This window comes from Pseudomonas sp. R15(2017), from assembly GCF_002112685.1.
GTDB lineage: Bacteria > Pseudomonadota > Gammaproteobacteria > Pseudomonadales > Pseudomonadaceae > Aquipseudomonas > Aquipseudomonas glycinae.
Genome location: NZ_NEII01000009.1, coordinates 112767 through 168938 on the forward strand (window position 1 = coordinate 112767; position 56172 = coordinate 168938).

54 protein-coding genes are annotated in these 56172 nt (G+C 59.3%); 23 read left to right on the forward strand and 31 right to left on the reverse strand.

Features of this window, described 5'->3' with window-relative positions; genetic code table 11:
• Positions 1-34 precede the first annotated feature (34 nt).
• Complete coding sequence (locus CAF77_RS19165) at positions 35-1111, forward strand: 3-deoxy-7-phosphoheptulonate synthase (RefSeq protein ID WP_007908583.1); 1077 nt, start codon at positions 35-37, stop codon at positions 1109-1111.
• A 68-nt stretch (positions 1112-1179) separates the two neighbouring features.
• Here the strand turns inward: CAF77_RS19165 and CAF77_RS19170 are convergent, their stop codons facing one another.
• A complete protein-coding gene (locus tag CAF77_RS19170) occupies positions 1180-1461 on the reverse strand; it encodes a GNAT family N-acetyltransferase (RefSeq protein ID WP_007955658.1) in 282 nt (93 codons plus the stop codon).
• A gap of 636 nt (positions 1462-2097) precedes the next feature.
• Between CAF77_RS19170 and oprI the strand changes: the two genes are divergently transcribed.
• A complete protein-coding gene (gene oprI, locus CAF77_RS19175; RefSeq protein ID WP_011335311.1) occupies positions 2098-2349 on the forward strand; it encodes an outer membrane lipoprotei OprI in 252 nt (83 codons plus the stop codon).
• A 124-nt stretch (positions 2350-2473) separates the two neighbouring features.
• On the opposite strand, the gene CAF77_RS19180 is transcribed toward oprI, so the two are convergent.
• From CAF77_RS19180 to CAF77_RS19190, 3 genes are all read right to left on the reverse strand, one after another.
• Positions 2474-3445: a L,D-transpeptidase family protein gene (locus tag CAF77_RS19180; RefSeq protein WP_064383316.1), complete on the reverse strand. Its 972-nt coding sequence runs from the start codon at positions 3443-3445 to the stop codon at positions 2474-2476.
• Positions 3446-3594: 149 nt separating this feature from the next.
• Entirely contained in the window at positions 3595-3888 is a 294-nt protein-coding gene (locus CAF77_RS19185; protein WP_003226812.1) for a hypothetical protein, read from the reverse strand.
• A 57-nt stretch (positions 3889-3945) separates the two neighbouring features.
• The gene (locus CAF77_RS19190) at positions 3946-4551 is read right to left on the reverse strand and encodes an arylesterase (RefSeq protein WP_011335313.1); all 606 of its coding nucleotides are present in this window, start codon (positions 4549-4551) and stop codon (positions 3946-3948) included.
• Between the two features lie 10 nt (positions 4552-4561).
• Between CAF77_RS19190 and CAF77_RS19195 the strand changes: the two genes are divergently transcribed.
• From CAF77_RS19195 to greB, 3 genes are read left to right on the forward strand one after another with little or no spacing between them, the layout of a single operon-like run.
• Positions 4562-5245 (forward strand): ABC transporter ATP-binding protein, encoded by a 684-nt coding sequence (locus tag CAF77_RS19195; RefSeq protein WP_064383319.1) that lies wholly within the window; start codon positions 4562-4564, stop codon positions 5243-5245.
• On the forward strand, positions 5245-7749 hold the full coding sequence (locus tag CAF77_RS19200; RefSeq protein ID WP_064383322.1) for an ABC transporter permease: 2505 nt from the start codon (positions 5245-5247) through the stop codon (positions 7747-7749). Before CAF77_RS19195 ends, CAF77_RS19200 begins: the two co-directional genes overlap by 1 nt.
• 34 nt (positions 7750-7783) lie before the next feature.
• Complete coding sequence (greB, locus tag CAF77_RS19205; protein ID WP_064383324.1) at positions 7784-8281, forward strand: transcription elongation factor GreB; 498 nt, start codon at positions 7784-7786, stop codon at positions 8279-8281.
• A gap of 3 nt (positions 8282-8284) precedes the next feature.
• Here greB and CAF77_RS19210 read toward each other — a convergent pair whose 3' ends face one another.
• From CAF77_RS19210 to CAF77_RS19220, 3 genes are all read right to left on the reverse strand, one after another.
• Entirely contained in the window at positions 8285-8593 is a 309-nt protein-coding gene (locus tag CAF77_RS19210; protein ID WP_064383326.1) for a hypothetical protein, read from the reverse strand.
• Positions 8594-8843: 250 nt separating this feature from the next.
• A complete protein-coding gene (locus tag CAF77_RS19215; RefSeq protein ID WP_007950955.1) occupies positions 8844-9278 on the reverse strand; it encodes a DoxX family protein in 435 nt (144 codons plus the stop codon).
• Between the two features lie 107 nt (positions 9279-9385).
• Positions 9386-10807 carry a transglycosylase SLT domain-containing protein gene (locus tag CAF77_RS19220; RefSeq protein WP_064383327.1) on the reverse strand — a complete coding sequence of 474 codons (1422 nt, stop codon included), beginning with the start codon at positions 10805-10807 and terminating at the stop codon, positions 9386-9388.
• Between the two features lie 236 nt (positions 10808-11043).
• On the opposite strand from CAF77_RS19220, the gene CAF77_RS19225 reads away from it, so the two are divergent.
• The 3 genes from CAF77_RS19225 (at position 11044) to CAF77_RS19235 (ending at position 14023) form a co-directional block, all read left to right on the forward strand.
• Complete coding sequence (locus tag CAF77_RS19225; RefSeq protein WP_064383329.1) at positions 11044-11850, forward strand: TatD family hydrolase; 807 nt, start codon at positions 11044-11046, stop codon at positions 11848-11850.
• 108 nt (positions 11851-11958) lie between these two features.
• Positions 11959-13440, forward strand: coding sequence for a methyl-accepting chemotaxis protein (locus tag CAF77_RS19230; RefSeq protein ID WP_064383331.1), 1482 nt, complete (start codon positions 11959-11961; stop codon positions 13438-13440).
• A gap of 217 nt (positions 13441-13657) precedes the next feature.
• On the forward strand, positions 13658-14023 hold the full coding sequence (locus CAF77_RS19235) for an Mpo1-like protein (protein WP_007950951.1): 366 nt from the start codon (positions 13658-13660) through the stop codon (positions 14021-14023).
• Position 14024: 1 nt separating this feature from the next.
• Here the strand turns inward: CAF77_RS19235 and CAF77_RS19240 are convergent, their stop codons facing one another.
• From CAF77_RS19240 to CAF77_RS19250, 3 genes are all read right to left on the reverse strand, one after another.
• Positions 14025-14819 (reverse strand): acyl-CoA thioesterase II, encoded by a 795-nt coding sequence (locus CAF77_RS19240; RefSeq protein WP_064383333.1) that lies wholly within the window; start codon positions 14817-14819, stop codon positions 14025-14027.
• Between the two features lie 121 nt (positions 14820-14940).
• Positions 14941-15708, reverse strand: coding sequence for a CHAD domain-containing protein (locus tag CAF77_RS19245; protein ID WP_064383335.1), 768 nt, complete (start codon positions 15706-15708; stop codon positions 14941-14943).
• A gap of 77 nt (positions 15709-15785) precedes the next feature.
• The gene (locus CAF77_RS19250; RefSeq protein WP_011335323.1) at positions 15786-16064 is read right to left on the reverse strand and encodes a hypothetical protein; all 279 of its coding nucleotides are present in this window, start codon (positions 16062-16064) and stop codon (positions 15786-15788) included.
• Between the two features lie 217 nt (positions 16065-16281).
• On the opposite strand from CAF77_RS19250, the gene CAF77_RS19255 reads away from it, so the two are divergent.
• Positions 16282-17319, forward strand: a complete 1038-nt coding sequence (locus tag CAF77_RS19255) for a patatin-like phospholipase family protein (RefSeq protein WP_085655146.1) — start codon at positions 16282-16284, stop codon at positions 17317-17319.
• Here the strand turns inward: CAF77_RS19255 and CAF77_RS19260 are convergent.
• From CAF77_RS19260 to kdpF, 6 genes are all read right to left on the reverse strand, one after another.
• A complete protein-coding gene (locus CAF77_RS19260; RefSeq protein ID WP_039770498.1) occupies positions 17316-18014 on the reverse strand; it encodes a response regulator in 699 nt (232 codons plus the stop codon). The genes CAF77_RS19255 and CAF77_RS19260 overlap by 4 nt on opposite strands.
• A 48-nt stretch (positions 18015-18062) precedes the next feature.
• Positions 18063-20714: a sensor histidine kinase KdpD gene (locus CAF77_RS19265; protein ID WP_064383339.1), complete on the reverse strand. Its 2652-nt coding sequence runs from the start codon at positions 20712-20714 to the stop codon at positions 18063-18065.
• Between the two features lie 128 nt (positions 20715-20842).
• Positions 20843-21388, reverse strand: coding sequence for a potassium-transporting ATPase subunit KdpC (gene kdpC / locus CAF77_RS19270; RefSeq protein WP_064383340.1), 546 nt, complete (start codon positions 21386-21388; stop codon positions 20843-20845).
• A 57-nt stretch (positions 21389-21445) separates the two neighbouring features.
• Complete coding sequence (gene kdpB, locus CAF77_RS19275) at positions 21446-23512, reverse strand: potassium-transporting ATPase subunit KdpB (protein WP_064383342.1); 2067 nt, start codon at positions 23510-23512, stop codon at positions 21446-21448.
• A gap of 10 nt (positions 23513-23522) precedes the next feature.
• Complete coding sequence (kdpA, locus tag CAF77_RS19280; protein ID WP_039770510.1) at positions 23523-25217, reverse strand: potassium-transporting ATPase subunit KdpA; 1695 nt, start codon at positions 25215-25217, stop codon at positions 23523-23525.
• An 8-nt stretch (positions 25218-25225) separates the two neighbouring features.
• A complete protein-coding gene (gene kdpF / locus CAF77_RS19285) occupies positions 25226-25315 on the reverse strand; it encodes a K(+)-transporting ATPase subunit F (RefSeq protein WP_007950940.1) in 90 nt (29 codons plus the stop codon).
• 416 nt (positions 25316-25731) lie between these two features.
• Here kdpF and eat point away from each other — a divergent pair, with 416 nt between their 5' ends.
• Both eat and CAF77_RS19295 read left to right on the forward strand, forming a co-directional pair.
• Positions 25732-27096 carry an ethanolamine permease gene (gene eat, locus CAF77_RS19290; protein WP_085607188.1) on the forward strand — a complete coding sequence of 455 codons (1365 nt, stop codon included), beginning with the start codon at positions 25732-25734 and terminating at the stop codon, positions 27094-27096.
• Between the two features lie 119 nt (positions 27097-27215).
• The gene (locus tag CAF77_RS19295; protein WP_007950938.1) at positions 27216-27383 is read left to right on the forward strand and encodes a DUF2897 family protein; all 168 of its coding nucleotides are present in this window, start codon (positions 27216-27218) and stop codon (positions 27381-27383) included.
• Positions 27384-27428: 45 nt separating this feature from the next.
• Here the strand turns inward: CAF77_RS19295 and CAF77_RS19300 are convergent, their stop codons facing one another.
• Entirely contained in the window at positions 27429-28280 is an 852-nt protein-coding gene (locus CAF77_RS19300; protein ID WP_064383345.1) for a DUF1989 domain-containing protein, read from the reverse strand.
• Positions 28281-28455: 175 nt separating this feature from the next.
• Between CAF77_RS19300 and CAF77_RS19305 the strand changes: the two genes are divergently transcribed.
• A complete protein-coding gene (locus tag CAF77_RS19305) occupies positions 28456-29013 on the forward strand; it encodes a TetR/AcrR family transcriptional regulator (protein WP_064383347.1) in 558 nt (185 codons plus the stop codon).
• Here the strand turns inward: CAF77_RS19305 and fabF are convergent.
• The 4 genes from fabF to CAF77_RS19325 form a co-directional block, all read right to left on the reverse strand.
• Positions 29010-30284, reverse strand: coding sequence for a beta-ketoacyl-ACP synthase II (fabF, locus tag CAF77_RS19310; protein ID WP_064383349.1), 1275 nt, complete (start codon positions 30282-30284; stop codon positions 29010-29012). The two genes, CAF77_RS19305 and fabF, sit on opposite strands and share 4 nt — an antisense overlap.
• Positions 30285-30316: 32 nt before the next feature.
• Entirely contained in the window at positions 30317-31111 is a 795-nt protein-coding gene (locus tag CAF77_RS19315) for an SDR family oxidoreductase (RefSeq protein WP_064383351.1), read from the reverse strand.
• Between the two features lie 217 nt (positions 31112-31328).
• Positions 31329-31664 carry a helix-hairpin-helix domain-containing protein gene (locus CAF77_RS19320; protein ID WP_064383352.1) on the reverse strand — a complete coding sequence of 112 codons (336 nt, stop codon included), beginning with the start codon at positions 31662-31664 and terminating at the stop codon, positions 31329-31331.
• Between the two features lie 110 nt (positions 31665-31774).
• Complete coding sequence (locus CAF77_RS19325; RefSeq protein WP_064383355.1) at positions 31775-33769, reverse strand: nucleoside-diphosphate sugar epimerase/dehydratase; 1995 nt, start codon at positions 33767-33769, stop codon at positions 31775-31777.
• Positions 33770-34459: 690 nt separating this feature from the next.
• Between CAF77_RS19325 and CAF77_RS19330 the strand changes: the two genes are divergently transcribed.
• Genes CAF77_RS19330 through CAF77_RS19380 form a run of 11 tightly spaced genes read left to right on the forward strand, consistent with a single transcriptional unit; the run spans position 34460 to position 47787 of the window.
• Positions 34460-35281 (forward strand): ABC transporter permease, encoded by an 822-nt coding sequence (locus CAF77_RS19330; RefSeq protein WP_064383357.1) that lies wholly within the window; start codon positions 34460-34462, stop codon positions 35279-35281.
• Positions 35229-36551, forward strand: coding sequence for an ABC transporter ATP-binding protein (locus tag CAF77_RS19335; RefSeq protein WP_199912982.1), 1323 nt, complete (start codon positions 35229-35231; stop codon positions 36549-36551). Before CAF77_RS19330 ends, CAF77_RS19335 begins: the two co-directional genes overlap by 53 nt.
• Entirely contained in the window at positions 36548-39637 is a 3090-nt protein-coding gene (locus CAF77_RS19340; RefSeq protein WP_084777058.1) for a glycosyltransferase, read from the forward strand. Before CAF77_RS19335 ends, CAF77_RS19340 begins: the two co-directional genes overlap by 4 nt.
• Before the next feature lie 8 nt (positions 39638-39645).
• Positions 39646-41094, forward strand: a complete 1449-nt coding sequence (locus tag CAF77_RS19345) for a hypothetical protein (RefSeq protein WP_064383360.1) — start codon at positions 39646-39648, stop codon at positions 41092-41094.
• Positions 41094-42173 carry an acyltransferase gene (locus CAF77_RS19350; RefSeq protein ID WP_064383364.1) on the forward strand — a complete coding sequence of 360 codons (1080 nt, stop codon included), beginning with the start codon at positions 41094-41096 and terminating at the stop codon, positions 42171-42173. Before CAF77_RS19345 ends, CAF77_RS19350 begins: the two co-directional genes overlap by 1 nt.
• Entirely contained in the window at positions 42170-43258 is a 1089-nt protein-coding gene (locus CAF77_RS19355) for a DegT/DnrJ/EryC1/StrS aminotransferase family protein (RefSeq protein WP_108562926.1), read from the forward strand. Before CAF77_RS19350 ends, CAF77_RS19355 begins: the two co-directional genes overlap by 4 nt.
• 13 nt (positions 43259-43271) lie before the next feature.
• Positions 43272-44207: a glycosyltransferase family 2 protein gene (locus CAF77_RS19360; protein WP_064383368.1), complete on the forward strand. Its 936-nt coding sequence runs from the start codon at positions 43272-43274 to the stop codon at positions 44205-44207.
• Positions 44197-45153 (forward strand): WxcM-like domain-containing protein, encoded by a 957-nt coding sequence (locus CAF77_RS19365; RefSeq protein ID WP_064383370.1) that lies wholly within the window; start codon positions 44197-44199, stop codon positions 45151-45153. The genes CAF77_RS19360 and CAF77_RS19365 overlap by 11 nt, the downstream gene beginning before the upstream one ends.
• Positions 45154-45157: 4 nt before the next feature.
• Positions 45158-45535, forward strand: a complete 378-nt coding sequence (locus CAF77_RS19370) for a GtrA family protein (protein ID WP_084777060.1) — start codon at positions 45158-45160, stop codon at positions 45533-45535.
• Between the two features lie 42 nt (positions 45536-45577).
• Entirely contained in the window at positions 45578-46672 is a 1095-nt protein-coding gene (gene wecB, locus CAF77_RS19375; protein WP_064383372.1) for a non-hydrolyzing UDP-N-acetylglucosamine 2-epimerase, read from the forward strand.
• Positions 46672-47787, forward strand: coding sequence for a hypothetical protein (locus CAF77_RS19380; RefSeq protein ID WP_064383374.1), 1116 nt, complete (start codon positions 46672-46674; stop codon positions 47785-47787). Before wecB ends, CAF77_RS19380 begins: the two co-directional genes overlap by 1 nt.
• A 95-nt stretch (positions 47788-47882) precedes the next feature.
• Here the strand turns inward: CAF77_RS19380 and CAF77_RS19385 are convergent, their stop codons facing one another.
• From CAF77_RS19385 to CAF77_RS19430, 10 genes are all read right to left on the reverse strand, one after another.
• The gene (locus tag CAF77_RS19385; RefSeq protein WP_064383376.1) at positions 47883-48983 is read right to left on the reverse strand and encodes an acyltransferase; all 1101 of its coding nucleotides are present in this window, start codon (positions 48981-48983) and stop codon (positions 47883-47885) included.
• Positions 48984-49086: 103 nt separating this feature from the next.
• Positions 49087-50115 (reverse strand): glycosyltransferase family 4 protein, encoded by a 1029-nt coding sequence (locus CAF77_RS19390; RefSeq protein WP_064383378.1) that lies wholly within the window; start codon positions 50113-50115, stop codon positions 49087-49089.
• Positions 50112-51074, reverse strand: a complete 963-nt coding sequence (locus CAF77_RS19395) for an SDR family oxidoreductase (protein ID WP_064383380.1) — start codon at positions 51072-51074, stop codon at positions 50112-50114. The genes CAF77_RS19390 and CAF77_RS19395 overlap by 4 nt, the downstream gene beginning before the upstream one ends.
• Complete coding sequence (locus tag CAF77_RS19400) at positions 51071-51994, reverse strand: glycosyltransferase (RefSeq protein ID WP_064383381.1); 924 nt, start codon at positions 51992-51994, stop codon at positions 51071-51073. Before CAF77_RS19400 ends, CAF77_RS19395 begins: the two co-directional genes overlap by 4 nt.
• A 53-nt stretch (positions 51995-52047) precedes the next feature.
• Positions 52048-52938 carry a glucose-1-phosphate thymidylyltransferase RfbA gene (gene rfbA, locus CAF77_RS19405; protein ID WP_064383382.1) on the reverse strand — a complete coding sequence of 297 codons (891 nt, stop codon included), beginning with the start codon at positions 52936-52938 and terminating at the stop codon, positions 52048-52050.
• The gene (rfbD, locus tag CAF77_RS19410) at positions 52935-53828 is read right to left on the reverse strand and encodes a dTDP-4-dehydrorhamnose reductase (RefSeq protein WP_064383384.1); all 894 of its coding nucleotides are present in this window, start codon (positions 53826-53828) and stop codon (positions 52935-52937) included. Before rfbD ends, rfbA begins: the two co-directional genes overlap by 4 nt.
• Positions 53825-54901, reverse strand: coding sequence for a dTDP-glucose 4,6-dehydratase (gene rfbB / locus CAF77_RS19415; RefSeq protein WP_085655147.1), 1077 nt, complete (start codon positions 54899-54901; stop codon positions 53825-53827). The genes rfbD and rfbB overlap by 4 nt, the downstream gene beginning before the upstream one ends.
• A 231-nt stretch (positions 54902-55132) precedes the next feature.
• Positions 55133-55372 (reverse strand): LapA family protein, encoded by a 240-nt coding sequence (locus CAF77_RS19420; RefSeq protein ID WP_064383390.1) that lies wholly within the window; start codon positions 55370-55372, stop codon positions 55133-55135.
• 27 nt (positions 55373-55399) lie between these two features.
• Positions 55400-55696 carry an integration host factor subunit beta gene (ihfB, locus tag CAF77_RS19425; protein ID WP_003189779.1) on the reverse strand — a complete coding sequence of 99 codons (297 nt, stop codon included), beginning with the start codon at positions 55694-55696 and terminating at the stop codon, positions 55400-55402.
• Between the two features lie 147 nt (positions 55697-55843).
• Positions 55844-56122: a hypothetical protein gene (locus tag CAF77_RS19430; protein ID WP_064383392.1), complete on the reverse strand. Its 279-nt coding sequence runs from the start codon at positions 56120-56122 to the stop codon at positions 55844-55846.
• Positions 56123-56172: the final 50 nt, after the last annotated feature.

A 56172-nucleotide genomic window follows, 5' to 3' on the forward strand; every position in this document is an offset into this window, starting at 1 on the left:
TGGCGGCCGGCACCCGTGACCTGACGAGTAAACGATGGCTGATTTACCGATCAACGACCTGAACGTCGCTTCCAACGAGACCCTGATCACTCCCGATCAGCTCAAGCGTGATATCCCTCTGAGCGACGCGGCCCTGCGCACCGTCACCAAGGGTCGCGAGGTCATCCGCAACATTCTCGATGGCACCGACCATCGTCTGTTCGTGGTGATCGGCCCCTGCTCGATCCACGACATCAAGGCTGCCCATGAATATGCCGATCGCCTGAAGGTGCTGGCGGCAGAAGTCTCGGACACCCTGTATCTGGTCATGCGCGTGTATTTCGAAAAGCCACGGACCACCGTCGGCTGGAAAGGCCTGATCAACGACCCGTACCTGGATGACTCGTTCAAGATCCAGGACGGTCTGCACATCGGTCGCCAGTTGCTGCTGGACCTGGCCGAGAAAGGCTTGCCGACCGCCACCGAAGCCCTCGACCCGATCTCCCCGCAGTATCTGCAGGACCTGATCAGCTGGTCGGCCATCGGCGCACGGACCACCGAATCCCAGACCCACCGCGAGATGGCTTCCGGCCTGTCCTCGGCGGTCGGCTTCAAGAACGGCACCGACGGCGGCCTGACCGTGGCGATCAACGCCTTGCAGTCGGTTTCCAGCCCGCACCGTTTCCTGGGCATCAACCAGGAAGGGGGCGTTTCGATCGTCACCACCAAGGGCAACGCCTACGGCCACGTGGTGCTGCGCGGCGGCAACGGCAAGCCGAACTACGATTCGGTGAGCGTCGCCTTGTGTGAGCAGGCGCTGAACAAGGCGAAGATCAAGCCGAACATCATGGTCGATTGCAGCCACGCCAACTCCAACAAGGATCCGGCCCTGCAACCGCTGGTGATGGAGAACGTTGCCAACCAGATCCTCGAAGGCAACCAGTCGATTATCGGCCTGATGGTCGAAAGTCACCTGAACTGGGGCTGCCAGGCCATCCCGAAAGACCTCGCCGACCTGCAATACGGCGTGTCGATCACCGATGCCTGCATCGACTGGTCCGCTACCGAAAACACCTTGCGCAGCATGCACGCCAAGCTCAAGGATGTTCTGCCGAAACGTCAGCGCAGTTGACAGCCGTTTCGCAGGCACAAAAAAACGCCGGGCATTGCCCGGCGTTTTTGTGTGTGCGGTGAGGTCAGTCAGATCTTGGCGGTGCGCCGCTGATGACGCTCCATGTAGCGCTCCACGTAGGAGCACGATGGAATGACCGTGTAGCCCATTTCGTCAGCGTACTGCAACGCCCGTTCGGTCAGGGCTGCCGCGATGCCTCGGCCACGCAAGGCGTTGGGCACGAAGGTGCGATAGATATCCAGGGTCTGTTTCCCCAGATCCATATAGGTCAGGTAGGCACGATGACCGTCCACATTGGTCTCGAACTGATGACCAGCCTGGTCATGGTGGATGGACAACGCCTCGCTCATCACTACTCCTCGCGGGTCTCGAATTCTGACCCCTACCTTACCGATGTTTTCCCGGCGAAGGAACATCTACGCCACCCCGTGCCTGATGGACACCGAGAAGAACTGCACCGATCTCGCGCAACCCGAGCACGTATCAAATAGTAGGCACCATTGGCGAAAATGCTCAAGGTACGCTCGTCTTCATGCGGATTGAGAGGCAATTCCAGTGGACTCAGGGCCGGTTCGGGAGACGATCTTCCCGAGCCGGAAGGCTGAACATCGCCGGATGTTGAGACTTAAGACGAGCCCCCTGTTTTAAAGTCACCTCAACATGGACAAAGATATGCGAGGCACTGCGCAGATTCGCAACAAAAGTGTGGACGAATCCATATAGACAGACTTCGGCCACTACCTGCGAAACAGCGCACAGCAACGGGAACTTTTTCTCATTAACTCGCTCATCTCGGGGCTTACAGCTGGATATTTTTTATACAGCCCAGTTAAAAGTTGCTCGAAAAAGAATCAACGCCTACAATTTTTTTTGCTTCTTGCCTTACGTCAGTTTACTTACTACAAGTAATGGGTAGTATGTACGCCGGCTATTTCCTCAATCGGAGGAGACAGCCACTTAATTGAAAGTCCTTGAAGGGGAACACGATGAACAACGTTCTGAAATTCTCTGCTCTGGCTCTGGCCGCAGTTCTGGCTACCGGTTGCAGCAGCGCATCGAAAGAAACCGAAGCACGTCTGACCGCTACTGAAGACGCAGCTGCTCGCGCCCAGGCTCGTGCAGACGAAGCTTACCGTAAAGCTGATGAAGCTCTGGCTGCTGCTCAAAAAGCACAACAGACTGCTGACGAAGCTAACGAGCGTGCTCTGCGCATGCTGGAAAAAGCTAGCCGCAAGTAATAGTCCTTCGGGATTGTTATCAAGCCGACCCGTTTTTTCGGGTCGGCTTTTTTGTGCCTGCAGTTTTCTGCGGGCAATAAAAAACCCGCCACGGCGCAAGCCTCGGCGGGTTTTGTCTTTCAGCTTATTGCTGCAGGTCGATCGGTGCGCTGGAGACCATCGGTGCCGAAGTATTCGGCGTGCCGATTTCGGTTGGCAGGCCATCTTCGGCCGCCACCACATCACGCACCACATCCCAGTTCATACGCAGGTTGTTGGTGATGTCTTCACGCTTGAGCATCGCGTTGATCACGGCGGTGTGCTTGTCGACCACCGACGGGTTGCCCTTGTCATCGATCGGCGTGTGCGCCTCCAGGTAGATCTTGCCGCCACTGCGACCGAACTTGTAGGCGTCGTTGAGAATCCGTACCGAAGTCCCCACCGGAACCATGCTGGCCATTTCCAGCACGTTGTTGTTGAACATGCGGAAGCAACCGTGACTGGTGCGCATGCCGATACCGAACTTCTTGTTCGAGCCGTGGATCAGGTAGCCCGGCGTGCCCAGGGTGAACTTGAACGGCCCCAGCGGGTTGTCCGGACCGGCCGGCACCACGTTCGGCAGCGGATCGCCATCGGCAGCGTGTTCAGCCTTGATCGAAGCTGGCGGCGTCCAGGTAGGATTCGGCGTCTTCGCGGTGATCGTGGTGTGGGCGATCGGCGAGCCCCAGCCTTCGCGACCGATACCCAGCGGGAAGGTGTACACCACGTTCCGGCCTTTCGGGTAGTAGTAGAGGCGATATTCAGCCAGGTTGATCACGATGCCTTCACGCGGGCCCGGCGGCAGAATGAAGCGGGTCGGCAGAACGATTTCGGTGCCGGCGCCCGGCAACCAGGCATCGACGCCCGGGTTGGCCGCGACCATTTCCGAATAACCCAGATCGTAGGTGGTGCCCAGATCGGCAAAGGTATCTTCGTACTTGGCCTTGATCACTTGCACCTGGCCGATGATGTCCTCACCCGGCGGAGGCAGGGGAAACTCCAGTGCGGCAACGGGACCGGCCACACAGAGGGCGGCAAGAGACAGGCAGCGGGTGACGGCAGGAAAACGCGGCAACATCCGGAGAATCCTTCGCAAGATCGACAAGGTCATAAGAACGCGATTGTACACCGCGCCCATGGAATTCGGGGAGATGCGCCGATGGGCTGGCAGAACTCTTCATGATTGAAGCGCCGCAGGCTACGACTGCGATCGGAAGATACTGGCGCTCAAAGCTCGAAACGCAACTCGGGCCAGATCGGCGAGGTGCCACGTTTCTGCGATTCGAGGATCGCCCGGCACAGCGAACACAGGCGCTGGTCCTGAAACACCCGGCGATCGACGCTTGACCAGCGCGGTTGCGCCGGCAGCAGACTGCCGCACAAGGTTCGATCCGCCGAACCACCGAGTTCCAGCTGACGGGTCACCAGATGCACCCGCACTTCCTGGCAGGCGAACAGATCCAGCTGTTCGTCAGGCTCGATCAGTTGGTAGGCGAACAAGGACCAGGCAGGACGCGGCATCGGGGGCTCCAAATAAGGGGGCGCCACATTAGCCGAAAGCCTGCCGCTAGAAAAGCCTCATAACAGCGGTTTTAGCGTCGGCCAGACATTTTCCAGCAACTTGCCCTGAGCCCCGGCCGCCGGGTGCAGACCGTCGGCCTGCATCAAGTCCGGATGCCCGCCCACGCCGTCGAGGAAAAACGGCACCAGCGGGATTTTTTTCTCCTCGGCGAGCTTGCCGTAGACCTCGGCGAAGGCATCGGTGTAGCGCTTGCCGTAATTGGGTGGTAACTGCATGCCGAGCAGCAGCACCTTGGCACCGCTTTGACGGGAGCTGTCGATCATCGAAGCAAGATTTTGTTGCAATTGCGTCGGCGGCATTCCGCGCAGGCCATCGTTGCCGCCCAATTCGAGGATCACCAGTTCCGGCTTGTGCTCTGCAAGCAGCGCCGGCAGCCGCGCCTGGCCCCCGGCACTGGTGTCACCGCTGATGGACGCATTGACCACTTTGTCGTCAAAACCTTCGCTCTTGAGCCGCTGTTCGAGCAACGACACCCACCCCAGCCGGGTATCCAGTCCGAAACCGGCGCTGATACTATCGCCAACGATCAGGACTGTACCCGCCGCTGCGTTCTGGGCCATGCACATCAAGGCCAGGCCAGCACTCAAAAACCACACACGCATCGGATTCTCCATGGGCGCAAGCATTCTCACCGCGAAGAACCTTAGCAAAGTGGTTCCCAGCGCGGAAGGTGAACTGACCATCCTGCACGAACTCAGCCTGGAACTGAACAAGGGCGACAGCCTGGCCATCGTCGGCGCGTCCGGTTCCGGCAAATCCACCCTGCTCGGCCTGCTCGCCGGCCTCGATCTGCCAAGCAGCGGCGAAGTGACGCTCGCCGGGCAAGGACTGAGCCATCTCGACGAAGACCAGCGCGCGCGCATTCGCGCCGAACACGTGGGTTTCGTCTTTCAATCTTTCCAGCTGCTCGACAGTCTCAACGCGCTGGAAAACGTCATGCTGCCGCTGGAGCTCGACGGCCGCAAAGACGCCCGAAGCCGCGCCACTGAGTTACTGCAACGGGTCGGCCTCGGCCAGCGCCTGACTCACTCGCCGCGCCAGCTCTCCGGCGGCGAACAACAGCGTGTCGCCATTGCCCGGGCCTTTGCTGCCGAGCCGGACGTGCTGTTCGCCGACGAACCCACCGGCAACCTCGACAGCCACACCGGCGAGCGCATCAGTGACTTGCTGTTCGAATTGAACAAGGAACGCGGCACCACCCTGGTGCTGGTGACCCACGACGAACGCCTGGCCCATCGTTGCCGGCGTCTGATCCGTCTTGAAGCCGGCCTGTTGGTCGCCCCTCTGGAGCCTTGATGGCACGTCTGCCGCTGTTGCGTCTGTTCAGTCTCGCCCTGCGCCAACTGATGCGCGATGCCCGCGCCGGTGAACTGCGGGTGCTGTTTTTCGCCTTGGTCGTGGCGGTCGCGGCGAGTACCGCGATCGGCTATTTCGGTGCCCGCCTCAACGGCGCGATGATGCTGCGTGCCACCGAGTTTTTAGGCGCCGACCTGTCGCTCGAAGGCAGCTCGCCGGCCCGCCCGGAACAGATCCGGAGCGGCACCGAGCTGCGTCTGGATCATGCGCAGGTGGTGGAGTTTTCCAGCGTCATCGCCACGGACAACGGCATTCAGCTCTCCAGCATCAAAGCGGTCGACCGCGCCTACCCGCTGCGCGGCGAACTGAAAAGCGCCCCCGCCCCCTACGCGACAGAGCAAACCGGTGGTGAGCCGCAGCCCGGTGAAGCCTGGGTCGAAGCACGCCTGCTGACGGCGCTGGACCTGAAGATCGGCGACAGCATCGACGTCGGCATGAAGACGTTGAAACTGACGCGAGTACTCACCTACGAGCCCGATCGCGCCGGTAATTTCTACAGCCTGACGCCACGGGTGCTGATCAACCTCGACGACCTCGCCGCCACCGGCGTGGTGCAACCCGGCAGCCGGGTGAGCTACCGCGAACTGTGGCGCGGCGAGCCGCAAGCGCTGGAAACCTATCGCCAACTGATCAAACCGGGCCTTGCCGCCAACCAGCGGATTCAGGATGCCCGCGACGGCAACCGGCAGATCGGCGGTGCACTGGGCAAGGCCGAACGCTATCTGAACATGGCCAGTCTGGTCGCCGTGCTTCTGGCCGGGGTGGCGGTGGCGTTGTCGGCCAACCGCTTCGCCAGCCGGCGTTTCGATGCCAGCGCACTGCTGCGCTGCCTGGGTTTGTCGCGCCGGGAGACCCTGGTGCTGTTCAGTCTGCAACTGACGGTGCTCGGCCTGCTCGCCAGCCTCAGCGGTGCCCTGCTCGGCTGGCTCGCGCAATTGGGATTGTTCGCGCTGCTGCATGATCTGCTGCCGACCGACGTACCGCCGGGTGGCTTGCTGCCGGCGCTGGCCGGAATCGGTACCGGGCTGGTGGCGCTGGCCGGTTTCGCCCTGCCACCGCTCGCCGCACTGGGCCGCGTGCCGCCGTTGCGGGTCTTGCGCCGGGACATGCTGCCGATTCCATCGAGTACCTGGATGGTCTATGGCGCAGCACTCGGTGCGCTTGGGCTGATCATGTGGCGCCTGAGTCTGGACCTGCTGCTGACGTTCGCCCTGCTCGGCGGCGGTGTGGTCGCCGCGCTGGTGCTCGGCGGCTTGCTGCTGTTGCTGCTGCAAAGCCTGCGTCGTCTGCTGGCGCGCGCGTCATTGCCCTGGCGTCTCGGGTTGGGTCAGTTGTTGCGTCATCCTTTGGCGGCCGCCGGCCAGTCATTGGCCTTCGGGCTGATTCTGCTGTCGATGGCGTTGATCGCCTTGCTGCGTGGCGAACTGCTCGACACCTGGCAAAACCAGCTGCCGAAAAACGCGCCGAACTACTTCGCCCTGAACATCCTGCCGGCCGACAAACAGGCCTTCACCGATCACCTGATCAATGTCTCGGCCCAGGCCGCGCCGTTGTATCCGGTGGTGCCGGGACGGCTGATCAGCATCAATGGCGAAGCGGTGCAGCAGATCGTCAGCAAGGACTCGGCCGGCGACCGCGCCATCCAGCGTGACCTGAGCCTGACATGGGCGGCCGACCTGCCGGCGGGCAACAAGATCACTGCCGGTTCGTGGTGGACCGGCCAACCTTCGGATGACATCCCGGGCGTTTCGGTGGAAGGCAAGGTGGCCGAGAGTCTCAAGCTCAAGCTGGGCGATCACATGATATTCAGCGTGGGCGGGGTCAATCGCGAAGCCAAGGTCACCAGCCTGCGGGAGATCAACTGGGACAACTTCCAGCCGAACTTCTTCATGATCTTCCAGCCCGGCACCCTGAAGGATCTGCCAGCCACCTACCTGACCAGTTTCTATCTGGCGCCCGGTCACGATCAGCAGATTGTCGAGCTGTCGCGAGCGTTCCCGGCGGTGACCATCCTGCAGGTCGAAGCCTTGCTCGAACAGCTGCGCAGCATCCTCGCCCAGGTCACCCTGGCGGTGGAGTATGTGTTGTTGTTTGTGTTGGCGGCGGGGATGGCGGTGCTGTTTTCCGGGTTGCAGGCCACGCTGGATGAACGCATTCGCCAGGGCGCGCTGTTGCGTGCGCTGGGGGCCGAGCGGCAGTTGCTGATCAAGGCACGACGGATCGAGTTCGGCTTGCTCGGCGCGGTCAGCGGATTGCTCGCGGCGATCGGTTCGGAAGTGGTGAGTCTGGTGCTGTATCGCTTCGCCTTCGACCTGCCATGGCACCCCCATCCGTGGTTGCTGCTGTTGCCGTTGATCGGCGCGGCGCTGATTGGTGGTGCCGGTGTGTTCGGCACGCGGCGTGCGCTCAACGCCAGCCCGCTGACAGTGTTGCGCGAGGGTTGATAGACTCCAGCCGTCTTGATCAAAAGAAGTTGCCATGAGCCGTTATCGTCCTCCCCGCACCGCCGGTACCGCGCTGATCACCCCCGAAGGTGAAGCGCGGATGCGTGCCGAACTTCATGAACTGTGGCATGTGCGCCGACCGCAGGTGACGCAATCGGTCAGCGAAGCGGCGGCTCAGGGTGATCGTTCGGAAAATGCCGAGTACACCTACGGCAAAAAGATGCTGCGCGAGATCGACAGCCGCGTGCGCTTTCTCACCAAACGCCTTGAGGCGTTGAAAGTGGTCAGCGAAAAACCCAGTGATCCGAACAAGGTCTATTTCGGCGCGTGGGTGACCATCGAAGACGAGGACGGCAAACAGTCGCGCTATCGCATCGTCGGCCCGGACGAACTGGACCTGAAACTCGGTCTGATCAGCATCGACTCGCCACTGGCCCGCGCCCTGATCGGCAAGGCGCTGGATGCTGAAGTGCGGGTACAGACGCCGACCGGCGAACAGTTCGTCTACATCGTGGCGATCGAGTATCCCTGACGCTCAGCGCCGGGTGATCAGGCCCTGACGTGCGACGCGGGTCAGTTGGCGAATCATTTCCGGCGCTTCCTCAGGGCTCGGAGCCTGAATCACCGCCAGATCGAAACTGTCATCGGCAAAACGCGCCAGCGACTCACCGTCTTCAACGAACTGGATCAGGAATGCGGCAGGACCGCCGCTGCGGCGTGGCCAGCCATCGAGATAACGCAACAGCGTCGGCTGATGTTTGCCGCCAAGCAGGATTTTTGGATTGCGCTGGGTGACGTGTGCCGTGATCGGCGCGGGACGTGCTGGAGGGCGTAGTGCATTCATCGTGTCGTGTCTCTGCCTCAAAAGTCTGCATGGCAGGTGAGAGGCAACACCGAACCAGCGCTTTAGCGGTATTTCGAAGCCCTGTTCCGGCTTCTGACGGCAACTGAAGAAGAGTCACCTGGCGCCCCGCAAGTAGCTGTTTAAATCGGCGCATGAGCGGCATCCTAGAGAACGTGACCGGCCAGTGTCAAGAATCGACCGCAACAAAAAAGGCCCGCACAATGCGGGCCTTTTGCTTGAGCCAGAGCCTTCAACCGGCGATGGCGCGATCCACCGAGAGCTTGCCGGCACCTTCGATCAGCACCGCGAGGCTGCCACCGAGCAGGGCCAGGGCGAACTCGTAACCGTTGTTGGCCATGAACAGACCGTTGCTGATGTGTACGGTGAAGATCGCCACCAGCGACAGGAAGGTCAGACCCAGTGCCGCCGGGCGAACCAGCAGGCCGATGATCAGTGCCAGACCGGCGAAGAACTCGGTACCGCCGGCCAGGGTGGCCATCAGGTAACCCGGGGTCAGGCCGATGCTTTCCATGTATTGCGCGGTGCCGGCCAGGCCATAGCCACCGAACAGGCCGAAGAGTTTCTGCGAGCCGTGGGCGGCGAAGATCACGCCGACGGCAATGCGCAGAATGGTCAGACCGTAGCCGGCGCGGGTGAACAGAACCTTGTTGATCAGAGAGCTCATGTTGCGTTTCCTTGTAATCAGAAGTGTTTGTTGGTTGGCCGCTATATTAATCAGTTATTTTCATGTTAAAAGCGCAGAAATTCCGCCATAACAATCAATTTACTTGATCATTTACGTGAGACAACTTTCTGCCCCCCGGGCTCCAACGACTCCCGCTCCCGGTCGAACGCCAAGTAATACTTGTTCACGCTATTAACATAGCTGACGGCGCCCATTCCCACCTGCTCCATGGCGATGCGCTCGACCTGAAAGAACCACTGGTTGGGATTCAGGCCGCGACGCCGCGCCTCGGCACGCATGCCCTGCACCCGCTCCGGGCCGATGTTGTAAGCGGCCAGGGTGAACGCCATGCGTTCACGCTCGTTGAGCTTGGGGCTGTTGAAGAACTTGCGGCGGATCATCGCCAGGTACTTGGCCCCGGCCTGCACATTCGCATCGAGATTCTGGATATTGTTGACGCCGACTCGCTGTGCCGCCGACGGGGTGATCTGCATCAGCCCGGTCGGGCCGCTGCCACTGCGCGCGCCGGGTTGCAGTGCTGACTCCTTGAACGCCAGCGCCGCCAGGTTGAGCCAGTCCATGTTTTGCGCTTCGGCGTGTTTCTGCAGGGTCGGGCGCAGTTTTTCCAGACGCTGACGGTCAGCCTTGGCCAACGGATAGTGCACTTGATAGAGACGGCGGTAGATCCGCAGAAACGCTGCATCTTCGTTCGACGGCTTTTTGTAGCCGATCAGGAAGCGGTCGATGCTGGCCCGCAACATCGACGCATCACGGCGCACGAACCAGTATTCCTCGCCCGGTTCGCTGATCATCACCTGACGGTCGAAACGCAGCTTGGGCAGGATCTTGCCCCACCGCTCGGCAATCGGTTGCTCGACGATGGTCAGGTGGAAGATCCCGCCCTGAACCATTTCCAGCACATCCTCGACCGCCAGCGTCGGATCGACCCATTCGATCTTGATCGGCGCCAGTTTGTGCAGCGCCAGTTTCTGGTTGAGCTGGCTGACCGCCTCCCCCGCCGCACTGCCGGTGGGCAATGCCAGGGTTTTGCCGGCCAGTTGCTCGACCTTGGTGTAGCGCTTTTCACCCTTGATGCCGACCAGCACCAGCGGCACGTTGCTGGCGATCGGCTCGCTGCTGGCAACCGCGTGGCCCGGTTGCAGCTCGAGCAGTTCGCCCGGCGCCACAAGATCGCCTTCGCCACGCTGCAGCGCGCCGAGCAATTGATCCTTGGCTTTGGGGATGATCTTGAGGGTGATTTCCTGGCCGTCGCGGGCGTGGCCATTGAGGTATTGCTCGAAGGCGCGCAGCCGGTGGTATTCGATGCCGATGGCCTGGCCCTGGACTTCGCCGGAGCTGTTGCGGCTCTGGTTGACCAGCACTCGCAGCACGCGGCTGCTGCGGATTTCGGTCAGGTCGCGAACCTTGGCCGCCGGCACGGCTTGCAGCGGTCCGGGCAGCCGCGCGACCGCCGTCATCGGCAGCAGCAGCGAACCACACAGCAGGAGCAAAACCGAGGGACGAACCATCCACTCTCCGGAAAGAATACGGGGCGTTTTCACCGCCGAGCGGTCGTAAAACACCGACAAAAACAGAGCGCCTGGAGCGCTGATAAAGTGCGAGAGACTGGCACAGTGATGGCAATTCTACCAACCCGGCCTGCCACGCGGCCTCAACAGACAGCCATAAGCCGTTGTAGTTCTTGGCTTTTCTTATAAATCTACAGCTCTGATATGCTTTCCGGCCTTCGGCCCGAGGTAGCACCATGCAACTCATCGATATCGGCGTCAACCTGACCAACCCCAGTTTCGCCGACAAACACCAGGCCGTGCTCGATCGCGCCTACGCTGCCGGGGTCTGCCAACTGGTGCTGACCGGCACCAGCGTCGAGGGCAGCGAACAGGCGCTGGAACTGTGCCAGCAACTGGATCCGGACGGCCAGCGACTGTTTGCCACCGCCGGCATTCACCCGCATTCGGCCAGTGACTGGAACGCCGACAGCGCGCGGCGTCTGCGCAGCCTGCTGCAGGAGTCGAACGTGGTGGCGGTGGGTGAATGCGGACTGGATTTCAACCGTGATTTTTCGCCGCGCCCGCAGCAGGAAAAAGTCCTCGAAGAGCATCTGGCGCTGGCTGCCGAACTGCAACTGCCGGTGTTCCTGCATGAACGTGATGCAAGCCAGCGCCTGCTGGAAATCCTCCGTGACTTCCGCGATCAGTTGCCGGCCGCCGTGGTGCATTGCTTTACCGGCGAACAGAAAGCGCTGTTCAGTTACCTCGACCTGGACCTGCACATCGGCATCACCGGCTGGATCTGCGACGAGCGTCGCGGCACCCATTTGCATCCGCTGGTGAAGGAGATCAAGCGCGGTCGCCTGATGCTCGAAAGCGATGCGCCGTATCTGCTGCCGCGCACACTGCGGCCAAAGCCGAAAAACGGGCGCAACGAACCGGCATATCTGACCGAAGTGCTGCGTGAAGTGGCGTTGCATCGAGGCGAGACCGAAGCAGACCTGGCCACCCACACAACCGCGTGCGCACGGGCGTTCTACGGTTTACCTGACCTGCCCTGAAAGAGGCAGATGCATCGGTTGTTGATGCACATCAAGAACCGGGCACCTGGGTAGCGGCACAATAATGGCACCTTGCCAAAACTGTTTCCGCTATCAGAGAAGACCTCCATGGGTGCCTGGCTTAGCAATATCTCGCTGAAATACAAATTCTGGGCGGTCAACGCGGTCGCCTTTGTCACCACCCTGTTGCTGGTGCTGTACGCCGTACAGCTCGAACAACAGGCCCGCAGCCACGCCGCGCAAACCGCGGCCCAGGCCCAGGCGCAATTGCTGAAAGCCTGGCCGGCCGGACAGGCGCTGCCCAAATCCGATCAGGTGCTGACTTTCAAACGCGGGGAAGCGCCGCGCCTCAACGATCAGCCGCTACTGGAGATTACCGACAGCAGCGGCTGGATCGAGATCAGTCACTTGCCGTTGTTCGGCGAAAATCCGCTGCTCGGCGCCGAAGTCTTCAGCCGTGCCGATGGCCAGCAGGTCGCCGTGATCGCCTACGCCCCCAGCCTCAGCCAGGTCTTCAGCGAGCGCTTCGCCAACTACGCGGTGGCGGTGTTCATCCTGATGCTGGCGATGCTTGGCGCTTCACAGTTGTTGATCCGTTTCCTGCTCAGCCAGCTCAACACGCTCAAGGACGTGATGCTGCATGTAGAGAAAACCGGCGACCTCGCCGCCCGGGTGCCGCTGGCCTGCAAGGATGAAGTCGGTCAGATGGCCAACGCGTTCAATGCGATGCAGGCCGGTTATCAGCGAGTGGTGACCACCGTGGCCAACACTGCCCGACAACTGGACGTCGGCGCGGCGCGACTGGCGTCGAGCATGAACGAAGTCCGTCACGGCATGCTCGGCCAGCAAAGTGAAACCGATCAGGCCGCCACGGCGATCAACGAAATGACCGCGACCGTCTACCACATCGCCCAGCACGCCGGCGCCACTCGCGATCTGTCGCAGACCGCCGATGGCCTGGCTGGCAGCGGCCAGCAAGTGGTGACCCGCGTCCAGCATTCGATTGCCGGCCTGTCCAGCGGCGTGCAGCAGACCGCCGAGATGATCCAGCGTCTGGCCGAGGACAGCCAGAAGATCAACGGCGTGGTCAGCGTGATCCACAGCATCGCCGAACAGACCAATTTGCTGGCACTCAATGCCGCGATCGAAGCGGCCCGTGCCGGGGAGATGGGTCGCGGGTTCGCGGTAGTCGCCGACGAGGTACGCAACCTCGCCAAACGTGTGCAGACCTCCACCGATGAAATCACCACCATGGTCTCGGCGTTGCAGGCTGGCACCCGTGATGCGGTGGACTTCATGCAGGAGAGTTCGTACAAGGCCGACGACTGCGTGCAGCAGGCGCAGGAGGCCGGTGAAGCGCTGGCGGAAATCACCGGAGCGGTAGCGCAAATGCGCGAGAGCAACACGCAAATTGCGGTGGCGGCAGAACAGCAAAGTCAGGTGGCCGAGGAGATGAACCGCGCGGTGGTGAGCATTCGCGACGTGACCGAAAACACCGTGCAACAGACCGTGGATTCGGCGACCACCAGTAACGAGTTAGCGACGCTGGCCGGGGAACTCAACAAGGCGATTGGGCAGTTGAAACTTTAAGGGGCCTCATCGCGGGTAAGCCCGCTCCCACAGTAGACTCAGCGGCGTTCACAATCCCGTGTGGGAGCGGGCTTGCCCGCGATGGCGTCAGCAGAAACAGCATCAAATAAGACCATTGTCCCTATCACTTCAATAGCCAACCTTGATTCGCCGCCCTCACGGCCCCGGCCTATTCTTCAACCATGTACCGAACGAACATGGATCGAGGAGCAGCAACATGGGCAAACGTCACCCCAACCTTCCCGCGTGGCAATGGCGCGCGTACCCGAACAACCATCAGCACCCGACCAATCTGGTGCTGCACCTGATTGCCGTGCCGCTGTTCATCGTCGCGTTTCTGTTGATCGTCTCGGGCGTGTTCAGCCTGAGTCTGGCCAGCGTGGCGATCGGCGTGATCGGCATCATCGCGGCGCTGGGTCTGCAGCGTCACGGCCACAGCCTGGAGGCGCAAGCCTCCGAGCCGTTCAGTGATCGCAAGGACGCCGTCTCGCGTCTGCTGGTCGAGCAGTTCCTGACGTTTCCGCGGTTCTTCCTCAGTGGCGGCTGGTTCCGCGCCTGGCGTGAACGCCATCGCCGCCATTGAGTCAGGCGAAGATCGTCACCGTCTGCCGACTCATGGCAATCAGTTCACCCTCGGCGCTCCACAGCTTGGCGGCGACATGGCCGTAACCGTCAGCCGCATACTCGATGTCCGCCAGGTATTGGCAGAAATCCAGCGTGCTCAAATCGCGTAACGGCTGAACGAATTCGATGGTCCAGGTCAGCGTGCTGCCCGGTGCCGGTTTCTTCAGATACGGCAACAGCGCGGGTGGCCAGGCATCGACCAGCGCCAGCAGGTGCGCTTCGTTGACCGGCTCTTCCTTCACATCCCCACGCAGGCGCACCCAGCCGCCCATCAGCCGCGATTGATTGCCGGTGAACGGCATCCCGCCAACGCTCCAGCGCATCGCCAGATGACGCATGAACTCGGGGGTTACGCCTTTGATGTACGGCAGTTCCTGGCAGTCGTCCCAGTGTTTCATCTCCGGCGCCGGATAGGCTTCCACCGCCACTTCCGACGGCCGCGAAGCCCCGAAGCTGCCTTGCACCATCGTCACCACCTGACCGTTCTGCACCGCGCGCCCCAGCACCTGGCTGACCGCTTTGCCTTCGCGCAGCACCTCGACTTGAAAGCTCACCGGCACTTCGGGCTCGACCGGGCCGACAAAGGTGATCGCCAGCGAACGCACCGGCCGGTCGGCCGGCACTTGGGTGCGCATCACTTCAAATTGCAGCGCAGCCACCAATCCGCCAAAACTGGCCCGGCCCTGCCCCCACTCCGCCGGAATCGTGACCTCCGGTTGACGACGGACAGCATCGATCAGATCGCAAAAGCGCATGGAAACCTCGGATACGAAAAAGGGAATGACCGGATCTTAACCAGCGCGGCAGAGCGGCGCAGCGTCCATTCCGGTCAAAGAGACTGACAGATAAGACAGCGCTGCTGCGCGCCAGCGGGTTTCAGGACTTGAAGCAGGCTGCGCTGAGTTTTTCCAGCACCCGGTCCGCCTTGCTTTCGGCCTGGATCATGGTCGCCTGCCAGGTGGCGACGCAGGGTTGCAGATCCGGTTCCTGTTCGGCGCGGGCCAGCCATTGCCAGCAATCGTGCCAGTCACCGAGGGCGCCTTGCGCGGATTTCAAACGGGGCAATGCAGCTTCCGGCAGACGATCGAGTTCTGGGTAGGCCTCGATGCCGTAACGCACGCGCTTGATCAGCAGGCGCAGGCGATGGCGGTCGTGGGCCGGGTCGTGCAGTGCCACGTCGAGGTTCTTCCATTGTTTGCCCAGACGTTTTTCGATGCGCTTGTCCAGGCGCTTGAGCAATCCCTGGCGCTGGGACGCACGCAGAAAACGCGGAAAGGCATCGAGGATCATCAGCAGCGACGCCACTTCGGCACTGGCCGCCAGTGTCGGATAAGCCTCGGCCATCTGCGCCATGCGCCGTTGCGCAGCTTCGGGCTGATCATGCTTGATCAACCACGCCGCCAGCACCTCGCGGTCGCGCCACGGCGTGGTCAGTTGTCCGACGCTGGCCGCCGCGCTTTCCAACTGTTCGACACCGGGCAAGCCGCGCAACGGTCGCAACAGACTGCGCAAGCGCCGCACGGTAGTGCGCAAGTCGTGCAGCGCTTCAGGGTCGGTCCGCGCGGTCAGACGCGCCTGACAGGCCAGCAGCCGCACTTCCAGGCTCAGGACATGGGCCACCAACCGGCCAACCAACGCAGACATCGCTTGCTCCAGAATTCAATGACTTTGCACGAGTGTGCGCCGGCGCAAGCGACCTGCCCTTGCGCCACGTCAGCAGCTTAGCGCCCGGCGCGGGATTCGCGAATGTAGAAACGCGCTTTTTCGGCTTTCCTGGTGCAGCCTTCGAATCCCTCGAATTGCTGCTGGGTCTTGGCGGCTGTCAGCAACGACAACGCCTTGGAGTAACTGACCGTACCGGCGAAACCCTCGGCCTTGGCCAGATCCAGTTCATGCCACGCCGCGTCGAGCTGACTGCCGCAGCTGTCGCGGTAAGCGGTCTTGCCGGCGCAACCGGCCAATGCCAGCGCCATCAACGGCACACAGATCCAGGCTTTCATCACTCACACCTCAAAGATAGGTCAACAGTCGTGCAGGTAAGACGGTGCGCCAGCGAAAAAGTGCCTTGTGCCCCGCCATTGCGCCGCACTGCAAAAGATAACGCCGACGGGTCATGAAGTATCGAAAAAACGACGCCATCGCCGCCTCGAGCGACCCCGCCGATTGAAGCCCGGCCCTCGATGGGTGCATTGTGCAACCTTGTCGGGAGGAAGTTGGATGAAAAAGCGTGTCGCACTGGTGCTGGGCTCCGGTGGCGCCCGGGGCTATGCCCATATCGGAGTCATTGAAGAGATCGAACGACGGGGCTATGACATCAGTTGTATTGCCGGCTGTTCAATGGGGGCCGTGGTCGGCGGAATCTACGCCGCCGGCAAGCTCGACGAGTATCGCAACTGGATCGAAAGCCTGGATTATCTTGACGTGCTGCGCCTGGTGGACGTCAGCTTCCGCCTCGGTGCGATCCGTGGCGAAAAAGTCTTCGGCCAGATCCGCAAGATCGTCGGCGAGATCAACATCGAAGACCTGCGCATTCCCTACACCGCCGTAGCCGCCGACCTCACCAACCAACAGGAAATCTGGTTCCAGGAAGGCTGCCTGCATCAGGCCATGCGAGCTTCGGCGGCGATTCCCAGCCTGTTCACCCCGGTGATGCAGGGCAACCGGATGCTGGTGGACGGCGGCATTCTCAACCCGTTGCCGATCGTGCCGGTGGTGTCGAGCCATTGCGATCTGATCATCGCGGTCAATCTCAACTCGACCAACCAGCGCCATTACAAACTGCCGGTGATCCAGCGCCCTGCCGCGTTCCGTACGCGCTTCGACAGCCTGATCACTTCGCTGGGTTCAAAGATGCCGTTCCGCCGCAAGCAGGCCGAGCAACTGCTGATGCTGGAACAGGAAGCGCTGCGTGCCGAAGCGGCGGAGATCAATCCATGGGTCGAAGGCGCTGAACCGGAAGCCCAGCAACCGGCCGCCGCGCCAGAGCGCGACGGCGCACCGAAATCCGCCACTGGATCATTCATCGTCGATAACGTCGGGCCGGCTTCATTGCTCGATCTGATCAACCAGAGTTTCGAGGTGATGCAGACCTCGCTGGCGCAGTACAAGATCGCCGGGTATCCGCCGGACATCCTGATCAACGTGCCGAAACGAGTGTGCCGGTTCTTCGAGTTCTACAAGGCGCCGGAACTGATCGCGCTGGGTCGCGAGATTGCCCGGGATACCCTCGACCGCTTTGAGAGCGAACAGAACTAAAGGCTGCTCTCGCTCAACAAGCGATAACCGACGCCAGCCTCGGTCACGATAAACCGGGGCCGGGTTGGATCGTCTGCCAGTTTCTGCCGCAGATGCCCGACCACGATCCGCAAGTAGTGGCTGTCCTCGGTGTGGGTCGGGCCCCAGATGTCCTTGAGCAATTGCTGCTGGGTGATCACCCGCCCCGGATGCCGCGCCAGTTGCGCCAGCACTGCGTATTCCTTGCGGGTCAGAGCGACCTCGACGCCGTCGAGCAGTACCCGGCGATACGCCAGGTCCACGGTCAACGGGCCGAAATTCAACGCGGCCTGCTGCGCTTCTCCGGCAGGTGCCTGACGCAACAAGGCGCGTACCCGGGCGAGAAATTCCTGAATGCCGAACGGCTTGGTCACGTAGTCATTGGCGCCGCCATCCAGTGCCTGGACTTTCTGCCCTTCGCTGGCGCGCACCGACAGCACCAGCACCGGCGCCGTGGCCCATTCGCGAAACTCGCGCAGCACTTGCTGGCCGTCCATGTCCGGCAGGCCGAGGTCGAGTACCAGCAGGTCCGGTTTGTTCAGCGCCGCCTGGGCCAGGCCCTCGGCGCCGGTGCCGGCCTCCAGCACTTTGTAGCCCTGGGAAGCGAGGCTGATGCGCAGAAACTTGCGGATCTGCGGTTCGTCATCGATGACCAAAATGGTCGCGGTCTGGCTCATGAGTTCACATCAACACAAAAGAGTGGCAAGAGAGTAGCGCAGCGCGGATCAGGCTTCACCGTCCATCCCCGGTTGCGTCTGCAACGGCAGGTGCAGGGTGATGCAGGTGCCACGCCCGTCGATGCCGTCGCCGACACTGATCCGCCCGCCGTGGGCACCGACCATGCCCTGACAGATCGCCAGCCCCAACCCCGTCCCCTGCCCGCCCCGATCACCTCGGGCAGCGGTGTAGAACATGTCGAAAATCTTCGCCCGCTCATCGACCGGAATCCCCGGCCCTTCATCGCTCACCGAGAAAAACACCTCGCTGTCATCCGCCCCGGCGCGCAGATGCAGACGGCCGTGGGACGGCGAGAATCGTGCGGCGTTTTCCAGCACGTTCACCAGCGCCTGTTCGATCAACGCGGCATGCACGTACAACAGCGGCAACTCGGCCGGTACATCGGTGCTCACTTGCAACGACGACAACACAGCCCGCAGACGATTGAGCGCACTGCCGACGATGTCTGCGGGCGACACCCAGTCCCGCGCCAGCTTCAGGGCGCCGTGGCCGAGACGGGTCATGTCCAGCAGGTTCTGGATGTAGCGATCGAGACGCTCGGCCTCATCGCGAGTGCCTTCGAGCAATTCGCGGCGATCCTCCAGCGGGATCGCTTCGCCGAGGGCCAGCAGGCTGTCGATGCTGCCGCGCATCGAGGTCAGCGGCGTGCGCAGATCGTGGGACACCGAGGCCAGCAAGGCGCTGCGCAGTTGCTCGGTTTCGCCGTGCAGGCGCGCGGCTTCCAGATCATCGGCCAGTTGTGCTCGGGCCAAAGCTTGAGCCAGCGGCTGGCTCAACGCGGTGAGCAAACGACGACGCTGGCCGCTCAAGGTCTGGCCCTCTTTGGCACACACACCGAGCAGCGCCAGCGGTCCGTCTTCCACCGACAGCGGCCACCACCACCAGCGGCCGAACGGCAGCGTGCCGGTGCCCATGCCTGCCGGTTGATCGTGTTGCCAGGCCCAGTCGGCGGCGGCGCGCTCGGATTCAGTGAATTGCAGCGGGCCGCCGGTTTCGACTTTCCAGCCGCCCTGCCCGTCGCGATTGAGCAGACACAGTTGCAGATCGCTCCAGCCATTGAGGTGCTGCGCGGCGGCGCTGACCACGGCCTGACGGTCAGTGGCGGCAGTGAGTTTGCGCGACAGGTCGAGCAGTTCGGTGGTCTCTTCCTGGGTGTCGCGCAACGCCTGTAATTGCCGGCGCTGGCGGGCCGCGAGGTTGCCGGTGAGCGCCGCCATCAGCAGGAAGAACAGCAAGGTCAGCACGTCTTCTTCGCGCTGGATGCTGAAGGAGAAATTCGGCGGGATGAACAGAAAGTCATAGGTCAGAAACGACAGCGCCGCACAGGCCAGCGCCGGGCCGAGACTGCTGCGCACCGCCACCAGCAACACCGCCGCCAGAAACACCAGCGAGATGTTCGGCAACGGCAGCACGCTGGACACCGCCCACGCCAGCGCACTGGCCAATACCGTGGCGACCAGCGCCAGCGCATAGTCGAACCACACCAGCGTCGGTGCTGAACGCGGGCGCGGTTGATGCTGTTGCTGATCGCTGTCCAGCACGTTGATTTCCAGACCGTGGGCCTGACGCAGCAAGCGCGCCGCCAGCCCTCCACCGAACAGACGCCTGCGCAGGCGCGGTCGCGACTGGCCGACCAGCACCAGACTCGCCCGCCGTTCAGCGGCATGCTGGATCAGGGTTTTCGCCACTTCGCCGGCCCGCAGCAACACCACCTCGCCGCCGAGGCGTTCGGCCAGTTGCTGGGCGCTTTGCAGGCGCAGGCGCGATTGCTCGTCGCGCACGCTGCCGTTGTCGACGTGCACCAGACTCCACGGCAAATGCCGACGCTGGGCGACCCGGCTGGCATGGCGCACCAGCCGTTCGGCCTGGGCATCGCCGTCGACCCCGACCAGCAAGCGCCCGCGCACCGCTGGCGCCGCCTGACCGAGCTGGCGATAGCCTTGAGCGAGATCGTTATCGACCTGCGCGGCAGCGGTCTGCATCGCCAGTTCGCGCAGCGCCGTGAGGTTGGTCTGGGTGAAAAATGCATCGATCGCCGCCCGCGCCTGCTCGGGCACGTAGACCTTGCCTTCGCGCAGACGCTCAAGCAGTTCCCGCGGTGGCAGGTCGATCAGCAGCAGTTCGTAGGCTTCCTGCAGTACCCAGTCCGGAAGGGTTTCGCGCACCTGCACGCCGGTGATGCCGCGCACCTGATCGTTGAGGCTTTCCAGGTGCTGGACGTTGACCGTGGTGTAGACGTCGATGCCGGCGGCGAGCAGTTCCTGAATATCCTGCCAGCGTTTGGCGTGACGGCTGCCGGGAGCATTGCTGTGGGCGAGTTCGTCGACCAGCACCAGTTTCGGCCTGGCGGCGAGCAGGCCGTCGAGGTCCATTTCTTCGAGCGTCACGCCGCGATATTCCGAGCGCACCAGCGGCAATTGCGGCAGGCCGCCGAGCAGCGCTTCGGTTTCGGCGCGGCCGTGGGTTTCGACCACCCCGGCGATGACTTTCACGCCTTGGCGCAGCTGGCTGTGGGCGGCCTGCAGCATCGCATAGGTCTTGCCCACGCCTGGCGCTGCGCCGAGAAAAACCTTGAGCCGGCCGCGTCCGTCGCGGGGCAGTTCTGCTAACAGCGCGTCGGCGCGGCCGGAGTCACTCATGCTTGAAGCTCTCTTCCTGATGTTTGTGTATTGCCTGGACTGCCGTCATCGCTGGCAAGCCAGCTCCCACATGGGGAATGCGTGCTCCTGTGGGAGCTGGCTTGCCAGCGATTGGCCGCGCCACCGACTCAGAGCTTTTCCAGCGCCATGTTCAGCGCCAGCACATTCACCACCGGCGGGCCCACCAGCGGCTGTTCGATGTGCGCGTCCAGCAGTTGCTGCAAGGTCGCCACCGGCACATTGCGCGCGGCCGCGACACGCGCCAGTTGATAGGCAATCGCCGCCGGTGGCAAGTGCGGATCGAGACCGCTGCCGGAGGTGGTCAACAGCGCCAGCGGCACCGGGCCCTGGCCGGGCACCTGCAGTTTGTTGGCGTCATCGATCACCCGAGTGGCCAGCGCCGGATTGCTTGGCGACAGGTTGCTCGCACTGCTCGACACGGTGGCAAAAGCACCGGCCGATGGACGCGGATGGAACCAGGCATCGCCGACAAAATCCTGAGCGATCAGCGACGAGCCGCGCACTTTGCCTTCGGCATCGCGCACCAGGCTGCCGTTGGCCTGCTCGGGGAAGGCGACTTGCGCGACGCCCGTGACTACCAGCGGATAGGCAACGCCGGTCACCAGGGTCATCAGCACCAGCAGGCTCAGGGCCGGACGTAACAGTGTGGACATTTCAAAATCCTCGAATTCGTGCTTGAAGCGGTGTGCCCGGCACACCGCTGTTCAGGTTCAAACCAGATGCAACGCCGTCAACAGCATGTCGATCGCCTTGATCCCCACGAACGGCACCAGAATCCCGCCCAGGCCATAGATCAGCAGATTGCGACGCAGCAGCGCCGCCGCGCTCGCTGCCTGCACCCGCACACCACGCAGGGCCAACGGAATCAGCACCACGATGATCAAAGCGTTAAAGACGATGGCCGACAGGATCGCGCTCTGCGGACTGCTTAACTGCATGATGTTCAGCACGCCGAGCTGCGGGTAGATCGCGGCAAACAGGGCCGGCAGGATCGCGAAATACTTGGCCACGTCGTTGGCGATGGAAAAGGTCGTCAGCGCGCCACGGGTCACCAGCAATTCCTTGCCGATCTGCACCACGTCCAGCAGCTTGGTCGGGTCGCTGTCGAGGTCGACCATGTTGGCCGCCTCACGCGCGGCTTGTGTGCCGTCGTTCATCGCCATGCCGACGTCAGCCTGGGCCAGCGCCGGGGCGTCGTTGGCGCCGTCACCACACATCGCGACCAGACGACCGTCGTTCTGCTCGTGACGGATGCGCGCCAGTTTCTTCTCCGGTGTGGCTTCGGCCAGTACGTCGTCGACGCCCGCTTCAGCGGCAATCGCGGCAGCGGTCAGCGGGTTGTCGCCAGTCACCATCACCGTGCGAATCCCCAGTTTGCGCAGCTCGGCGAAACGCTCGCGGATGCCTGGCTTGACCACGTCTTTCAGATGAATCGCACCGAGCAATTTGCCGTCGGCACAAACCAGCAACGGGGTGCCGCCGCTCTGGGCGATCTTGTCGATTTCCCGGGACAGCGCCGGGGCCAGATCCTTGCGTTGCTGACCAAGGAAGGCCAGCAGCGAATCCACCGCGCCCTTGCGGAACACACGGCCCTGGTAGTCGACACCGGACAAGCGGGTTTCCGCGCTGAACGGCACGGCAGTCAGGGTTTCCGGCGAAGGTTCCGGCTGCGGATTGGAGCCGCGCAGGTACTCGACGATGGACTTGCCTTCAGCGGTTTCGTCAGCCAGCGAGGCGAACAGCGCGCCTTCGGCCAGCTCACGGGCGTTCACACCCGGCGCGGCATATACCGCACTGCAACGACGGTTACCGAACGTGATGGTGCCGGTCTTGTCCAGCAGCAACACGTGCACGTCACCCGCCGCTTCCACCGCGCGACCGGACTTGGCGATCACGTTCAGGCGCACCAGCCGATCCATCCCGGCAATCCCGATCGCCGACAGCAGACCACCAATGGTGGTCGGAATCAGCGTGACCAATAACGCCACCAGGAACACCAGCGGCAGGCTGCCGTTGGCGAAGTGGGCGAACGGTTGCAAGGTCACGACCACCAGCAGGAAGATCAGGGTCAGGCCGATCAGCAGGATGTCCAGCGCCACTTCGTTCGGGGTCTTCTGGCGCTTTGCGCCTTCGACCAGCGCAATCATCCGATCCAGTGTCGATTCGCCAGGATTGGCGGTGATCTTCACCAGCAGCCAGTCGGACACCAGCCGGGTGTTGCCGGTGACGGCGGAACGGTCGCCACCGGACTCGCGAATCACTGGCGCCGATTCACCGGTGATCGCCGCTTCGTTGACCGCCGCGATGCCTTCGATGACCTCGCCGTCACCGGGGATCATCTCCCCCGCTTCGACGCGCACCACATCACCCTTGCGCAGGCTGGTGGCTGGCACGACCTGGAAGCTGCCGTTGGCGAGTTTGCGTCGGGCGCTCAGGCCTTCGCTGCCAGCCTTGAGGCTGTCGGCGCGAGCCTTGCCGCGACCTTCGGCCAGCGCTTCGGCGAAGTTGGCGAACAGCACGGTGAACCACAGCCACAGGGCGATTTGCGCCGCAACGAAGGTCGGCACGCTGCTGTCGGGAATGAAGCACAGCACGGTGGTCAGGATCGCTGTCAGTTCGACCACCAGCATCACTGGCGAGCGCTGCAACTGGCGCGGGTCGAGCTTGACGAACGCTTGCACCAGCGCCGGGCGCCACAGGGCGCTGATCGCGGTTTTCGGAGCTTCAGCCGACTTGGCAGCTGCCGCTGGTTTTGAAGCTGGAACATGCATATTCATGATGGATTCCTTAGAAGCCCATGCTCAGGTGTTCGGCAATCGGGCCGAGCGCCAGGGTCGGCAAGAAGGTCAGGCCGCCCACCAGCAAAATGGTCACGGTCAACAGGGTCACGAACAGCGGGCCGTGGGTCGGGAAGCTGTTCTGGCCGATCGGTGCGGTTTTCTTCATCGCCAGGCTGCCGGCCAGGGCCAGTACCGGGAGGATGTAACCGAAGCGACCAATCAACATGCCCAGACCGAGCATCAGGTTGTGGAACGCAGTGTTGGCACCGAAACCGCCGAACGCCGAGCCGTTGTTCGCGCTGGCCGAGGTGTAGGCGTAGAGCAACTGACTGAAACCGTGCGGACCGGGGTTGCTCACCGCCGCCACCGGACCCGGCAGGCTGGCGGCAATCGCGCCGAGCACCAGCACGCCGACCGGCATCACCAGCAGGGTCACCACCAACAGTTGCACTTCGCGGGCCTGGAGTTTCTTGCCGAGGTATTCCGGGGTGCGGCCGATCATCAGACCGGCGAGGAACACCGCGATCAGCACGTTCAGCAACATGCCGTAGAGCCCCGCGCCGACGCCGCCGAAGATCACTTCGCCGACCATCATGTTGACCAGCGCGACCATGCCGCTGAGCGGGTTGAGGCTGTCATGCATGCCGTTGACCGAGCCGTTCGACGCCGCCGTGGTTGTCACCGACCAGAGCACGGTGGCGGTGGTGCCGAAACGCGCTTCCTTGCCTTCCAGCGGCGCAGTCTGTTCAACGGCGACGTTGTTCAAGGCAGGGTTCGGCTGATATTCGGCCCACAGCGAAGTGGCGCCGCCGATGATGAACAGCGCGAGCATGCAACCGATGATGGCGCGGCTCTGACGCAGATCCTTCACGTAGTGGCCGAAGGTGAACACCAGCGCGACCGGGATCAGGATGATCGACGCGACTTCGAACAGGTTGCTCCAGGCGGTCGGGTTCTCGAACGGATGCGCCGAGTTGACGCCGAAGAAGCCACCACCGTTGGTCCCCAGTTGCTTGATCGCAATCTGACTGGCGGCCGGGCCGAGCGGGATGACTTGGTCAACGCCCTGCATCGTCACTGCATTCACATATTGGGCGAAGGTCTGCGGCACGCCCTGCCACACCAGGTACAGCGCCAGCAGCAGGCACAGCGGCAGCAGGCCATAGAGGGTGGCGCGGGTCATGTCGACCCAGAAGTTGCCCAGGGTTTTGGTGGACTTGCGCCCGATGCCACGGCACAGCGCAACCAGTACGGCGAGGCCGGTGGCGGCGCTGACGAAGTTCTGCACGGTGAGGCCGACCATCTGACTCAGGTAGCTGAGCGACGCTTCGCCGCTGTAGGCCTGCCAGTTGGTGTTGGTCATGAAGCTGACGGCGGTGTTGAACGCGAGGGTCCACTCCTGGCCCGGCAGGTTTTGCGGGTTCAGCGGCAGGTGATCCTGGAACAGCAGGATCGCGAACAGCAGCAGAAAACCGGCAAGGTTGAACGCCAGCAACGCCAACGTGTACTTCTGCCAGCTCTGCTCGTCCTGCGGATTGACCCCGGCGATACGGTAACAGCCGCGCTCCACCGGGCCGAGAATCGGCGTCAGCCAGGTGCGCTGGCCCTCCATCACCTTGTAGTAGAAGCGCCCGAGGAACGGCGCCGGCAGCAAGACCACCGCGAAGAATGCGAGGATCAGCCAATAGTCATAACTGTGCATAGCCGCTCCTAAGTCCGATCCGCGCGCAACAGCGCAACCAACAGATAAATGAACAGCCCCACTGCCAGCAGCAGTGACACCCCGTCCAGAACGCTCATGGAAGATCTCCGTGTTACGGCGTATTGCCGCGTGTGGAGGCATTGTCGGAAAGGAGGCTGTAAAGGAACGAGAGCGAGGGTGTGTGCAGGGCATAAAGAAAGCGTAAAGAGTGGGTTTACGCGGGCGTTACAGGTGAGTTTTGCGTCGTGTGGACGGGCCTCTTCGCGAGCAGGCTCGCTCCCACAATTTGAAATGCGCGCGTCCAGGCACCGCTGACACCTGTGGGAGCGGGCTTGCCCGCGAAGACGGCAGCACTGACAACATCGCACCCAACTGGCGCACAACAATGCAGCCATCAAGCCGCGAACATCCCCGATACGACAGCTTTCAGCTCTTTACGACCCGCCAATACAAAATGGCACGCCCACTGCACACGCCCTTCCCGAGCTTTCCAAACCGTTCAGGGAGCAAACACATGAACACACAACTCAAACCCACGCTGGGCACCTTGCACCTGTGGGGAATTGCGGTGGGGCTGGTGATTTCCGGGGAGTACTTCGGCTGGAGTTACGGCTGGGGCGTCGCGGGAACCCTGGGTTTTCTGGTGACCTCGTTCATGGTCGCGACCATGTACACCTGCTTCATCTTCAGCTTTACCGAACTGACCACGGCGATCCCCCACGCGGGCGGGCCGTTCGCCTACAGTCGCCGCGCCTTCGGTGAAAAAGGCGGGCTGATTGCCGGACTGGCGACGCTGATCGAATTCGTCTTCGCCCCGCCGGCGATTGCCTTGGCGATCGGTGCCTACCTGAATGTGCAGTTTCCGGCACTTGATCCGAAACACGCGGCGGTCGGCGCGTACATCGTCTTCATGGGTTTGAACATTCTCGGTGTGAAACTGGCCGCGACCTTCGAGTTGATCGTCTGCGTACTGGCCGTCGCCGAGTTGTTGGTGTTCATGGGCGTAGTCGCGCCAGCCTTCAGCTTTAGCAACTTCGCGCTGAATGGCTGGGCCGGCTCGGACATCTTCGGTGCTCCGGCGATTGCCGGGATGTTCGCGGCGATTCCGTTCGCGATCTGGTTCTTCCTCGCCATCGAAGGCGCCGCCATGGCCGCCGAAGAAGCCAAGGACCCGAAACGCACGATTCCCAAGGCCTACATCAGCGGCATTCTGACCTTGGTGTTGCTGGCCATGGGCGTGATGTTCTTCGCCGGTGGCGTCGGTGACTGGCGCACCCTGTCGAACATCAACGACCCGCTGCCTCAGGCGATGAAAACCGTGGTCGGCGACAACTCCGGCTGGCTGCACATGCTGGTCTGGATCGGCCTGTTCGGGCTGGTGGCGAGTTTCCACGGGATCATTCTTGGCTACTCGCGGCAATTTTTCGCCCTCGCCCGCGCCGGTTATCTGCCCGCCTCGCTGGCGAAGCTGTCGCGCTTCCAGACCCCGCACCGTGCCATCATCGCCGGCGGCGTGATCGGCATCGCAGCGATCTACAGCGACGGCCTGATCAACCTCGGCGGCATGACCCTCACCGCCGCGATGATCACCATGGCGGTGTTCGGCGCGATCGTGATGTACATCATGAGCATGCTCAGCCTGTTCAAACTGCGCAAATCCGAACCGAATCTGGAGCGCACCTTCCGCGCGCCGTGCTATCCGCTGATTCCATTGATTGCACTGGTGCTGGCCGTGGTGTGTCTGGTGGCGATGGCCTGGTTCAATGCGTTGATCGGACTGATCTTCCTCGGTTTCATGGCGGTCGGTTTCGGCTACTTCCTGTTGACCGGCCAGTTGCGCGCCAACGCCCCGGCAGACGCCATGCTCACCGGACTGTAAACCGCGACGGGCATAACCGGCCTAGAATGGAACCACTGCGAATGCACTTCGCTCAAAGTGGTATGCAGCGTTGCACGACGAAACCCTCGCCCGTCGACCTGCCCTTAAGGAGAGCCGTTATGCCCTGGTATGCCTGGTTGATTCTGGTCGTTGCAATCGGCTCGATCGTCGGCGGTCTGATGATGTTGCGTGACACCGCCAACAAGGTCGAACTGACCGATGAACAACGCAAGCGCGTCGCTGAACGCAATGCCGAAGCGGACATCAAGGACGCGCAGGACCGCTGAACGAAAAACCCCGCCTGAATCGGCGGGGTTTGTTTTTTGTCGCGATTATTTTTCCCAGTCGGCCTTGGCGATGTGCAAGCCATGCAGGCCTTTGTACGCCGCGCGTTCCGGCTGGCTCCAGCCTTCGAGCAGCGCGTCGTCCAGACGATAGATTTCCACCCCGAGCGGGCGGCAGACGTTCAGCGGGTCCTGCGCGTCCGGCCCCCACATCGCCAGTGACAGATCACCACCGGGACAGGTCGACAACGCGCACAGCAAGTCGATTTCGGCGAAGAACTCCAGGTAATCGCCCTTCTGCGCCGGGCAGGCCTTCATGAAATACAGGTCATCGTGATTCAGGCCGGTGCACTGGAAGATGTTCAGCACGTCATGCACATCGAACTCGGTCAGGCCATGGGGCAACACGGCGCGGGTCAGGTTGGAATGGCAGTGATGATGGAAATCCTCGCCGGTGAGCATTTTGTTCACATAGGGATCGCAGCGCGTGCCGAGCAAATCGTGCAGGCGCCCGCCGTGCTCATCGATGCCATAGTCCGCCAGGCTGTCATCGGTGATCGTTACCAGAGGTCGCAGGAAAGGCAGGTTCGACCACAACCGGTCGTGGGTGCTGACATGCGCGCCCTGCAGTTGCCGGGTGCGCGCAGCCCACATCCGTTCGCGTGGATCGTGTGCGTTCCACACATTGAAATCGCCCACCTGGGGCCCGACCGGTGTGGTGACTCGAAACACATGCCCCGCCGGCACGTGCCAGGCCCGCCCGGTGCGGATCGGCACTTCGAATTGTTCGATCAGCGTGCGCCCGTCCTTGCGGTCGCGAATCCGTTCGTAGAAAGGTGTATTGACCTGTAACGCCGAGCCTTTGCTGACCTGATAGGCGGCCGGGTAGTCTTTGTACATGATTCTCCTGCTCCTCAAGCGATGGCAACTTTGCAAGCTGCAACCACTATCCGTGCCAACCGCTGATGGCTGTTACGAACATGTCGGAGTCACCGGCCGTTTTTTTAGAAGTAGAAGTACAGTCACCATTCAATTTGCATTGGTTAAGATGGCGATCTTGTTGCGGAGAGTTTAAATGCGTTACTCGCAGGATCATAAAGCCCAGACCCATCAGCGCATTATCAAGGAAGCGGCCGAGCGGTTTCGCAAGGACGGCATTGGTGCGACCGGTCTGCAGCCGTTGATGAAAGCACTGGGCCTGACGCACGGCGGTTTCTACTCGCACTTCAAGTCCAAGGACGAACTCGTTGAAAAAGCCCTGCAAGCGGCCGGCGATCAAGTGGCCGGCTTGTGCGCGGAGATCTTCGCCCAGGAGAATCCGCTGGCGCTGTTCATCGACACCTACCTGTCCGAGTGGCATCAGACCACGCCGCATGAAGGCTGCCCGCTGGTTACCATTTCATCGGAGCTGGGGTTGCGCGGCCAGCCGAGCCCGACCAGCGATGAAGTGCTCAAGGCGCGCCTGGACCAGATCGAAGGCACCCTTGAAGGCGAGAACGCTCCCGAGCGCAGCATCGTTATCATGGCGACGCTGGCCGGAGCGCTGCTGCTGTCGCGCAGTGTCGCGGATGCCGGGTTGGCGCAACGCATCCTCGACGTCACCCGCGAACATCTAAAACGAACGGAAGACTAAGCCTGCCAGCGCTTGAACAGCACGCTGGCATTGACCCCGCCGAAGCCGAACCCGTTGGACAACGCATATTCGATCGGTACTGACCGCGCCTGGCCGTGAACGATGTCTACGCCTTCGCTTGCCGGATCGGGATTTTCCAGGTTGAGGGTCGGCGGAACGATTTGATCGCGGATCGCCAACAGCGTGAATATCGCTTCCAGACCTCCCGCCGCACCCAGCAAATGCCCCGTCGCGGATTTGGTCGAGGTCACGGCGATTGCGTTTTGCGCACCAAACACCGACTTGATTGCGGCCAACTCACCGAGGTCGCCCACCGGCGTCGATGTCGCATGCGCGTTCAGATGCTGCACCTGATCCGGCGCTATACCGGCCTGGGCCAGCGCCAGTGTCATCGCCCGCCGTGCACCGCTGCCGTCTTCCGGCCCGGCGGTCAGGTGATAGGCGTCGGCGCTGGTGCCATAGCCGACCAGTTCGAACAGCGGCTGTGCGCCGCGCGCCAGTGCGTGCTCCAGCGACTCGATCACCAGCAGCCCGGCGCCCTCGCCCATCACGAACCCGTCACGTCCGCTGTCGAACGGGCGCGAGGCGCGTTCGGGCGTGTCGTTGTAGCCACTGGATAAAGCACGCGCTGCCGCAAAACCGGCAAGACTGACGCGATCGATGCAGGCTTCCGCACCGCCGCACACCGCGATGTCGGCCTCACCGGCACGAATCAGCCGGGCCGCATCACCGATCGCCTGCACGCCGGCGGCACACGCGGTGACCGGCGCACCGAGCGGGCCCTTGAGACCGTGCTGGATCGAGACATGCCCCGCGGCGAGATTGACCAGAAACGAGGGAATGGTGAACGGCGACAAGCGTCGCGGGCCACGGCTGTCGGTGGTGCGCACCGCATCGGCGATCGCGCCGAAGCCGCCGACACCGGAGCCTATGATCGTGGCCGTGCGCTCCTGAGCGCGGGGTTCGGTGGGATGCCAGCCGGCCTGTTCAAGCGCCTGACGCGCAGCCTCCATCGCGAACAGAATGAAACGGTCCATTTTCTTCTGCTCTTTGGGCGGCGTCGCACGATCCGGGTCGAAACCCGCTTCGGCGTCTTCCTCCATCGTCGGCACCACGCCGCCGACCCGGGTCGGCAGATCGGCAATGACCGCCTCCGGCAGGTTTCGCAATCCCGAACGCCCCGCCAGCAAGCGCTGCCAGACGACTTCGACACCGCTTCCCAAGGGCGATACCAGGCCCATACCCGTGACAACTACTCGACGCTGATCCATATCGGGTTGACCTCTCGTGACTCAAAAGACTTTTACTTGTAACGGCTGGCTGCCGAGCTGTGGGACAGGTTGGGCGCCATCACATGACGGGCAGCGACGAAGGCTTGCCATTCCCCGGCATCGGGCAGCGAAGGAATCGTGACGAGCTCGCCCTGATCCAGACCGGACAACGCGGCATCGACCATCTCGCCGGCCTCCATGACCATCTCCGCAGGAATACCGCTGGCATCAAAACCGGAGCGCTCCCAGATTTCGGTGCGCGTCACTCCAGGCAGAACCGCTTGCACCTTGACACCTGTGCCTTCGAGTTCCGCATTCAGCGTTTGGGAGAGGCTCAATACATAAGCCTTGCTGGCACTGTAGGTGGCATTGAAACGCTCAGGAAACAGGGCAACCACCGATGCAATGTTGATGATCGTGCCGCGCCCGGCGCTGGTGAAAGCAGCGGCGGCGGCCGAAGCCAGTCGGGTCAGGGTCGTGACATTCAGCTGAATCAGCTTCTCCAGTTCATCGGGATCGGCGTTGGCCAGCAATCCGTTGGATGCTACGCCAGCATTGTTGACCAGTAGCGTGATGCTGGAATCGCTGCGCAGACGCTGCTCAAGCTTGATCACATCATCCTTTTTCGTCAGGTCGGCCTTGAGCACCTCAACCTGAACGCCGTGGGCGTCTCGCAGTTTGCTCTCAGCCGATTCCAGACGCTCCTTGTCACGAGCGACCAGCAGCAGATCGAAACCACGCGCCGCCAACCGCTCGGCATACACCGCACCAATACCGGAAGAAGCGCCCGTGACCAGCGCCGTACCTTGGGATTTCGGTGAATTCATGAAGATACTCCTGGAATGCGTGAGGAATGAGCGACCGCTGAAAAGCAGAGGGCTTCAGTGGCGACTGAAATTATTATAGGCATAATCTGAAACAAATATGATAGCCGTAATTTTCTATTTTCCGACGGAAAGGCTGTAACCCTCTTGCGGTGTACTCAGGAACCGGCAAGCAAAAAGGGCCGGTCAATGACCGGCCCCTTGGCGGTGAACAATCAGCTTAGTTCACTTCCAGCTTGTCGCGATTGCGATCCAGGATCGCCTTGCCGATGCCTTTCACTTCCAGCAGTTCATCCACGGACGCAAATGGCCCATTTGTTTCACGATAAGCAACAATCGCTTTCGCCTTGGCCTCGCCCACGCCTGCCAATTCCTTTTGCAGAGTGGCCGCGTCGGCACCGTTCAGATCGACCTTATGATTTTCAGAAGTGACTGACGCGTCCATCACCACGGGTGCCTTGTTCGCTTCTGAAGAAGCCAGAGGCGCAGCAATGGCAGCAATAGAGGCGCTGGTCAGCAGGGCAAAAATCAGGGAGTAGAAATATCCGGTACGCATAAGTGACGCTCCATCATCAATTGAGAAAGCAGCTTTTCCGAAGCTGCTCTCCAAACTTAGGCGATGATGGGAGCCTGTCAAAAACGTGTCCGTTACAGGATGTGAAGCAATCAGGGCTCCAAGCGCCGCTGCTGGTAAATCCAGTCCACGATCTCACCGTCAGGGGAATACCCGCTGACAGTCTCTCGCAGCAACTGACGGACGCGCGAATAATCATCTTTTTCGACGGCAGTGAGGACCTCGGCCAGCTTGCCTTTCAGCACATCCCAAGGCAAGTGATCTTCATTGGCGGTCATGATCATCGGATGAGGCGTGGCGGCGACATTATCGCCGATCAACAGCTCTTCATAGAGCTTCTCTCCTGGCCGCAGCCCGGTGAATTCGATGGAAATGTCACCTTGCGGATTACGCTCGGAACGAATGCTCAGACCCGAAAGATGAATCATTTTTTCGGCCAGCTCGACGATTCTGACCGGCTCACCCATGTCCAACACGAAGACATCACCCCCCTGCCCCATCGAACCCGCCTGGATGACAAGCTGGGCCGCTTCGGGAATGGTCATGAAGTAACGGGTGATTTTCGGATGGGTGACCGTCAGCGGACCGCCTGACTTGATCTGGCTGTGAAACAGAGGAATAACAGACCCGGACGAACCCAGCACGTTGCCAAAGCGAACCATGGTAAAGCGGGTCTTGTTGACACGAGACACGTTGGCCTTGTCGCCGAACAGCACAGGGGCCACTTCACGGCTCAACGCCTGGAGCGTCATCTCGGCCAGACGCTTGGTGCTGCCCATGACGTTGGTCGGACGCACGGCCTTGTCGGTCGATATGAGAACGAAGTTCGAAACCCCCGACTGCAACGCCGCCTGCGCTGTGTTGAGGGTTCCGATGACGTTATTGAGCACCCCTTCGGCAATATTGTGCTCGACCATCGGCACGTGCTTATAAGCTGCCGCATGGTAGACCGTGTCGACTTTCCAGGTTCGCATGACATCGAGGAGTTTGTCCTGATGGCGGATGGAGCCCAGGATCGGCAAGAGGCGAACCGGCACCGACTCGCGGACACCACGCTGCTCCAGCTCCGAAAGGATGCTGTACAGATTGAACTCACTATGTTCGAACAATAGAAGAGTAGTGGGTGCATGCGCAAAGATCTGCCGGCACAACTCCGACCCGATCGAGCCCCCAGCCCCCGTGACCATCACCGTCTTGCCCTTGATGCAACGTTCGAGCAGATCCGGTTGCGCTGGAACTGCGTCACGCCCGAGCAGGTCTGCGATGTCGACTTCCTGAATGTCTTCGACTTTTACCCGTCCGCTGGCCAAATCGGTAAAGTTCGGAACACTGCGCACATGCAGTGGGAAACCTTCCAGCACATTTAGAATTTCGCGGCGACGCGCGCGAGTCGACGATGGCAGCGCCAGCAGGATTTCCTGAGCCCCCGTCACATCGATCATTTGCTGGATATGCTTGGGCTTGTAGACCTGGAGTCCGGAAATGGAGCGGTCGGCAATGCTGGCGTCATCATCGATGAAAGCAACCGGGCGCATGACCCGGCCCATACGCAGCGCCGCGACCAATTGATTGCCCGCCACACCCGCACCATAGATCGCGACCTTGGTCAGCCCGTCATCCCGGTTGGTAAAGGGTACATGCTGCACCGTATTGAACCAGTCACCCATGAAATATTGACGCATGCACAGACGCAATCCGCCAATGATGACAAGGCTCAGCCACCAGTAATTGAAGATGATCGAGCGGGGTATGACCGCCTCGTGGTTGCTGTACCAGTAAACCACGAGCGCCAGAATCAACGACGAAAGGCTGACAGCCTTGATGATTGCAACCAGGGCATCATTGCCGAAATAACGCATCACGGCACGGTACATGCCGAAACGGACGAACAGCGGGATCGCGATCAGAGGCGCGCAAGTGAACAGCCAGAAATGAACGCGCAAAGGGTTATACATGTCATCAATGCCCAGACGTACGATGAATGCCAACCAGAGCGCCAGCCAGACCAGCATGCAGTCAGTTGCCACTTGCAACAGCCGCTTTTGCCGCCGGGGCAGACTCAGTAAGAAAACCCTAAATTTATCCATAAATATCCAGTCGCTCTCCCGACGATGCCTGCTCACAAAACCTGCGCGCCATTGTACGTAAATGGAAACACAGCGCGTTGTGAAATATTGGCAATATCTCGTTGCAAACCGTTGTCATCCGCAACCGCCTACCCGAGTTTCTTGTAGTGAGACAATTCGAAGCTGTCAATGTTGCCCCGGATCTGGCTCTTTCATGTATAGCCATCCGGGCCGCAAACTTCATGGTCAGCATGACAATCCACGTCGTGAAATTGCGCCTTGCCCCTCGCCTTTGCTGTTTCATCCATGTAACGCCACTAATGGCGTCAGCGTTGAAGTGAAACGTCAGTCCCGACATGCCGTCGTCCTCCCTGCACCCGAATCGATGAATGGAAAGCGTCAGCTCCGTGTCAAGACGGGCACTGGCACGCGTGCAAGCCGGCAAAGACGCGGGAAAACGGAGATTACAGGGTGAAATGGCAGGGCCCAATACGATACCATGCGCGGCGCGGTCGAGACGCTGGGCTGTCAACGCTGGCCAAACCGATCTAGCAGCCTTCCGTTCCCTCTGGTTGAGGCGAAATTCATGGATTCGTACCGGTAAAACCATAAGGCACCGCCCAGGCTTACCGGAAAAATGGACAGTCACTCCTCGCTATAAAAATTGAACGTCAATAGGCCACCTGCACAAGAAGTCGAGTCAAACCCCTGATGCAAAATTATTCAGCAAACCCTGTAGAGATGATTAGCAGTTTCTGGCGTAACAAACGCTTGATAATGCAGTTGAGCAAACGCGAAGTACTGGGACGTTATCGTGGCTCGACATTGGGTTTGTCGTGGTCTTTTTTCAACCCGATCTTGATGCTGGTTATTTACACATTCGTTTTTTCAGTTGTCTTCAAAGCGCGCTGGGGTGTATCGGCCGATGAAAGCAAGACTGACTTTGCGATCATTCTTTTTGTCGGACTTCTGATCCATGGCCTGTTCGCTGAATGCATCAATCGCGCACCGGCCCTGATAACGTCCAATGTCAGCTACGTGAAAAAGGTCGTGTTCCCGCTTGAAGTACTTTCATGGGTCACATTCATGTCGGCACTGTTTCACGCCGCCATCAGCCTGTGTGTATTGTTGCTTGCGCAAATCATCATCAATCACAGCGTTCCATGGACAGCATTGCTGCTTCCATTTGTCATGCTGCCGCTGTTTCTCGGCATCATGGGCATGAGCTGGCTGTTCGCCTCGCTCGGCGTTTATCTGCGCGACATCGGCCAGATCACAGTGATGTTCACTACCGTGATGCTGTTCATGTCTGCCGTGTTTTTTCCGATCACTGCATTGCCGGAAAAATATCAATTCTGGATCCGCATCAATCCACTGGCCTACATCATCGAGCAGAGCCGCAACGTGCTGATATTCGGCCAGGTTCCGGACTTCATGACCTGGGGCATCATGCTGATTTTCGGGGCCATCATGGCCTGGTGTGGCTTTGCCTGGTTCCAAAAGACTCGCAAGGGGTTTGCCGATGTACTCTGAGCCGGCCATCAGCGTCGAAAACCTGAGCAAATGCTACGAAATCTACGACAAGCCGCACAAGCGACTGCTGCAGATGCTGTTTCGCGGCAAGCGCAAATATTTCAACGAGTTCTGGGCACTCAAAAGCGCTTCGTTCGAAGTCAGGACCGGTGAAACCGTCGGTATCATCGGCAGCAACGGGTCGGGCAAGTCAACCCTTCTGCAGATGCTCTGCGGCACCCTGAACCCGAGCTCAGGCGAGATCAATGTACGCGGCCGTATCGCCGCACTGCTGGAGCTTGGAGCCGGTTTCAACCCGGAGTTCACCGGCAAGGAAAACGTCTATCTGAACGCAGCGATTCTCGGTTTGTCGCTCGATGAGATCAACGAAAGATATGCCGATATAGAAGCGTTCGCGGAAATCGGCGACTTCATCAATCAACCGGTCAAGACCTACTCTTCGGGCATGTACGTGCGCCTGGCGTTCTCCGTGGCCGTGCATACCGATCCGAGCATCCTGGTGGTTGACGAAGCACTGTCGGTGGGCGACGCACGCTTCCAGGCCAAGTGCCTGGATCGTATCAAGCAGATGAAGGACTCGGGCGTCAGCATCCTGTTCGTCTCCCATGACGTAGCGGCTGTCCGCACTCTCTGCGACCGCGCATTGTGGCTGGACAAGGGTACCGTTCGCGCGATCGGTGATGTTTTCCCGGTCACAGCCCAGTACACCGAACACCTGTTTGATCGAGCTCCGGAAAAAAGTCCGGACATTTCATCGCCCGAAGCCACAGTACAACCGCGCCACGTGGAGCAGCCCATCAATCACTGGGGATCACACATCGGGGTGATCGAAAGTGCCGGCATCTTCGATGCCCAAGGGGTGCGCAAGAACCTGTACAACGATCACGAAAAAATGATCATCAAGATCAGGTTCAGCACTCGCGCCTTGAAGTCGACTGAAGGATTGTCGGTGTCGTTCTCTTTGAAGAATCTATCGGGCAGTGACCTTATCGTCGGCACGACCTGGAATGAAAAGCTGACTTTCGAACCTGACAATGGTGAAGGCCAGGAAGTGTGCTTCGAAGTGGACAACTTCCTGTGCTCCGGTGACTACCTGTTAGTTGCCGCCATCGAAAACAGAACTTCGGCCGCCATTCATTACTATGAGTATGTGGAAGGCGCGCAGTATTTTTCTTCGTCATTTATCAGCAATGCCTCGGGATTGTTCATGCCGAGAATATCCATCGCTATCGAAAACGATGCAGTGAGTAAAGGAGCACTTACACCATGAAAAAACCTGCCGACGATTCAATTGAGACTGGTGAAGTCAACTCCAAAGCTTACTGGGATCATCGCTTTGCCAACGACTGGGAAGAAAACTTCGGTCGCGAACAAAGTATCTTCTTCAGTGATGTGGCGGCTAAAAACATCCCGAACTGGCTCATCGCACAAATCAAGGATCAAAACCTGACGATGTGCGATTGGGGCTGCGCGCAGGGCGACGGCACGCAGGCTCTGGCCAAGCGCCTGGAACTGCCGGGCCTCGTCGGCGTGGATTTTTCCTCCGAAGCGATCGAGAAAGCTTCCGCAGCCTACCCGGCCTACAAATTTCTTTGCGAGGACTTTCTGGGCGAAAGAACCAGCGAGACTTGGGACGTCGTGTTTTCATCCAACACGCTCGAACACTTCACTGCGCCGTGGAATGTGCTCAAGCAGGTCAGTACCAAGGCCGGAAAATTCATCGTGCTGCTCCTGCCATTCAGAGAGCAAGAGCTGGAGCAAGAGCTGATCGATGAGCACTTCTACTCCTTCGACTTTAAAAACGTCCCCGCAAGCTTCGGCAAATGGGTATTGACCCACAGCAGCATCATCGACACCTCGCAGGACGAACCCAACTACTGGCGTGGCGAGCAGATCCTGCTGGTGTATTCGAACCTGGACAATGCCCAGAGCACGCAACTGCACTTGCACGATCTCGATATCGAGTCCGACAACTCACGTTGGACCGATCTGAAAGATCGCGTGGCGGCGCAACGTCAACAACTCGAATCCCAACATGGCGAGTTCGAGGAAGCTTTGCGCAATCTGGAAGACCGACAGGCTGAACTGATCGCCACACAGGCCGAAACACTGGCCGCACTGGAGGCCAGCGAAGCGGCGAATCAAGCGACAGTGGAAGCGCACAGAGTCGTTTTCGAACAGCTCAAGCGCGTCGAAGCGCAATACAAACAAGTCATCGACAGTCATTCCTGGAAATTGACCAAACCCTTGCGCCTGGCCCTGCGCATGGCCCGTCACGGCTTTTCGACGGCGGACAAGCGCGCCCTGAAAAACAAGCTCCGCAGCGTCTACCACCGTCTCCCCTTGCCGGCCGCCGTCAGAAAAGCCGTACGACAATCCTATTCGACGGTCGTCGAAACGCCGTTGTCCGCCATGAAGAATCAGGTGTTGAGCGGCAACTCGTTCGATCTGCCGACGCTGCGCCCTGCGCCGCAACAGCAAGGCCTCGCCGACTACATCTTCTGGGGCGTCATCGACTGGCACTTCCGTCACCAGCGCCCGCAACAACTGGCACAAGCGCTGGCCGGTGCGGGTCGGCGGGTGTTCTATGTGTCCGTCAACCTGGTTGACGACCCACGCCCGGGTTTCAAAGTCGAGCAACTGGACGAACATGGCCGGCTGTTCCAGATCAACCTGTACGCCAAAGGCGCCCCGGTGATCTACACCACCGCGCCGGGTGTCGACATCGCCGAGCAGCTCAAAGGTTCGATCGGTCATGTGCTGGACTGGGCGGCAAGCCGTCAGATCGTTTCGATGGTTCAGCATCCGTTCTGGTATGAAACCTGCTCCATGCTGCCGGACAGCGAAGTGGTCTATGACTGCATGGATCACCACGAGGGATTCGGCGACGTTTCCGAAGAAGTGCTGGCGATCGAGCGAGCGCTCATGCGCAACGCCGATATCACGATCACCACCTCCACCTGGCTGGATGAAATCGTATCGCAGCACACGCAAAACCGGATCCTGATTCGCAATGCCGGCGAATTCGAACACTTCGCGGCACGCCCGGCCGACGTATATGTCGACCCTCAGCAACGCAAGATCATTGGCTATTACGGTGCAATCGCCGGTTGGTTCGACCTTGATTTGCTGGAAAGCGTTGCCAAGGCATTCCCTCAGCACTGCATTCTGATGATCGGTGCCGACACCGCAGGCGCCCGGGCCAGACTGGCACATTTGAACAACGTCACGTTCACCGGGGAAATGCCATACAGCGAACTGCCGAAGTACCTGCATGCCTTCGACGTCTGCCTGTTGCCGTTCCAGGTGATTCCGCTGACCCTGGCCACCAACCCGGTCAAGGTCTATGAATACCTCAGTGCCGGCAAACCGGTCGTGTCCGTCGACCTGCCGGAAATCAAGCAATTCGAAAACCTGGTGCATGCCGCGCCGACCACGGAAGAGTTCATCCGTGCGATCAGCGAAGAACTTGATGCACCCGATGCTGCCGCCCGTGTGCCGGCCCGTCAGGCATTCGCCAGAAACCAGACCTGGGGCCACCGCGCCGAACAGATGATCCAACGGATCGAAAACGCGCGAAGCGTGCCCCGAGTCAGTGTGATCGTGGTGACCTACAACAACATCGAACTGACCAAGGCTTGCCTGTCCAGCCTGGATGCGAACACCAACCACGAAAACCTCGAAATCATCGTTGTCGACAACGCGTCGGTGGATGGCACACCGGCACTGCTCAACGATTGGGTCACTCAAGGCGAGAACCGCAGGATCATCCTCAACGAGGATAACCGAGGGTTCGCAGCGGGCAACAACCAGGGCCTGGCCATTGCCGATGGTGAATACCTGGTTCTGCTCAATAACGACACGTTTGTCACACCAGGCTGGATCCGTACGCTGTATCGCCATCTGGAGCGCAACCCTTCGATCGGCATCATCGGCCCGGTGACCAACAACATCGGTAACGAAGCCAAGATCCAGATCAGCTACCAGAACATGGACGAAATGCTGGTTGAAGCAGCGAAGTACACCCACAGCCATATCGGCAAGCTGCAGCACATCCAGACCGCCGCGTTTTTCTGCGTCATGTTTTCCCGCGAAGTCTACGAAGCGGTGGGCCCGCTGGACGAAGCCTTCGGTCGCGGTTTCTTTGAAGATGACGACTACTGCCGTCGCGTCGAGCTATTGGGCAAGACCATTTGCTGCGCTGAGGACGTTTTCATCCACCATCACTTGTCGGCTTCGTTCAATAAGCTTCGAAGCGCCGACCGTCAGGCGCTGTTCGAGCAAAACAAAGCGACCTACGAGGCCAAATGGGGCAAATGGACTCCACACACTTATAAAGACGCAGAAAAGAAATGAGCGGATCCATGAACTCGATGCCACCACCGTTTTTATCAAAGCATTTGAATATTCTTTCGTTTGCGTTGATTTCGGCTGTCTTTTATTTGATGGCGTACTACTCCGTCTCAGGCTTTTTGCCGACGTCCATCCCCGTTCACCATGACGACTACACCAACTATTCGTCTGCCGCCGGCGGCCTGGCCCTGTCCTGGATTCGCCCCCTGTCGACCTGGCTGATCTTCGTGTTCTCCTCGCTGGGGCCGGATTATCTGATCTGGGCGGTACGGATATTCACCGCGACCTATGTCTTCCTTTGCTGGAAAATCCTGATCGAAGTCGTACAACCGCGTCAGTACTGGATCACGCTGGTGTTGTTCGCCGCAGCGTCCCTCTCCACGCCGATCGTTGCCGAATATGCCCGCTACACTGGCATGGTGACGCACATGATGTCCGGATGCCTGGGGCTCGCGGCCGTTTACTTCCTGTTCAAGGATGATCGAGAAACCGGTGATACCTGGCTGTATGTGTCCGTGACCCTGCTGCTGCTGTCCACGCTGGCCAAGGAAGACTTCATCCTCTTCTACGTGTTTTCTTTTACCTATGTCCTGGTCAAATCGGACAAACCGCTCAAGAAACGGATTGTGACCGGGCTGATCGGTCTGGGAGCGTCACTGCTGATGGTTGCCGGGGCGAAGTTTCTCGCTGCGTCCAGCTTCCTCGGTGCCAGCGATGCACAGTCTTCGTACTTCATCGACACCTCCGTGACCGGCGTCGCGAATACCGTGTGGCGCTACCTGACCGGTGCTGGCCATCCGGCAATGCTCGTACACGGCAACATCATCGCGGCCGCGATGGTCTTTTCTGCGGTTGTGGCGCTGATTGTGCTGCTACGGGACAGGAAAATCCCCAAGACGCTTTACGTCGTCGGTGCCGTTCTGACCCTGATCGCGCCGTATTCGGTGTTGCCGAACCACGTCAACGCCTATTACGAACTGATCTGGCTGCCTTTCATCGTCGGTTCCGTCTACGTCGCGCTGGCCGAACTGCTGAAAACTGCGATGCCGGCACCGCTGCGTGCCTGTTTGGCCAGTGTTTTGCTGGCCGCACTTGCCGTGCCCCTGTATATCAACGACACACCGGGACGCACCAGCGTCGCCCATTGGTACGATGCCGTCGGTTCCGACAATGCCAAGGTGCTCAAGCAACTGGAAGACAACAAGGTGGCCATCAATGCCGCTCCTTCGGTTTGCATTTATGGCGCCAACGCGTTTTCTCCGTGGTACATGCACAGCGGTCAGTATCTGGAAACCGTGATGGACCTGCACACCGTCTGGAACATCGTCATGGACAAGACCGATCCGCTCTTTGCGGGCATCCAGCAGGGCGCTGCCTCTTCCAAGGGTCGAGTGGTCGTGACCGACGCCCCCGCCGCTGAAGCGAGCTGCCTGAAACTGACCATTGCAGGAGCTCAATGATGCGTACGCTTGCAGATCTGTTCGTTGGCAAGAACAACAACCTGACGTTTATCCGCCTGGTTGCTGCACTTTCGGTCATTTACGGCCATACGTCGGCGATTGTCGCCGGAGCACCGGCAGACTGGGTCGCCGTGACCACCGGCTATGCATTCCTGGGCGGCGTAGCGGTCGATCTGTTTTTCCTGATCAGCGGTTTTCTGGTCACCGCCAGCATTCTGAACAGCGGCGTGAAGAACTATGTGATTTCCCGCGTCCTGAGAATCTATCCGGCACTGTGGGTCAACCTGATACTGGTGACCTTCGTGCTGGGCGGGATTGTGACCACCCTGTCATTGTCCGACTACCTCACGAGCCGGGAAGTCTGGACCTACTTCAAGGGCCTCGCTTTCACCTATCAGGGTGGTTTCTTCCTGCCCGGCGTGTTCACCCAGAACCACGACCAGGCAGTGAACGGCTCGATTTGGTCGGTGCTGATTGAAGTCTGGCTGTACATCGTGGTGCTGTTCTTCTACGTCTTCGGCGTGATGCGCAGCCGTGCAGTGTTCAACACGGTGTTTTTTGTCCTGATCGTCGTGATCTGGAACGACAAGACCTTCCTGCCCGCATCGATCAGCGGCGCGACCATGTTGCACGTCTGCCTGCTGTTCTATATTGGCTCCTTCCTTTACATCAACCGCGACAGCATTCCCGTCAGCCCGTATTTCCTGCTGATCGCCTTGTTCCTGGCCGGTATCACACTGGGCACTGACAAATTCGTCTTCGGCTACATTCTGTTGTTGGTGACCTTCTTCTGCACTGTCAGCTTCCTGAAACAATTTGCCTGGATGGACAAATGGGGGGATTACTCCTACGGCGTCTATCTCTATGGCTGGCCCGCACAGCAGTTCGTCGCCTGGGCCTTCCCTGACTTCACCGGGAACCAGAACTGCCTGGCCGCGAGCATCATCGCACTGGCATGCGGGATCGCATCCTGGCATCTGATCGAAAAACGGGCCTTGCGGCTCAAAAAGCATTTTTTTAAAAAAACCAAGTCTTCTGCAATCAATTCCGGCTTGAACACCCAAGGAGCATCGATATGATCCCTCTCTATTCCGACAAGGCAATGAACCAGAACCTCGACTTCCTTGGCGCGGTCAAGAAAGTTCTCGACCGGAACTGGTATGTCCTGGGCGAAGAGGTCACCGGATTCGAGAAGGAATTCGCTGAGTACGTAGGTGTCAGCCACTGCGTCTCCATGGCCAACGGTACCGACGCCATTGAAATTGCGCTGCGCAGTGTCGGTGTAGAGCGCGGCGATCTGGTTGTGACTGTTGCCAACGCAGGCTTTTACAGCAGCACCGCGATTCACAGCATTGGTGCAACGCCGCTGTATGTCGACATCGACGAAGCCACCATGACCATGTCGCCAGCAGCCTTGGCCAAGGCCCTGGAGGAGAAGCCCAAGTGCGTGATCGTCACTCACCTCTACGGGCAACTGGCAAATGTCAAAGAATTGCTGGCCCTGACCCACGCCGCCGGCATCAAGCTGATCGAGGACTGCGCTCAGTCCCACGGTGCCAAGCGTGACGGTCGTCAGGCGGGCAGCTTCGGCGATGCGGCCTGCTTCAGCTTCTATCCGACCAAGAACCTCGGCGCCATGGGTGATGGCGGTGCGGTCGTGACCAGCGACGAGAAGATCGCTGCACAGCTCAAGACCTTGCGCCAGTATGGCTGGTCGTCCAAGTATCACGTCGGTCATGCGGGCGGTAAAAACAGCCGTCTGGATGAAATGCAGGCAGCGATCCTGCGCGTCAAGCTGCCGCAGCTTGAAGGCTGGAACGAGTCTCGACGCAGCATCGCGGCTCGCTACAACGCAGCTTTTTCCGGCCTGGGTTTCAAGGCCCTGCCGTCGGTCAATGACTCCTACGCCGCGCACTTGTACGTGGCACGCATCGAGAACCGTGATGCCTTGCGTGACTTCCTCAAGGCTCAGGGAGTGACCACGGACGTTCACTATCCGGTTCCGGATCACCAGCAAGCCGCCTATACCGAACCTCGCATCGCCGGCTCCCTGGAAGTGACCGAGCGCACCTGCAAGGATCTGGTGACCTTGCCTTGCTTCCCGGGCATGACCGATGAACAGGTGGCAACCGTGATTGCAGCCGTTCAGAAATACTTCGGATAAGGAGCGCCATCGCTTGCTAACGTTAGTCATCCCTGTCTACAAAAACGAAGGCTCCTTGCCAGACTTGTTGGTCGCCATCGATGGACTGAACAGCAAGCTGGCAGGCGATTTCGAAGCCGTCTTTGTGATCGATGGCAGCCCTGATCGCTGCTACGAGATCTTGCGCAATGAACTGCCCAAACAGCGCTTCGAATCGCGCCTGGTGCTGCTGTCGCGTAACTTCGGCTCGTTCCCGGCCATTCGGGTAGGTCTTGAAGCCGGTCGGGGCGATCGCTTCGCGGTCATGGCCGCCGACCTGCAAGAGCCACCGGAACTGGTGCTCGAGATGAACACGCAATTGCTGACAGGCGAGTACGACGTGGTACTGGGTGTGCGCGAGGGCCGCGACGATCCATTGCTGTCGCGCATCGCCTCCAAGACGTTCTGGAATCTCTACCGCCGCTATGTGGTATCGGAAATTCCGGAAGGCGGTGTAGATGTGTTCGGCTGCAACAAGGCCTTTCGCGATACGCTGCTGACCCTCGATGAACGGCACAGCTCGCTGATCGCGCAGATTTTCTGGCTGGGATATCGCCGCAAGACTATTTCCTACAGCCGCCTGAAACGCGAGCACGGCAAGTCGGCATGGACATTCTCCAAGAAGGTGAATTACATGATGGACAGCATTTTCGCCTTCACGGACCTGCCCATCCGCCTGCTGACCCGGCTGGGGGGCGTGACCACCCTGCTCGCGGCCGGTTTCGGTATCGTCGTCACCATTGCACGCTTGCTTGGGCTGATCACGGTTTCGGGCTATGCAATGACCATCAACGCCATCGTCTTCCTCGGGGCTGCCAATCTGCTGGGCCTGGGCATCGTGGGTTCGTACGCATGGCGAACCTACGAAAACACCAAGGCACGGCCGTTGGCCATCCCGATGAGGACCGAGAGTTTCAATCATGACAAATGAAAACACTGAATACTTCGTCCACCCGAACGGGTTGTGCGAATCGCCTCATATCGGCAAAGACACCAAGATCTGGGCCTTTGCACATGTGCTGCCGCAAGCGCGCCTGGGCGCCGAATGCAATATCTGCGACAACGTCTTCATCGAGAACGATGTGGTCATCGGTGACCGCGTCACGATCAAGTGCGGAGTCCAGGTATGGGACGGCATCAATATCGAGAATGACGTGTTCATCGGCCCCAATGCCACCTTCACCAACGATCGGATGCCACGCAGCAAGCAGTACCCGGACGAGTTCTTGCGCACCGTGGTGAAAACCCGGGCGAGCATCGGTGCCAACGCAACCATTCTTCCAGGACTGACCATCGGCGAAAACGCCATGGTCGGGGCCGGCGCAGTCGTGACCCGCTCGGTACCGCCGTTTGCCATCGTGGTCGGTAACCCCGCCAAAATCATTGGCTATGCGGACGCTGTCGACAACACCAGCGAAAGCATGAAAGTCAGTGCTTCGTCGAAACCGGCGGTCACCGGCACCAACGTCGCCGGAGTGACTCTGCATACGTTCAAGGCCGTTCCCGACTTGCGGGGCAGCCTGTCGGTGGGTGAGTTCGAGCGAGAAATCCCGTTCACGCCCAAACGCTATTTCCTGGTTTATGACGTACCGACCGCCGACACCCGCGGCGAGCACGCACACCATCAATGCCACCAGTTCCTGATTGCAGTCCGGGGCAGCATCCGCGTGGTTGTGGACGATGGCAGGACCCGCGAAGAAATCACCCTGGACAAACCCAACATGGGCCTGTATCTGCCACCCATGACCTGGGGCATCCAGTACAAGTACTCCCAGGACGCCATGCTGCTGGTCTTCGCATCCGACTATTACGACTCTGCCGACTACATCCGCGACTACGGCGAATTCGTCAGCCTGATCAAGTCGCAGCAGGCCTGACCGGATGTCGAAACAGAAGACATTGACCGACCTGATCAAGTTTGTAATCGGCGGCGGCATCAACACGGCCTTTACCTTCGCCTTGTATTACGGCTTGCAGATCGTGCTGCCCTACCAGGTGGCGTATGCCCTCGCATTTGCCACCGGTATCGTTTTTTCGTACTGGTTCAACGCAACGATCGTGTTCAGGACACCCGTCAGCTGGAAAGGCTTTTTTGCCTTTCCGCTGGTGTACCTGGCCCAATATCTGTTGTCGGCAGTGCTGCTGAGTGTCTTCGTCGAACGCCTTGAGATCCCCCAGGGCGTTGCACCACTGGTCGTCATTGTCGTGACCATCCCTGTTACTTTCGTTTTGACCCGCTGGTTTTTGCGTCGCACCTGAGCCGCTTGTCAATTCGCCCCAATTCGCAAAGGAAAGACCCCGATGAAAATCATTTGCACGGTCGGCACCCGCCCAGAAGCCATCAAGATGGCCCCCGTCATTCTGGCACTCCAGCAAGAGCCGTGGGCTGACGTCCGCGTTCTGGCAACGGCCCAGCATCGACAAATGCTTGATCAGGTCATGGACTTCTTCGGTATCAAGCCGGATATCGATCTGAACATCATGAAGCCCAACCAGAACCTGACAGAGCTGACCGCACGCTTGTTGCTGGAACTGGACAAGGTGCTGCTGGAAGAAAAACCCGACGTCGTGCTCGCTCAAGGTGACACCACCACGGTGTTCGCGATGGCCCTGGCATGCTTCTATCACAAGATTCCGTTTGGCCACGTTGAAGCCGGCCTGCGTACCTGGGACATGCAGAACCCGTTCCCGGAAGAAGCCAACCGCGTACTGGCTGGCAGCCTGACCCGTTGGCACTTTGCTCCGACCGAAAGCTCGAAGGCGAACCTGCTGAAGGAAGGGTTTGCGGAAAAAGACATCACGGTCACCGGCAACACCGTCATCGACGCTTTGCTGATGACAGCCGCCAAGGATCTGAACCTGGGCATCGAGCTTGATGACAGCAAACGCCTGATCCTGGTGACGTCGCATCGCCGCGAGAACTTCGGCAAGCCTTTCGAAGAGATTTGCGAGGCCCTCAAGACCCTGGCCAAGCGCAATTCGGACGTACAGATTCTCTACCCGGTGCACCCGAATCCGAACGTCAAGGACACGGCCTACAAAGTGCTGGGTGACGTTCCCAACATCATTCTGTGCGAGCCGCTCGATTACGCGCCGTTCATCGCCGCAATGAAAAAGGCTTACCTGATCATCAGTGACTCCGGTGGCGTACAGGAAGAAGCGCCGGCGCTGGCCATTCCGGTACTGGTTCTGCGCGACGAAACCGAACGTCCGGAAGCCGTGGAAATGGGCGTCGTCAAATTGGTCGGTCCGAACCGCGAGCGCATTCTCCAGGAAGCACAGACGCTGCTGGACAGCGAAGAGGCCTACAAAGCCATGGCCCGCGGCGTTTCCCCTTACGGTGACGGCAAAGGTGCCGAGCGCATTGTGGCGGTGCTCAAAGAGTTCTGTGCTTGATGCGTCTGATTTACCTGTCTCCGGTGCCCTGGGCAAGCTTTGCCCAGCGGCCCCAGAAGTTCGCCCGCTGGTTCCATGAAAAGACCGGCGGCGAAGTATTGTGGCTGGAACCATATCCTGGTCGCTTTCCGTGCCTGGCCGACTTCAAGAAAATCGGTGTCAGCGACAAAACCGAAAGCGACAACCAGGAACCCTGGCTGACCGTGGTCAAGCCCCGGGCCTTGCCAATCGAACCGCTGCCAGGCTCCGGCCTGATCAACGAGACGCTTTACTGGTCCGGCATCCTCAAGACCGTGGAGGAGTTCGGCCAGTCTCCTGACGTGCTGGTGGTTTTCGGCAAACCGACGACACTCGCCTTGCGAGTGCTGAAACGACTGAAGAATCACCCGTGCATTTACGATGCGATGGATGACTTTCCAACGTTCTTTTCCGGGATCTCCAGAGCGGCGATGGCACGCCGTGAACGCCAGATCGGCAGCGCCGCCGATATCGTACTGGCGTCCTCCACAAAACTTCGCAAAAAGTGGCAACACATCAACCCGAATGTCAGGTTTGTGCCAAACGGGCTCGATGTCGCTCTGTTGCCTACCGCGAAAAGCCAGTATTCGGAAGTATCGCCAGCAACCTTTGGTTACCTGGGTACGGTCGGCGCCTGGTTTGACTGGAACTGGATCATTCAACTGGCGCAATCCCGGCCTCACGACGATGTTCATATCGTCGGCCCGGTCTTCAATCCCTGCAGTACAAAACTTCCATCCAATCTGAAACTGTTTCCTCCGTGCAGTCACCAGGATGCGCTGAAGACCATGCTGTCTTTCGATGTCGCGGTCATTCCGTTTCTCAGGAATGAACTGACCTCATCCGTGGATCCGATCAAATACTACGAGTATCGCGCACTGGGCTTACCGATCATCTCGACAGGTTTTGGCGAAATGGCATTTCGGGGCGGGCAGGACGGTGTCTATCTGTGCGATAACGCGGAAGAACTTGCGCCGATGATCGACAAGGCTCTGGCGTACAGGACTTCCAGTGACTTCACGGATCGCTTCAGAGACGAAAACAGCTGGGAAGCTCGATTTGATTCAGCGGACCTGATCAATAGCCAGCCTCGTTGATACCGGATCTGCAAAACGAAATCCTGATTGTTTCGACCTCTGACAAGAGAACAAAAAAGCCCAGTCAGTGACTGGGCTTTTTCTATTCCGCTAAATCAAGCTGACTGCGACACCACGAGAACGTTATCGGGTGTCTTCAACTGCGCGCGGCGCTTGTAGACACCCAGCACTTTTCGACCAATCTTTATAGCTTGCAGCTCAACGAGCTTATGCATCATAAAACAGAAAACAATAAGAAGTATAAATACCTGCAAATTGACGGAGATGGACTTCAATCCGTGACTTTCCACAAGGATCGCCAGATAGGTCCAAAGCCAGTTATGGAAAAGATAAACGGAGTACGTCAGATCCGACGTCGTGCGCAAAACTTTCCCATCCGGCAACTTTGCCCCAAACGCCCATCCTGCCAGAAATATAATCAGCGCCAACAATGCATAGTGATTCTGACTCCAGGCAGGGTGAAAGCGGGAAATAAGAACCAGGAAGACCACAAACATAAAACCAATCGACATGACACAGGCATATTTATTGGCACTGCCTGTCTGAATCAGGTAAACCAAGCCCCCCATGAAGAGGAACGGTGCGTAGAGAGTGAAGTAACCGTGCACCCATACCTCTTTAGCCGGTATTTGAGGCAGCAGATACAGCACGCATGCACTTCCCGTGAGCACCCAGGGCATCCATTTCTGGTTTTTGAAAAGACCCAAAGCCTTCAGTATCGCCATGAACACATAGAACATCACCTCAATGCGCAATGTCCACTCAACGCCAGAGAGTGTATGTGGCGTCTGAAAGAAATCTCCGATCAACAGTAATTGAGGAACCAGTACCGACAAGGAAGGGAACGGAGCCCCGTTCAAGTGGTGCCACATGCACCACTCCAGAATGACGGCAACCATATAAAGCGGATAAATACGAAAGAAGCGCTTGATCATGAATTCCAGTGGCGCTTCCATCTGCAGTACATGCGTAATGATGTAACCGGATGTCAGAAAGAATACAACCACCCCCGCTGCGCCTCCCACACACAGCGGATAGAGCATTTCTGCAAAAAACCTGAGCGTTACATGTCGTGTTCCGTCAGCAATAAATGCTTGCAACGGCGCTTCCAACTTGTGGCCGATCAATACGCTCATGAACGCAAAAACGCGCATATAGTCGAGAAAAACTATTCGCCCCGATAATTTTGGAGACATTCCTTCACCTGATGCTGAATTTTTATTTGGCAGATTTTTCGCGCAGTTTACATGCTTTGCATGTCACTTCGTGGGATCCAAAGGGGCCCTGGCCACAATCTTTTCAGCCTTTCTCCTGAGCCTGCTCTCGCCTCCCTGCTTTAAAGCGCATGGCCAGGACAACCAGAGGAATGTAGGCGATGATCAGGCCGCTCAAGCCATCAAGCAAGCCTCCAGCCACCAGCACCGCCATAGGCAGCAACCACGCCAGATTGATCCCCAGCACACCCAGCGTCACTGTTTTATGGCTTGCGTAATGTCGGGAAGCATACTGATAGGCGTGACTGCGGTGCGCCTGGTAGATCTTTTCTCGACGAGACAATCGCGTGAACAGCGTCACCGTAGCGTCAACGACAAAAACGCCAAGCAGGATCAGCCAGCTCCACAAGAGATCCGGGGCCTGTCGACCTGCTTCAAGCGATAGAACACCGAGGATGAGCCCGAGGAATCCACTGCCGGCGTCGCCCATGAAAATACGCGCAGGTGGAAAATTCCAGACCAGAAATCCGGCCACCGCCGCCGCCAGCAGCAAGGGTGCGCCGATCAACGAAACATTCCCGCTCATCCACCCGACAAGACTGCCTGCAAGGCAGACGAAGATCGCCTGCACACTGGCCAGACCATCAATACCGTCCATGAAGTTGTACAGATTGAGCATCCACACAAGGTAAAACGCCGCGAGTATATTGCCGACCCAGCCCAGATCGATCGTGTTCCCGAACACATCTACCGGCCCCAGGCCATGCAGCCCGAACAAGGCACATGCTGCTGAAATGAAATGCCCGAGCAGACGCCAGCGAGCCGCAATATGCCCATGGTCATCGGCAAAACCGATGAGCGCGACCAGCAGCCCGGCCCCCAGCAATCCAAACAGTGCCTGCGTAGCAATGAGACCGATGCTCGACAGAACCGGCAAGGTCAACGCAAACGTCAGCACGATCGCCACTCCGCCGCCACGGGGAGTGGGGATCGAATGCGAACTGCGCTCATTGGGAATATCGATCAGGCTCTTTGCCAACGCATATCGCCGCAAAATCAGCGTCATCGTCCACGAGACGAGAAATGCTGCCAGTAGCAGCCCGGAAAGCATCATTTCTTCAGATTATCCAGAAAGTGGTCAGCGGTCTGACGCATTGCCTTGTGCAAACTGACTGGAGGGGTCCAGCCCAGCAGTTCACGGTTTTTGCTTATATCCACCTGCAGTGAGCCGAGGACTCTTTTTGCGACAGCCTGCTTGCCCAGGAGTGATGCACCGGCAATCAGCAACCATTGGGGGACGGGCAACAAGCGGGGCTGCCTTCCCAGGGCCTGTCCCAGACACTCGAGCAGGCGAGTTGTCGAAACGTCGTCGGCATCGCTGGCCAGAAACACCTGACCGGCAGCCGCAGGGTGGTCGATGCACGTAACCAGCAGATCCACCAGGTTGCCGATGGCAACCAGGCTGCGCTGATTCCTGATCGCCCCCAGCGGCAGGGGAACGCCCTTGTCGAGCCAGTTCATCATGCTCAGAAAGTTGGCCTTGACACCCGGCCCGTAGACCAGCGGCGGACGGATGATGACCACTTCCATGCCCGTCTCGCGACTCAGTTGCCTAAGCGCCTCTTCAGCCTCATGCTTCGAAACGCCGTAAGGATCCTGAGGATCAGGGACATCATCAGCCTTGAAGGGCTTACCCGCAGGCGTGCTCTCGCCGTTAACTTTGATCGAGCTGATAAAGACAAAGCGCTTGACCCCCGCCTCTGCCGCGCCACGAGCGAGACGCAAGGTGCCCTGTACGTTGGCCTTGCGAAACTCCAGCAGCGCATCGTCAGCCATCTCGTGCATGACATGCACACGGGCTGCGGCATGCACTAGAACCTGGATCTGATCAAGCACTGGCAATGCCTGTTCAGCTGTCAGATCAAAAGGAACGACCGAACACAAGCCATGCAAACGGGTAGCTGCCCTGGCTGTTGCAACAGGTTCGAACCGCTTGTCCAGGAGCAGCCTGAAAACCAGCGCCTCGCCGACCAGACCATTTGCCCCGGTTATCATCACCTTGGGGACTTTCATTTCACATGGTTTCCTATCAGCGCCGTAGCCCAGCAAATACAAAAGAAAAAGACCTTGTCTCGCAAGCGCCGACGGCATCGCCAGGCGCTGAACGACAACCCGATCAACTGCAGACGTCGCAACGGCAGCCAGCTTTGGACAAACGTTGTCTGATCCTGGCCAACCAGGGTTGCAATCATCCGCACCTGACTGAACCACCATCCATCATGAATGGTTTTATAGCGCGCAATCAGCGGACTCAAACCTTTGTTGGCACCTACCTGGTTACGCTCATGCTGGCGATAGTCCATTGAAGGCAGCGGGTCGATGTACCAGCGAAAACCATGACTGCGAGCGAAGGCATAGCAGTACCAGTCATGGAGGCTGACATGCTGCAATGCATCCCATTGCGCGAGCATGGAAGCTTTCAGGGAGCGGACAAGAGGCTTGCTCATCACATAGGTACAGCCGGGACCTGCGGCTTCGAACAGGAAATCCCATTGAACCTGAGGTTGGGCCTTGTTCAGTACATGAGTCTTGCCGTCCGGCCAGAAGGCCAGCACATTGCTGGAGTAGGCGTCGCACCCTTCACGCAACAACGTGCTCGTTGCGCGCTGCAATTTGTCTGCATGCCAGCGATCGTCCTGATCGGCGAATGCCACGAAGTCGTAAGCGTCAATATCGACGTCACGAATCAGGCGGAAGAAATTGCGGGATGCACCGCCGAACCTGCCGGCATCGGGGAGCAAAACGATATTGGGGTGCACAGCAGCATAAGCCGCGCACCAGGCTTTGGTGCCATCGTCGGATGGATCAATGCTGATATAAATGGTGACGTCGACGGCTAACTGCGCAAGGATCGAAGCCAACTGCTCTTCGATCCACTGCATGCCATTGTAGGCAGCCAGCAAAACCGCGACCTTCGGATGTTTTACTGGCATGCCGTTCCCGCTTGCACTGTTAAACGCGACTGTTCGAGCGAATGACGCTCAGCTCAGCGGGACGGCGAATCCAGCAACTTCTGTAGGTACTGACCGTAACCGGTCTTTTTCAGGGCATTCGCTTGGGCCGCCAATTGCTGAGAGGTAATCCAGCCATTGTTGTAGGCAATCTCTTCCAGGCAAGCGACTTTCAAGCCCTGACGGTGCTCGATGGTGTGAACGAAGTGACTGGCTTCCAGCAGCGATTCGTGAGTCCCCGTATCCAGCCAAGCGAAACCACGACCCAGCATTTCGACTTTCAGCGTCTTCTTGTCGAGATAAGCACGGTTGACGTCGGTAATTTCCAGCTCACCACGTACGGAAGGCTTGATGCCCTTGGCAATTTCCACGACATCGTTGTCGTAGAAGTACAGGCCGGTGACGGCATAGTTGGATTTCGGTTTCAGCGGCTTTTCTTCGATGCTCAGCGCACGGCCGCTTTCGTCGAACTCGACGACACCGAAACGCTCCGGATCGGAAACGTGATAACCGAATACGGTAGCGCCCTGCTGCCGTGAGCTGGCCGAACGCAGATTGTCCGAGAAGTGCTGACCGTAAAAGATGTTGTCGCCCAGAATCAGACAGCATGGATCCTTGCCGATGAACTCTTCACCGATGATGAAGGCCTGCGCCAGACCATCCGGGCTTGGTTGCTCTGCGTACGTCAGCTGAATGCCATAAAGGCTGCCATCACCGAGCAGCTTCTGGAAGCATGGCAGGTCCTGTGGCGTGGAGATGATCAGGATCTCACGCATCCCTGCAAGCATCAGCACCGACAACGGATAAAAGATCATCGGTTTATCGTAGATCGGCAGCATCTGCTTGGACACACCGAGGGTCAACGGGTGCAGACGCGTGCCCGAACCACCGGCGAGAATGATCCCTTTGCGATTAATCGTGGTCATTTGTTCAGAACTTCCCTAAGCATTCGGGTTACACCACTTTGCCAATCCGGCAAGTGTAGAGAAAAATTGTCGCGTAGCTTCTGAGTATTCAAACGTGAATTCAGCGGCCGGCGCGCGGGGGTCGGATAAGCAGTGGTATCGATCGGGTTCACGGCCTGTACGGCAAGCTGTTCGCCATTGGCCTTGGCAAATGCGATCACGTGGCTGGCATAGCCATGCCAGGACACTTCACCGCTGGCTGCCAGGTGATACAACCCCGACAGTTCAGGGCGCTGAAAGGCCTGGCGAATGGCCAACGCGGTGACGTCCGCAATCAGGTCCGCACCGGTTGGCGCACCGATCTGATCGGCGATCACGTTCAAGCTTTCGCGATCAGCGGCAAGACGCAACATGGTCTTGGCAAAATTGCTGCCGCGCGCACCATATACCCAGCTCGTGCGGAAAATCAGATGCTTGCAACCCGACGCGGTGATGAGCTGTTCGCCGGCCAGCTTGCTCGCACCGTATGCGTTGACCGGCGCTACGCTATCCGTTTCCTGCCAAGGCGTGACACCTTGCCCACTGAAGACATAGTCGGTCGAGTAGTGAACCAGCCAGGCGCCAAGGACCGCAGCCTCTTCAGCCAGGACACCGCTCGCCTGAGCATTGACGCGCGCTGCCAGCTCGACTTCAGTCTCGGCCTTGTCAACGGCGGTGTAAGCCGCTGCGTTGACAATGACATCAGGCTTTATCTGGCGGATCGTCGAACGCAAACCCTCAAGATTCGATAAATCACCACTCAATCCATCGACTGAATGACGATCCAGTGCAATCAGCTCGCCCAGTGGTGCCAGAGAGCGTTGCAACTCCCAGCCGACCTGGCCGTTCTTACCCAGCAGGAGGATTTTCATGCCTTGTTTGAGCGATCCGCATAATTTTGATCAATCCACTGCTGGTAACTGCCGCTCTTCACGTGAGCGACCCAGTCAGTATTGTTCAAGTACCATTCAACAGTCTTGCGAATGCCGGTTTCGAATGTTTCTTCCGGAGTCCAGCCCAGCTCGCGCTGAATCTTGCTTGCATCGATCGCATAGCGCTGGTCGTGACCAGGGCGGTCCTGCACGTAAGTGATCAGGCTTGCATGAGGACGATGCGCCGAGTCTGGACGCAGCTCATCGAGCAGTGCGCACAGCGTGTTCACTACTTCAATGTTCTGTTTTTCGTTATGGCCGCCAATGTTGTATGTCTCGCCGACGACGCCTTCGGTCACGACTTTGTACAACGCACGGGCGTGGTCTTCGACATACAGCCAGTCGCGAACCTGATTGCCTTTTCCGTAAACCGGCAGAGGTTTGCCTTCCAGTGCATTGAGAATGATCAGCGGAATCAATTTCTCCGGGAAGTGGCAAGGGCCGTAGTTGTTCGAGCAGTTGGTCACCAATGTCGGCAGACCATAAGTGCGAGCCCAGGCGCGAACGAGGTGATCGGAGCTGGCCTTGCTGGCCGAATAAGGCGAGCTTGGCTGATAAGACGTCGTTTCGGTGAAAAGGTCTTCCGGGCCTTCAAGATCACCGTAAACTTCGTCGGTCGAAATATGATGGAAACGGAAGTTGGCTTTACGCACATCATCCAGTGCCGCCCAATAGTGGCGAGCAGCTTCCAGCAGAGTGTAAGTACCGATGATGTTGGTCTGAATGAACTCGGACGGACCACTGATCGAGCGATCGACATGAGATTCCGCAGCCAGGTGCATGATGGCATCTGGTTGATGCTCACGCAAAACACGGTCGATCTGCTCACGATCGCAGATATCGACGCGTTCGAATGCATAGCGCGAATTACCGCTGACTTCAGCCAGCGACTCAAGGTTACCCGCATACGTCAGCTTATCGACGTTGATCACTGCGTCGGTAGTATTGGAAATGATATGACGGATGACTGCCGAGCCGATAAACCCGGCGCCGCCGGTTACTAGAATTTTCACGCGAAACCATACCCTTGAGTTGCTGACAGGGCTGCCAACCGAGCACTGTCTAATCCATGAACGCAAAAGCCATCAATCCAGCCGGGGCTTCTGACCAGAGTCAGTTTGTACCGACGTGGGAATATGCCACTATCGAACAAGCGCAGCATTTTACAGCTTAATGAACGTTTTACTAATGGATATAGACAAGCTGTGGCTAAAGTTTAGTTCGCCTTTCCTTCAATGTCGCAATCAGACCAGACGCTTGGGTGAAGCTCTGGACGAACGTCTCAGAAACCAGCCAAAAAACGGCCCGATCAGCATACCCACCAGCAATGCACCAACCGTAATCACTGATACCGGAAGTTGCGGCCCTGCCCAACCAAGAAACAACAGGGAGACCGATTGCTGATTTTCGAGAACGAACGCAAGGATCGCCAATACAAGCAATAAAATTAATACGGAAAGCAAAATGCGCTTGAGATTACTCATGAGCGGCTCCTCGCGTAACGGTGACCGTCAAACCCCCTCCTCCTCTTCTTCATTCACGCGATCACGCAACTCTTTGCCTGGCTTGAAATGCGGAACAAACTTGCCGTCAAGACTGACAGACTGGCCGGTCTTTGGGTTACGACCGACTCGCGGCGCGCGATAATGCAAGGAAAAGCTGCCAAAACCACGGATCTCGATACGATCCCCCGTGGCCAGACACTGGGACATTTGCTCAAGCATAGTCTTGATGGCCAACTCCACATCTTTGGATGAGAGCAGCCCTTGATGGGTGACAATTCGTTCGATCAACTCCGACTTCGTCATATTTTTCCCTTCTTTTTCAAGCAGCTAGGTCAGCGCTTGAAAGGTTTTAGCACGCCCGGAAGATTTTGAACAGCCCAGGGCTTGACATATCTTCCAACTCGCCACAACGCCCGTTTTCAGGGCATCGAATTACAGCCTGGCCAGCGCTCACCGACAGATCACCAACATGGTGCGAGTCACGTAGCCGGCAGGATTGAAGCCGAAGGGAAACTCATCGTCATCCCGAGCATCATCAGAACGCGTGATCACCTTGTAACCTGCCCCCTTGCATTCCTTGGCGGCGCGCTTCTGACACCGCTCCCAACCGGAACCCAAGCCGGAGCAGTCAACCTCAATGCCACTCACTCCGCGCACCGCATGGGTCTTGGCGCTGGTAGTACATCCCGCCAAGACCAACATACCCACCAGAACTATAAACTTGTTCATTCACATCCTTATGCCAGGCGCCTGCCCGACTACTGCGATCTTCAGCCTAA

What these genes read in the sequence shown, in the direction of transcription:
- CAF77_RS19180 (WP_064383316.1), bottom strand. Translation starts at nt 3,445, where the DNA reads ATGTTGCCGCGTTTTCCTGCCGTCACCCGCTGCCTGTCTCTTGCCGCC.
- kdpA (WP_039770510.1), bottom strand. Translation starts at nt 25,217, where the DNA reads ATGCACAGTTATGACTATTGGCTGATCCTCGCATTCTTCGCGGTGGTC.
- CAF77_RS19330 (WP_064383357.1), top strand. Translation starts at nt 34,460, where the DNA reads ATGCAAAATTATTCAGCAAACCCTGTAGAGATGATTAGCAGTTTCTGG.
- rfbD (WP_064383384.1), bottom strand. Translation starts at nt 53,828, where the DNA reads ATGAAAATCCTCCTGCTGGGTAAGAACGGCCAGGTCGGCTGGGAGTTG.
- CAF77_RS19295 (WP_007950938.1), top strand. Translation starts at nt 27,216, where the DNA reads ATGCCCTGGTATGCCTGGTTGATTCTGGTCGTTGCAATCGGCTCGATC.
- CAF77_RS19325 (WP_064383355.1), bottom strand. Translation starts at nt 33,769, where the DNA reads ATGGATAAATTTAGGGTTTTCTTACTGAGTCTGCCCCGGCGGCAAAAG.
- CAF77_RS19300 (WP_064383345.1), bottom strand. Translation starts at nt 28,280, where the DNA reads ATGTACAAAGACTACCCGGCCGCCTATCAGGTCAGCAAAGGCTCGGCG.
- CAF77_RS19320 (WP_064383352.1), bottom strand. Translation starts at nt 31,664, where the DNA reads ATGCGTACCGGATATTTCTACTCCCTGATTTTTGCCCTGCTGACCAGC.
- CAF77_RS19260 (WP_039770498.1), bottom strand. Translation starts at nt 18,014, where the DNA reads ATGAGCCAGACCGCGACCATTTTGGTCATCGATGACGAACCGCAGATC.
- CAF77_RS19170 (WP_007955658.1), bottom strand. Translation starts at nt 1,461, where the DNA reads ATGAGCGAGGCGTTGTCCATCCACCATGACCAGGCTGGTCATCAGTTC.
- kdpC (WP_064383340.1), bottom strand. Translation starts at nt 21,388, where the DNA reads ATGTCCACACTGTTACGTCCGGCCCTGAGCCTGCTGGTGCTGATGACC.
- wecB (WP_064383372.1), top strand. Translation starts at nt 45,578, where the DNA reads ATGAAAATCATTTGCACGGTCGGCACCCGCCCAGAAGCCATCAAGATG.
- CAF77_RS19385 (WP_064383376.1), bottom strand. Translation starts at nt 48,983, where the DNA reads ATGTCTCCAAAATTATCGGGGCGAATAGTTTTTCTCGACTATATGCGC.
- CAF77_RS19255 (WP_085655146.1), top strand. Translation starts at nt 16,282, where the DNA reads ATGAAAAAGCGTGTCGCACTGGTGCTGGGCTCCGGTGGCGCCCGGGGC.
- CAF77_RS19250 (WP_011335323.1), bottom strand. Translation starts at nt 16,064, where the DNA reads ATGAAAGCCTGGATCTGTGTGCCGTTGATGGCGCTGGCATTGGCCGGT.
- CAF77_RS19240 (WP_064383333.1), bottom strand. Translation starts at nt 14,819, where the DNA reads ATGCGCTTTTGCGATCTGATCGATGCTGTCCGTCGTCAACCGGAGGTC.
- CAF77_RS19305 (WP_064383347.1), top strand. Translation starts at nt 28,456, where the DNA reads ATGCGTTACTCGCAGGATCATAAAGCCCAGACCCATCAGCGCATTATC.
- CAF77_RS19220 (WP_064383327.1), bottom strand. Translation starts at nt 10,807, where the DNA reads ATGGTTCGTCCCTCGGTTTTGCTCCTGCTGTGTGGTTCGCTGCTGCTG.
- CAF77_RS19165 (WP_007908583.1), top strand. Translation starts at nt 35, where the DNA reads ATGGCTGATTTACCGATCAACGACCTGAACGTCGCTTCCAACGAGACC.
- ihfB (WP_003189779.1), bottom strand. Translation starts at nt 55,696, where the DNA reads ATGACGAAGTCGGAGTTGATCGAACGAATTGTCACCCATCAAGGGCTG.
- CAF77_RS19225 (WP_064383329.1), top strand. Translation starts at nt 11,044, where the DNA reads ATGCAACTCATCGATATCGGCGTCAACCTGACCAACCCCAGTTTCGCC.
- CAF77_RS19215 (WP_007950955.1), bottom strand. Translation starts at nt 9,278, where the DNA reads ATGAGCTCTCTGATCAACAAGGTTCTGTTCACCCGCGCCGGCTACGGT.
- CAF77_RS19210 (WP_064383326.1), bottom strand. Translation starts at nt 8,593, where the DNA reads ATGAATGCACTACGCCCTCCAGCACGTCCCGCGCCGATCACGGCACAC.
- CAF77_RS19235 (WP_007950951.1), top strand. Translation starts at nt 13,658, where the DNA reads ATGGGCAAACGTCACCCCAACCTTCCCGCGTGGCAATGGCGCGCGTAC.
- CAF77_RS19380 (WP_064383374.1), top strand. Translation starts at nt 46,672, where the DNA reads ATGCGTCTGATTTACCTGTCTCCGGTGCCCTGGGCAAGCTTTGCCCAG.
- CAF77_RS19395 (WP_064383380.1), bottom strand. Translation starts at nt 51,074, where the DNA reads ATGAAAGTCCCCAAGGTGATGATAACCGGGGCAAATGGTCTGGTCGGC.
- greB (WP_064383324.1), top strand. Translation starts at nt 7,784, where the DNA reads ATGAGCCGTTATCGTCCTCCCCGCACCGCCGGTACCGCGCTGATCACC.
- CAF77_RS19365 (WP_064383370.1), top strand. Translation starts at nt 44,197, where the DNA reads ATGACAAATGAAAACACTGAATACTTCGTCCACCCGAACGGGTTGTGC.
- kdpF (WP_007950940.1), bottom strand. Translation starts at nt 25,315, where the DNA reads ATGAGCGTTCTGGACGGGGTGTCACTGCTGCTGGCAGTGGGGCTGTTC.
- CAF77_RS19315 (WP_064383351.1), bottom strand. Translation starts at nt 31,111, where the DNA reads ATGAATTCACCGAAATCCCAAGGTACGGCGCTGGTCACGGGCGCTTCT.
- CAF77_RS19245 (WP_064383335.1), bottom strand. Translation starts at nt 15,708, where the DNA reads ATGTCTGCGTTGGTTGGCCGGTTGGTGGCCCATGTCCTGAGCCTGGAA.
- CAF77_RS19430 (WP_064383392.1), bottom strand. Translation starts at nt 56,122, where the DNA reads ATGAACAAGTTTATAGTTCTGGTGGGTATGTTGGTCTTGGCGGGATGT.
- CAF77_RS19200 (WP_064383322.1), top strand. Translation starts at nt 5,245, where the DNA reads ATGGCACGTCTGCCGCTGTTGCGTCTGTTCAGTCTCGCCCTGCGCCAA.
- CAF77_RS19350 (WP_064383364.1), top strand. Translation starts at nt 41,094, where the DNA reads ATGCGTACGCTTGCAGATCTGTTCGTTGGCAAGAACAACAACCTGACG.
- oprI (WP_011335311.1), top strand. Translation starts at nt 2,098, where the DNA reads ATGAACAACGTTCTGAAATTCTCTGCTCTGGCTCTGGCCGCAGTTCTG.
- eat (WP_085607188.1), top strand. Translation starts at nt 25,732, where the DNA reads ATGAACACACAACTCAAACCCACGCTGGGCACCTTGCACCTGTGGGGA.
- CAF77_RS19340 (WP_084777058.1), top strand. Translation starts at nt 36,548, where the DNA reads ATGAAAAAACCTGCCGACGATTCAATTGAGACTGGTGAAGTCAACTCC.
- kdpB (WP_064383342.1), bottom strand. Translation starts at nt 23,512, where the DNA reads ATGAATATGCATGTTCCAGCTTCAAAACCAGCGGCAGCTGCCAAGTCG.
- fabF (WP_064383349.1), bottom strand. Translation starts at nt 30,284, where the DNA reads ATGGATCAGCGTCGAGTAGTTGTCACGGGTATGGGCCTGGTATCGCCC.
- CAF77_RS19265 (WP_064383339.1), bottom strand. Translation starts at nt 20,714, where the DNA reads ATGAGTGACTCCGGCCGCGCCGACGCGCTGTTAGCAGAACTGCCCCGC.
- CAF77_RS19230 (WP_064383331.1), top strand. Translation starts at nt 11,959, where the DNA reads ATGGGTGCCTGGCTTAGCAATATCTCGCTGAAATACAAATTCTGGGCG.
- CAF77_RS19190 (WP_011335313.1), bottom strand. Translation starts at nt 4,551, where the DNA reads ATGCGTGTGTGGTTTTTGAGTGCTGGCCTGGCCTTGATGTGCATGGCC.
- CAF77_RS19355 (WP_108562926.1), top strand. Translation starts at nt 42,170, where the DNA reads ATGATCCCTCTCTATTCCGACAAGGCAATGAACCAGAACCTCGACTTC.
- CAF77_RS19345 (WP_064383360.1), top strand. Translation starts at nt 39,646, where the DNA reads ATGAACTCGATGCCACCACCGTTTTTATCAAAGCATTTGAATATTCTT.
- CAF77_RS19195 (WP_064383319.1), top strand. Translation starts at nt 4,562, where the DNA reads ATGGGCGCAAGCATTCTCACCGCGAAGAACCTTAGCAAAGTGGTTCCC.
- rfbA (WP_064383382.1), bottom strand. Translation starts at nt 52,938, where the DNA reads ATGACCACGATTAATCGCAAAGGGATCATTCTCGCCGGTGGTTCGGGC.
- CAF77_RS19420 (WP_064383390.1), bottom strand. Translation starts at nt 55,372, where the DNA reads ATGAGTAATCTCAAGCGCATTTTGCTTTCCGTATTAATTTTATTGCTT.
- CAF77_RS19390 (WP_064383378.1), bottom strand. Translation starts at nt 50,115, where the DNA reads ATGATGCTTTCCGGGCTGCTACTGGCAGCATTTCTCGTCTCGTGGACG.
- CAF77_RS19400 (WP_064383381.1), bottom strand. Translation starts at nt 51,994, where the DNA reads ATGCCAGTAAAACATCCGAAGGTCGCGGTTTTGCTGGCTGCCTACAAT.
- CAF77_RS19370 (WP_084777060.1), top strand. Translation starts at nt 45,158, where the DNA reads ATGTCGAAACAGAAGACATTGACCGACCTGATCAAGTTTGTAATCGGC.
- CAF77_RS19185 (WP_003226812.1), bottom strand. Translation starts at nt 3,888, where the DNA reads ATGCCGCGTCCTGCCTGGTCCTTGTTCGCCTACCAACTGATCGAGCCT.